Raw genomic sequence first — 56,334 nt, forward strand, 5'->3', positions numbered from 1 at the left:
CCGACGAGCAGGTTGCCTCCGTTGTGGCCAGGACGCTGGAGAGCACGCCGAAGAACGCCACGCACTGGTCGACGAGAGCCATGGCCAGGGAGATGGGCCTGTCGCAGTCGAGCGTGTCCCGGATCTGGCGGGCGTTCGGCCTGCGGCCACACCGCTCGGAGACCTTCAAGCTGTCGACGGACCCGTACTTCATCGACAAGGTCCACGACGTCGTCGGCCTGTATCTGGACCCGCCCGAGCGTGCTCTGGTGTTCTGCGTCGACGAGAAGTCACAGATCCAGGCACTGGACCGCTCCCAGCCGGTGCTGCCGATGATGCCGGGTGTTCCACAGCGGGTCACCCACGACTACGTGCGTGCGGGCACCACCACACTGTTCGCCGCACTGGAGGTGGCCACCGGCAAGGTGATCGGCTCCCTCCACCGCCGGCACAGGGCCGAGGAGTTCAAGAAGTTCCTGCTCAAGCTTGACCAGGAGGTCCCGCAGGGCCTGGACGTCCACCTGGTCCTGGACAACTACGCGACCCACAAAACCCCGGCTGTCAAGACCTGGCTGCTGGCCCACCCCCGCTTCCACCTGCATTTCACACCCACCGGGTCGTCCTGGCTCAACCTGGTGGAACGCTGGTTCGCCGAGCTGACCAACAAGCGGATACGGCGAGGCGTCCACCGATCCGTGCAGGCCCTGGAGAAGGACATCCGCAACTGGATCGCCGCATGGAACACCGACCCCAGGCCCTACGTCTGGACGAAGACCGCAGACGAGATCCTCGAACGCCTCGCCAGCTATCTGAACAGAATTCCTGACTCAGAAGACTAGGGCGTGTCTTCGAAGTCCCGCCTGCCCGGCGACGCCTGGTACGCACGCTCGCCGCGTTGTCGGGTCGCCCCAGTACGTCCAGTACGGGGGAGACCCTCCGCCTTGCGATCGCACGCACCGGACGCCGCCGGGCCCGCCCTGCGGGCGGACGGCGCTACTTCGAAGACACGCCCTGACTGTTGCCGAGCTATACCCCCGCCTTCCTGACGGTCGTCGTCGCCTTGCGCGCGGCGACCAGCACCGGGTCCCAGACCGGGGAGAACGGCGGGGCGTAGCCCAGGTCCAGGGTGGTCATCGCCTCCACCGTCATCCCGGCCGTCAGCGCCACCGCCGCGATGTCCACCCGCTTCGCCGCGCCCTCGCGGCCGACGATCTGGGTGCCCAGCAACCGGCCCGTACGGCGCTCCGCGAGCATCTTCACCGTCATGACGGCGGCGCCGGGGTAGTAACCGGCGCTGTTGGTGGACTCGATGGTCGCGGTGACGAACTGGAGGCCCGCCCGGCGTGCGTCCTTCTCCCGCAGCCCGGTCCGGGCGATCTCCAGATCGCAGACCTTGCTGACGGCCGTGCCGACCACCCCGGGGAAGGTGGCGTAGCCGCCGCCGGCGTTCGCGCCGATGATCTGACCGTGCTTGTTCGCGTGGGTGCCCAGCGCGATATGCCGGGTCGAGCCCGAGACCAGGTCGAGGACTTCCACGCAGTCCCCGCCCGCCCAGATGTTCTCGTGGCCGCGCACCCGCATCGCCAGATCGGTGAGCAGCCCGCCGTGCGGCCCGAGGGGCAGCCCCGCGGCGCGGGCGAGGGTGGTCTCCGGCTCCACACCGATACCGAGCACCACCACATCGGCCGGATACTCGGCGGCGTCGGTGACCACGGCGCGCACCCGGCCGTCCGCGCCGGTGCGTACGCCGGTGACCGTCGTGCCGCCCACCGTGGTGATGCCCAGTCCGTCCATCGCCTCATGGACCAGCCGGCCCATGTCGGGGTCGAGTGTCGCCATCGGCTGGTCCCCGTTGTGGACGACGGTGACCTGATAGCCGCGCTTCAGCAGCGCCTCCGCCATCTCCACACCGATATATCCCGCGCCGACGACGACCGCGCGCCCGCGCTTCGTACCCCCGAGGGTGGTCAGCAGCGCCTGCCCGTCGTCGAGGTTCTGTACGCCGTGCACGCCCGGCGCGTCGATCCCGGGCAGCGCCGGGCGGACCGGGCGGGCGCCCGTCGCGACGACCAGCTTGTCGAAGCCGGTCCAGCTCTCCGTACCGTCGGAGAGATCGCGTACGCGCACCCGCTGCCCGGCCACGTCGATCTCCACGGCCTCCGTGCGCATCCGGAGATCGATGGCGCGTGCGCGGTGTTCCTCGGGGGTACGCGCGATCAGGTCACCGGGCCCGGAGACGTCCCCGCCCACCCAGTACGGAATGCCGCACGCGGAGTACGAGGTGAAGTGGCCGCGCTCGAACGCGACGATCTCCAGCTCCTCCGGGCCCTTCATCCTGCGAGCCTGCGATGCGGCGGACATGCCCGCCGCATCGCCCCCGATGACCACCATGCGCTCCGCCGCCATTGCGTGCCCCTCTCGCTGCCGTGCTCCCGGGGAACGCTACGCGGGCGGATCCGGATCAGTCCGCGCGCGTCCCCTCGGTGGCCGACGCGTCGGGATCGTGCGAGGGCCCGGCCGAGGACGCGGCCGAGGACGCGGCGGAGGACGCGGCGGAGGACGCGGGGGTGGGCCAGGACGCGGACACGGCCGCCGGCCGGCGCGGCAGCCGGCCCCGTATCAGGCGCCACGGCACATAGAGCACCGCGAGCACGGCGGCGAACGGCGCCACCGCGCCGACCACCACCCCGATCCACCGCACGGTCGCGGTCAGCGCGTCCCAGCCGCCGCCCAGCGCGTCCAGGAACCCGGGGCTGTCCTCCTCCTCCTTCTTCTTCGTCTCCTTCTTGACGGCCGGAGCCTCGGTGAGCTCCAGCGTGATGGTGGCCAGGGACGTGCGGTCCTTGAGTGAGGCCTGCTGGGCGAGCAGTGCCTCCAGAGCGGCCTGACGGGTGCTCAACTCTCCCTCCAGCGAGACCACATCGCTGAGCGTCGTCGCCTGGTCCATCAACTCCCGTACGCGCGCGACGCTCGCCCGCTGCGAGGCGATCCTGCTGTTCACATCGACCACCTGGTCGGTGACATCCTCGGCGTCGGCCTTGCGCGCCACCAGCGTGCCGGTGCCCGCCAGTTCGGCGAGGACGTCGTCGTACGCGTCCTGCGGCACCCGCAGCACGATGCGCGAGCCCACATGGCCGTCCTGGACCCGCTCGGTGGACTCGTTCTCGACGAGACCACCGGAGTTCACGGCCGCGGCCCGCGCCGTGGCGAGCGCCTTCTCCGTGTTCTTGACGCGCACCGTGAGTTCGGCGGTGCGGATCACCTGCGTACGGGGCGTCGCGGGCCGCTGCCCGGCGTCCGTCCCCTCGCTGCCGGACGCCGGCGCACCGGCCCCCGACGCGGTGTCCGCCGCGTCCGCCTGCCGCTCCTGAGCCGGTTTCGCGGCGCTGTCCGCCGTCGACGCATTGTCACTGCCACCGGAAGCGCTGCATCCGGCGAGTGCGAGCGAGACGGTGAGTAGTGCTGCCGCGAACAGTGGTGTCGCGCGCATATCGGCCCCCCAGAAACGGTTGAGAAGAGTGTGATGCCGGTTCGACGCGCGAGGGCCGGGCACGGATGCCCGTCCACGGTCCCGAAGCGGTCACGGTCGGGACTCGTTATGGACCGTCCCAACCGGTTTGAGAGAGTGGGGGCATGGAGTCGAGCGCGCAGCACCTGGACACGCATACGGGCCATGTCGTCGTCATCGGGGGCGGTATCGCCGGTCTGGCCGCGGCGCACCGGCTGCTGGGCGCCGGGATCCGGGTGACACTGCTGGAGGCCACCGACCGGCTCGGCGGCAAGCTGCGGACCGGCGAGATCGAGGGCGCTCCGGTCGACCTCGGGGCCGAGTCGATGCTCGCGCGGCGGCCCGAGGCCGTTGATCTGGCCGAGGCCGTCGGCCTCGGCGAACTGCTCCAGCCGCCCACCGCCACCACCGCGTCGGTGTGGACGCGCGGGGAGCTGCGGCCCATGCCCAAGGGCCATGTGATGGGTGTGCCGGGCGACCCGGCCGCCCTCGCCGGGCTGCTCTCCGACGAAGGGCTCGCCCGGATCGCCCGCGAACCGGAACTGCCGCCGACCGAGGTCGGCGACGATGTCTCGGTCGGCGAGTACGTCGCCGAGCGGCTGGGCCGCGAGGTCGTCGACCGGCTGGTGGAACCGCTGCTCGGCGGGGTCTACGCGGGCGACGCGTACCGCATCTCCATGAAGGCGGCCGTTCCGCAGCTCTTCGATCTGGCCAGGACCCATGACTCCCTGCTGGCGGGTGTGCGCGACCTCCAGGCCACGACCGCGGCCAAGCAGCGCGACGGCGCGGTGCCGGGCGCGGTCTTCGCGGGCATCGCGGGCGGTGTGGGCACCCTGCCCGGCGCCGTCGCGGACGCCGTAAGGGCGGGCGGCGGCGAGATCCTCGTCGACACGCCGGTCCTCGGCCTCCGGCGCACCCCCGACGGCTGGCTGATCCGTACCGAGCGAGGCGAGCTGCCCGCCGACGGCGTGGTGCTCGCCACCCCCGCCTGGTCCGCCTCGGCGCTGCTCTCCGACGAGTCCCCGGCAGCCGCCACCGAACTCGCCGGGATCGAGTACGCGTCGATGGCGCTGGTCACGATGGCGTTCCGGCGCGCTGATCTCGGGGCGATGCCCGAGGGCAGCGGCTTCCTCGTACCGCCTGTCGACGGCCGCACGATCAAGGCGTCGACTTTCTCCACCCGGAAGTGGGCGTGGGTCGCGGACGCCGCTCCCGGCCTCTTCGTCCTCCGTACCTCCATCGGACGGTACGGCGAGGAGGAGCGACTGGAGCGCGAGGACGCCGAACTCGTCGGTGTCTCGCTGCGCGACCTCGGCGACGCGGTCGGGCTCACCGCGAAGCCGGTGGCCACGGAAGTGACCCGCTGGATCGATGGCCTGCCGCAATACCCCGTCGGCCACCAGGCCAGGATCAACCGGGTCCGCGAGGCCGTCGCCAAGCTCCCGGGGCTGCGGCTGTGCGGGGCCGCGTACGACGGCGTCGGTATCCCGGCGTGCGTCGCGTCGGCCCGGCGCGCAGCCGACGAGATCATCGCCACGTCGACCCCGGCGCGGGGCGCGGGGCGGGGCGCGGGAGAATAGCCGCATGACTGCTGCACCAGAGAAGACCCCGAACGCGGGCAAGAAGGCCAAGGACCTCAACGAGGTCATCCGCTACACGCTGTGGTCCGTCTTCAAGCTGCGCGATGTGCTGCCGGAGGACCGGACCGGCTTCGCGGACGAGGTCCAGGAGCTGTTCGACCAGCTCGGCGCCAAGGATGTCACCGTTCGCGGCACGTACGACGTGTCCGGGCTGCGCGCGGACGCCGACGTCATGATCTGGTGGCACGCGGAGACCGCCGATGAACTCCAGGACGCGTACAACCGCTTCCGGCGCACCCGGTTCGGACGGCGGCTGGAGCCGGTCTGGTCGAACATGGCGCTGCACCGCCCCGCCGAGTTCAACAAGTCGCACGTACCGGCCTTCCTGGCCGACGAGACGCCCCGTGACTATGTGAGCGTCTACCCCTTCGTACGGTCCTACGACTGGTACCTGCTGCCCGACGAGGACCGCCGCAGGATGCTGGCCGACCACGGGAAGATGGCCCGCGGCTACCCCGATGTGCGCGCCAACACGGTTGCCTCGTTCTCGCTCGGCGACTACGAGTGGGTGCTGGCCTTCGAGGCCGACGAGCTCTACCGGATCGTCGACCTGATGCGCCATCTGCGCGGCTCCGAGGCCCGGATGCACGTCCGGGAAGAGGTCCCGTTCTTCACGGGACGCCGTAAGTCGGTCGCCGACCTCGTGGCGGGACTCGCGTAACTCCTGCCTCCATAGCCAGAGCCGGCACGGAGAAGGGTCCGACGACCGGGCGAGGCGCCTGGTCGTCGGACAGCACCGGCGGGGTCATAGGCGCACGATGACCAGGGCGGTGTCGTCGGTCACGCCGCCCGGCGGGAGGAGGTCGGCCAGCAGCGCGTCCGCGAGGGTTTCGGGGTCGGCCGCGCGGTGGCGGGCCAGCGAGCGGGCGAGGCGCGCGAGGCCGGTGTCGATGTCTTCGTGGCGGCGCTCGATCAGGCCGTCGGTGTACAGCACGAGGACGGAGCCCTCGGTGAAGGACACGGTGGCCTCGGGATGGGGGGCGGGCTCGGGGCGGGCACCCAGCGGGGGATCCGTGGCCCGGTCCAGGAACTCGACGGTGCCGTCGCCGCGCAGCAGCGCCGGCGGAGGGTGGCCGGCGCTGCTGTAGGTGATGGTGCGGGTGTCCCAGTCGATGAACGCGCCGGCCGCGGTGGTGTTCTCGGCACCCTCGACGGAACGGGCGTACAGCCCCAGGACTTCCAGGGCCCTGGCGGGTCCGTCGGTGCTGCGGGAGGCGGCGCTCAGCGCGCTGCGCAGTTGCCCCATGACCTGGGCGGCGGGCAGCCCGTGGCCGACGACATCGCCGACGGCGACCGCGGCGCGGTCGCCGTCCAGGTCGACCAGGTCGTACCAGTCACCGCACACCTCCAGCGTGTCGATGGCGGGCCGGTAGCGTGCGGCCCACGCATGGTTCCCGAGGCAGCGGGGAGTGGGCAGCATCGCCTCTTGCAGGCTCAGCGCCACCTCGCGGGCGCGGATGAGTTCGGTGACGTCCTCCACCCGGTGCATCAGCAGTGCCATCCGCCCGTCCGGGCCGAAGACGGGCGTGTTGATCATGCTGAAGTACCGCACGTACCGCGTTCCGGGCTGCTCGGGGTCCTCCCCGTCGTAGCGTTGCAGCTCCATGGTCTCGCGCTCACCTGTCTCCGCCACCCGGCGCAGTGATGCGACGACGTTGCGCACCACGGCCGCGCCCGGGTCGTTCGGACTGTGGGCGAAATCGTCCCCCAGAAAGCGGCCGCCGGCGGCCTGCTCGCGGGTGCGGCCCATCTGCCGCAGGAACTCCTCGTTGACGTCCAGGTAGAGCAGCTCCGGGGTCAGCAGCACCACCGCCCCGGGAAGGGCCTGGAACACCGCCTTGTAGTCGATCTCCGGTTCCGTCACGTCTGTCTCGCCTCGACGCCACCGATGCTGTGTCTCCTGCCGTGTCCTTCACGATAGGCGCGGCGAGGCGGGGCAGCGACGCGACGCGGACCGGGCGACGCCGTGCCCACGACATCCGGGCCCCGCGTGCGCGTGGTGCTCGCGAACGTTCAGAGACGAATACCCGGATTGAGCCGTCTGCGCAGCTCGACAAGCCGGTCGGTGGGTCGCGGCGACGCCGGGTCGGGCTCCGCGTGCGGCGCGCAGTCGGCGCCCCGCGCCGGCGCCTTCCCGTGCAGCAGGTAGTCCTCCAGATAGGCGGTGGCGCAGGCGTTGGCGCCACCCGTCACCCCGTGCGTACCCGCGTCCCGCTCGGTCACCAGGGCCGAACCGGCCAGCCGCTTGTGCAGCTCCAGGGCCCCTTCGTACGGCGTCGCCGCGTCCCGCTCCGCGGCCAGGATCAGCGTCGGCGGCAACTGGCCGGGCGTGGCGCGGACTTCGGCCGGCCGCCCGCGCGGCGCGGTCCAGTAGGCGCACGGCAGATTCATCCAGGCGTTGTCCCAGGTCTCGAACGGCGCGCGCCGCGCCAGCGCGGTGTTGTCGCGGTCCCACACCGCGAAGTCCGTGGGCCAGGGCGCGTCATTGCACTCGACCGCCGTATAGACCGCCCCGGCGTTCTCGCTCTCCGCGGCGGCGGCCGGACGGGGCGAGGCCTGGGCGATCAGCGGCTGCTGATTGCCCTTCAGATACTCGGAGAGGGCTGCGGCGCGCGTCGGCCAGTAGTCGTCGTAGTAACCGGCCCCGAGCATCGCCGCCTGGAGCTGGCCCGGCCCGACCTTGCCGCCGGCCGGTTTGTGCGCGACTCCCGCGCGTACCTTCTCGTAGCTCTGCGCCACCTGCTCGGCGTCGGTACCCAGGTGGTACGTCGCGTCATGCTTGGCCACCCAGGTACGAAAGTCCTCCCAGCGCCGCTCGAACGCGACCGACTGGTCGAGGTTGTTGCGGTACCAGATCTGCTCGGGGTCCGGGTTCACGGCGGAGTCGAAGACCATCCGGGCCACGTGCGAGGGGAAGAGCGTCGCGTAGAGCGCGCCGAAGTAGGTCCCGTACGAGGCACCCATGAAGGTCAGCTTCTGCTCACCGAGCGCCGCGCGCAGCACCTCCAGATCGCGCGCGTTGTTCAAGGAGTTGTAGTGGGGGAGCGCGGGGCCGGCGGCGCGGGCACAGCCTCGCGCGTACGCCTTGGCCTCGGCGATCCGCTCCCGTTTGTACGACGCGGAGGGATGGACGGGGGACTGCGTCGGGGCTTTGACGTGGTCCGCCGGATCCTCGCAGGAGAGCGGGGCGGACCGGCCCACTCCGCGTGGGGCGTAGCCGATGAGGTCGTACGCCTCGGCGATCCGCTTCCAGTGGGGCACCTCGGCGACCATCGGGAAGTACATGCCGGAGGCGCCGGGGCCGCCGGGGTTGAAGACCAGCGCGCCCTGCCGTCGCTCCGGAGTCCCGCTCGCGGGCACCCGGCTGACGGTGAGGCTGATCGTCCTGCCGTCCGGTTCGCTGTAGTCGAGCGGGACCTCGACCGTGCCGCAGACGAGGGGGTCGGGCAGCCGCTCGGCCGCGGGGCAGGCGCCGAACGTGATGCCGGCGGTGGCGGCGCGCTCGGCGGCGCGGGCGACACCACGGGCCGCGCTGGTGGTGGTGTGAGCGCCGCCGGCGTCGGCGGCGTCCACGGGAACGACGACGAGGGCCGACAGGACCACGGAGCTGAGGGTGGTCAGCGCCCCGTATTTCGCTACTGCTCTCATCGCTTTCCCTTCCGTACGTGCGGATCGGAGGGTGATCCGCAGACAGAGGGTCAGCAGAGTGGCGTGGGCGGACAAGCATCCCTACGCGGTGTCGGTCGCTATGACCCCGATGCGCCGTCGGGCCACTCCGAAGGGTCTGAGCAGTGGCCGGACGGTACGGGATGTGCCGCCCGTACCGCGCGATCCCGCCCGGAGGCTTACGTTCCGCCGCCGCCACCCCCACAGCCGCCGCCCCCGCCGCAACTGCTGCCGCCGCCTCCGCCGCCCCCGTCCGACCCGCCGCCTCCGCAGGAGCTCGCGCCACAGCCCGACCCCGAACCGCCGCATCCCGTCCCCGAGCCGGGCTCGGCGCCGTAGCACCAGGTCACCGCGGCCGTGGACAGATGGTCCGCCGGTGCGAAGTCACGCCCCGGGCGCATCCGCGTGGCGGTGCGCAACCGCTCCCGCAGCTCCGGGTCCGGCACCCCCCTCACCCCGTGCGCCGCGACCTGGTCCGCCGCCGAGTAAGAGAGCCGCGCGACGAAGTCGCGCAGCGCCCGCCGTCCCGCTCGGGTGATCCGCCGCCCGGCGACAGACGCGCAGACGAACCCCGTGATCATGCCCGCGAACAGGACCGGCAGCAGAGAGAACGCCCACATCCCGCTGGGACCGAACTCCAGGGAACCGAAGGTCACCAGCGCGCCCGCGATGAACGACACGGGCAGGGCGACGAAGCAGAGCGTCCCCTGGATCACGCCCCAGGTACGCCACGGGCGCCTCCGCGCGCCCGGCACCACCAGCCCGCGCGCCGCGAGCGCGTCGCCCACCTGCTGTACGGCGGGGGCGCGCATCACCGCGAGGCGCAGCGCGTGCAGGGCGCCGGTCGGCGCCATGCCGTGCTCCTGGAGCACGGCCCGCTCCACCGGGTGGTGGGCGACCTGCCGGCGTACGGCGACGATGCCGGGGCCGCCGATGGCCAGCCGGCCGTCCGCCCGCATCCCGGCGAGCGCGGCGTCCACGACCCTGCCGGGACCGCCGCCGAGGAACGCGGCCTCCCACACGTCATGGACGGCCGGCGTCCCGGTCACCCGGGCACGGGACCGGACCACCCCGGTGATCAGCAGGACGGAGGAGAGGGCGACCGCGAGAGTGATCGCGGTGAGGAGGACCGTCGTCACCGCCCCTCACCTCCCGGCCAGCGCGGCGCGGGCCACACGCAGGAGACGGGTCGTCCGGCGCGGTGGCTGCGCGGCGGCCCGCTCACGCCACCAGAGGGTCAGCCGTCGCCGGGCGGCGGAGTCCTCGGGCCGCCCCTCGATCAGCAGACTCTCGGCGAAGTCGAGCGCGTCCCTGCGGTATCCGGCGCGCATGGGTGTGCGCGCGGCGTACGCCAGGAACGCCGGGCGGAAGCCCTTGCCGAGGATCTCCGGCAGCTCGGGGGCGACCTTGGCGACGACCCCGGCGCGTTTGGCGGCGAGGGCGCGGCTCTGCACCCGCAGCCGCCGCGGGTCGAATCCTTCGGGGACGGGCGTACCGGCGACCAGGGAGGAGAGCAGCGCGGTCTCGCTCAGCGCGAGCCGGCCGCGGGCGGCGTCGGTGTTGCTCGCCCACCGCTCTCCGGTAATCCCCGCTCCCGCCCCTGCCCGCGCGTGCGCCCCCGCACGCGCCCCCGCACGCGCCGCCGGTCGCGCGGTCGTGGCGGTCGTGGCGATGATCGTCTCCCGGATCGTGGTGAGTTCGCCTGCCAGCTCCGCCGCGGGCGGGAAATCGTCGTCCCGTTCCAGCAGGACGCCCGGCGGGGCGACCCGGGCGCGCAGCTCGGACAGTACGTCCAGCACCGGCGGGGTGACCGGGTGCGCGTGGGTGTCGTGCCAGACCCCGTCGCGCTCGATCCCGCCCGCCACATGGACGTACGCGATGGCCTCGACCGGCAGTTCGTCCAGGGCCTTCGCGGGGTCCTCGCCCCGGTTCACCTTGTTGGTGTGCAGATTGGCGACATCGATCAGCAGCCGTACGCCCGTGCGCCCGACCAGCTCCGCGAGGAACTGCCCCTCACTCATCTCCTCGTCCGGCCAGTTGATCAGCGCGGCGATGTTCTCCACGGCGAGCGGCACGGGGAGCGAGTCCTGGGCGATCCGGATGTTCTCGCAGAGCACGCGCAGGGCGTCCCGGGTGCGCGGGACCGGCAGCAGATGACCGGCTTCCAGGACGGGGGACGCGGTGAGCGCCCCGCCGGCCCGTACGAACGCGATGTGCTCGGTGACCAGCGGGGAGCCAAGGGCCTCGGCGCGCTCCGCGAGATCCGCGAGCCGCCCCGCGTCCGGACGCTCCGCTCCGCCGAGGCCGAGCGAGACCCCGTGCGGTACGACGGTGACACCCCGTTCCCGCAGCCGTACCAGCGAGTCGGGCAGATGGCCGGGGCAGAGATTCTCCGCGACGGCCTCGACCCAGTCGATGCCGGGCAGGGCCTCGACGGTGTCCGCGATCTCCGGGCGCCAGCCGATGCCGATCCCCAGCTGTGGTGGTGTGCCGTTCATGGCTCCCCCTCCTCGGTGTCCGAGGTCTTCCGCTGTCCGCTGTCCGCGACGGGCGCGGTCTGGAGGTGATGACCCCGTGGCGCGCCGGTGAATCCGCAGAGGGGGACGTTCAGAGGTTGATTTGAGGTTCCCCCACGCGCGAGCGGGTTCCGCGCGGACCGGAAGCGGATGGTGCCGTGCGGACGGGATCCGGACGGTTCCGCGCGGACCGGATCCGGATGACCGGACCGAGCTCTACGGGTCGGTTCCCGGCGCCGGCCGGTCGGTGTTGATCGCCGTCGGTGCGCCCGGCTGGGTGGAGGGCCGGGAGGTGAAGGTGTCGTTGCCGGTGGGCGCCACGGCGTCCGGCGCGGGCGGCAGGTTCCCGTTCGGGGGTGGCGGTCCGGTCGGGCTGGCCGTCATGGTGCCCGCCGCCTCGTTGGCGAGAGCGTCGAAGTCGACCATGCCGGTGGCCTCCAGCATCGTGATGTGGTCCAGGACCGTCTGGTTGGCGTCGCTCGCCAGCTGCCGTATCAGTGTGTTTCTGGTGGTGTGCCGGACCTGCGCGATCAGCGCGAAGACCTTGCCGTGGGCATTGCGCAGCAGATTGGCGAACTTCCGCTCGTACTCCTGGCCGGTGGCCGCCGACAGCTCTCTCAGCCAGCCCTGCTGCTGCTCGTTCGGCTGGTTCGGCAGCTCGACCCCGAGCTTCGCCGCGACATCGCGGGCCCGCTTGTCGAGATCGGTATGGCCGACGACCAGATGGTCACCGCACTCCTTGACCGCCTGGCTGGGGGCGCGTTCGATGGCCTGCTGCCCGGCGGGCAGCTCCCAGAGCCCAGCCAGCCGCACCTTCACCAGAAGATCGCGGTCGGTCGCGGAGAGCGGGCCCCACTGGGTGGCCACGCTGGACGCGTTGAGGTTCGCCTGACCGGTGCCGGAGCGGTCGGCGTAGGACCATACGGGGAAGGCCAGGGCCCCGACCGTGACGACCAGTGCCGCGATGATGAGCGCCGTACCGTTGATGCGTCGCAACAATGTGCTGCCTCCCGAGCCGAATTCCGACCCCGCTGACCCGACCGTCGGCCTCGCCGCCGGTTCAACCCGCGTCGCGGTACTGGCAGATACGTACGGTCCGGCCGCGGTGTTCAGCCGCGCAGCGCCGGATGATCAGCGACCACGGTGCACGAGCCGGGTGCGATCTCGGTGAATCCGGCATCACGGACCACCGGCAGTCCACTGGCGGTCAGTTCGCGCCAGCGCCTCGCGCCCGCGGTACGTACGGCGAGCGGGAAGCCGGCCTCACGCCATGCCTTGCGCTCTGTCTCCGACAGCTCCCACCAGGCGAGTTGGGCGCCGTGTCCGGCCTGGGCCATGGCCTTGCCCGCCGACATGTCCAGATCGGGGCTGAACCAGAGCACGGGCAGCGCCGGGTCCGGCGCGGGCGGCGCCTCGGCGTCGGCCAGTTCGGTCCCGGAGACCTGGAGCTTCGCCAGCTCCTTGGGCCAGCCGTCGAGCGGGACGGGCGGGAAGACCCGCACCTCGGCGGCGGACGCCGTGTCCGTCCTGGGTCCCTCGCCCAGGACCGTGAGCCCGGGGAGCGCGGAGGCGCGGCGCCACTCCGCGCCGCGCGCCCTCCGCACCACCTTGCGGATCCGGGCGTCCTGCCAGTCGCGCATGGCCCGCGCCCATTCGCCCTCCCCCACCGACCGCTCGTCGGAGAGCATGACGAGCACCGCGCGGGCGGCCGTCTCCAGGGCGTCGGTACGGGCGGGCGGAGCGGCCTTCTCGATCCGGACCACCAGCGGCAGTACGAACTGGGGGGCCTCGTCGTGGGAGGTCCGGTCGGGCACGCCGTCGCCGCTGTCGCTCATGTCACTGCTCACCGGTCCAGTCTGCCAGCAGCGCAGGACCCGCTTTCCCGGCCGGATTTCTTGGGCAAACCTTTCTTGGCGGAACGGGTGCGTCCGGGCGAGTATGCACGGCATGAAGAGCGATCTCTTTTCCGCCGAGTACCTGGCGCAGCCGGCCGCCGCCCCCGGGATGACGCTACAGAACTCCAAGTCGATCAAATACGCGCTCCAGGGCGAGATGTACGCGCGGCAGAGATCCATGATCGCCTTCCGCGGCAGCCTCCAGTTCGAACGCAAGGGCCAGGGCATCGGCGGCATGCTCAAGCGCGCCGTCACGGGCGAGGGCCTGCCGCTGATGACCGTCAAGGGCCAGGGCGAGGCATGGTTCGCGCAGGACGCCGCCCACTGCTTCATCGTCGATATCGAGCAGGGCGACGCGCTCACCATCAACGGCCGCAATGTGCTCTGTTTCGATCCAACCCTCTCGTACGAGATCAAGACGGTGAAGGGCGCCGGGATGACCGGCGGCGGACTCTTCAACAGCCTCTTCACCGGTTACGGGAAGCTCGGCGTCATATGCGAGGGCGACCCCATCGTGATCCCCGTCACGGGCCAGGCCCCGGTGTACGTCGACACCGACGCGGTCGTCGGATGGAGTGCGCAGCTGTCCACCTCGCTGCACCGTTCGCAGTCCGTCGGTTCGATGATCCGCGGCGGCTCGGGCGAGGCCGTCCAGCTGATGCTCCAGGGCGAGGGCTTCGTCATCGTCCGGCCGAGCGAGGCCACCCCGCAGAAGGCCGCCGCGCACTGACCGGGACGGGGCCCGCCACGGCGACGCGCCCGCGGGGCGTGGGCCGGCGGTGGCCGCGGTGGCGGGCCCGCGCGCGGTCAGTGGCTCATCAGCTCGGAGACCTTGACGAACCGGTAGCCCTGCTTCCGTAGCTCGGGGACGATCTGCTGTACGGCGTCCTCCGTCACCGGCGCCGCGCTGCGCGTGCAGTGCATCACCACCAGCGACCCGGGCTTCACACCCGCCAGCACCTGCTGCGCGACCGCGTCCGCGTCGGTGGCGAAGGCGTCGCCGCTGACGACGTCCCACTGGACCGCGGTCACCTTCGAGGGCGCCAGTGCCCGCAGCGCCGTGTCGTCGTAGCAGCCGCCCGGGAAGCGGAAGTACGGCACCACATTGCGCGCCCCGGCGTCCCGGAACGCCGTGAAGGCCCGCTGCACGTCCTCGTTCATCTTCGTCTCGCCCACTCGCGGCAGCCCGTAGCAGTCGGCCGTGAAGGCGTGGTGGCTGTAGGAGTGGTTGGCGATCTCGAAGAGCGGATCCTCGCCGATCGCCTTCGCCTGCGTCGGGTACTCCTCGGCCCAGCGGCCCGTCATGAAGACCGTCGAGGGCACTTCCAGCCTGCGCAGCAGGGCGATCAGCGAGGGGTTGTCGAACCGCTCGCCGCGCGCCGCCCGCGTGCCCTGATCCGCCGTCATGTCGGCGTCGAAGGTGAGCGCCACGGTCTTGCCCGCGGCCGGGTTCCCGCGCTTGAAGACCGGGGTCAGCCCGCCGGGACCGGGGGCCAGGGTCGGCGGTGTCCGTACCGCCGCGGAAGGGGACGTCGCGGCGGCGCGCGCGCCGGAGGAGCCGGAGATCACGGCCTTGCCGGCGCCGTCGGCGCAACCGGCGAGGGAGGCGCCCAGAATGGCGGCAATGGCGAGAATGCGTACATATGTGGTCACTCACGGAAAATATATGATGATCCGCCCGGAACGGTCGCACGGCACTCGCCCACACCGAAGTCGCCCCGTAGGGTCTCGCTCGGGATCAGCCCGCCGCCAGCAGCTCCTGGCGGCACTCCTCGACATCGAAGTCGGCCCCCGGATAAGCCGGGTCCAGCGCCTCCAGATGTTCGAGCAGCAGCGTGCTGATCGCCCAGTTGCGGTACCACTTGCGGTCCGCCGGGACCAGGTACCAGGGGGCGGCCGGCGTCGAACAGCGGTACAGGGCCAGCTCGTAGGCCTCCCGGTAGTCGGGCCACAGGGCGCGGTCCTCGATGTCGGACGGGCTGAACTTCCAGTGCTTGTCCGGGTTGTCGAGCCGGGCCAGGAGACGGTCACGCTGCTCGTCATGGCCGAGGTGGAGGAAGACCTTCACGATCGTCACGCCGTTCTCGGCGAGCACCTCTTCGAAGCGGTTGATCTGGCCGTAGCGGCGGCCCAGATCGCGCCGGGGGACCAGTTCCCTCACGCGGGCGATCAGGACGTCCTCGTACTGCGAACGGTCGAAGATCCCGATCTCGCCCGGCTCGGGCAGCGCCCGTCTGACCCGCCACAGGAAGGGGTGGCTCCGCTCCTCCGCGGTCGGGGTCTTGAAGGCCCTGACCCGGCAGCCCGCCGGGTTGAAATGGCCGATCACATGCTTGATCGTGCCGCCCTTGCCGCTGGTGTCCGTGCCCTGGAGGATCAGCAGCACCCGGCGCCGGTCGCCCGCCGTGCTGGCCGCGTACAGCCGGTCCTGGAGACCGGCCAGGCGTTGGGCCAGCGGAGGGATGGCGGCCAGCGCCGCCGCCTTGTTCTCCGGGCCGCCAGGGGTGGCGCGGGAATCGTACGAGGAGAGGTCGACGGGCTCGCCCTCGGGGATGCGCAGCAGCTCACGCAGCGGCGGCGGCTGTTTCCGCTGTCCGGCTTTTCTGTCCTTCTTGGCCACGGCGCACCCCTCAGGTCGGCTTCTTAGAGGGTGCGTCGGATCGCCGCGTTCTGCGACCGCTGACGCCGCCGGGGATTACTCCCGCCAGGGACCGCTCACCGCGAACGTGGTCCCCGGCGGACAGGCGACGTGACCCGCGTGTGTGTGCCACATGTCGTGCGACACGTGAATCACGCGGGTCAGCGCCGCCTCGGGTGCCGCGTCAGACCAGCGACGCGCTCAGCGTGATGGTCGTGCCGGTGAGCGCCTGGCTGACCGGGCAGTTCACCTTGGCGTCCTCGGCCGCCTTCTCGAAGTCCGCGGCGTCCATACCGGGGACCTCGCCCTGAACGGTGAGGTGGATACCGGTGATGCCCGTGCCGGGCTGGAAGGTGACGTCGGCCTGGGTGGTCAGCCTGGTCGGCGGCGTGCCGGCCTTCGCGAGACCGTTGGAGAGCGCCATCGAGAAGCAGCTGGAGTGGGCCGCGGCGATCAGCTCCTCCGGGCTGGTCTTGCCGTTCGCCGCCTCCGCGCGGGAGGGCCAGGAGACCGCCTGGTCGGCGATGCCGGAGGAGTCGAAGGTGACGGTGCCCGTGCCCTGGAGGAGGTTGCCCTCCCAGACCGTGTGCGCCTGGCGCGTGGTGGCCATGGTGGAACCCTTCTGCTTGGTCTTGGTGATACGGGTGTGAGTACAGCGGATGCGATGACGTGCGATGGCGAGGCTTCGACGTGTCAGGGCTCTGCGGTGCGGCGGCGTCACCGCACCGCGAGTCGCGGCTCCGAACCTACTGGGCGACCAGCCCCTTCGCGTCCCGCGCCAGCGCCGTCAGCCGTGAGATCGCCCGGAAGTATTTCTTCCGGTAGCCGCCGTTCAGCATCTCTTCGCTGAACAGCCGGTCGAAGGGGAGCCCCGAGGCGAGGACGGGCACCTCCCGGTCGTACAGCCGGTCCGCGAGGACGACCAGCCGTAGCGCGGTCGACTGGTCGGGCACCGGCGAGACGTCCGTGAGACAGACGGCCCGCACCCCGTCCGTGAGCGCTCCGTACCGGCTCGGATGGACCCGGGAGAGATGTTCGAGCAGGCCGGGGAAGTCGTCCAGGCTGGCGCCCTCGGTCGCGTACGCGGCCCGGGTCACCTCTTCGTCGGAGTACGGCGCGGGAGCGGCGGGCAGCCCGCGGTGCCGGTAGTCCTCGCCGTCGATGCGCAGCGGGCGGAACCGCGCCGACAGGCCCTGGATCTCGCGGAGGAAGTCCGCGGCGGCGAACCGGCCCTCGCCGAGTTTGCCCGGCAGGGTGTTCGAGGTCGCGGCGAGTGCGACGCCCGCGTCGACCAGCTTGCCGAGCAGGGAGGAGACGAGGACCGTGTCGCCCGGATCGTCCAGCTCGAATTCGTCGATGCAGAGCAGCCGATGGCCGCTGAGTGTCCGTACGGTCTCCTGGAAACCCAGCGCGCCGACCAGATTGGTCAGCTCCACGAAGGTGCCGAAGGCCTTCTGCCCCGGCATGGCGGGGGTGGCGTGCCAGAGGGACGCCAGCAGATGTGTCTTGCCGACACCGTAACCGCCGTCCAGATAGACCCCCCGCGGTCCGGTGGGCGCCGCCGGCTTTCTGGCGAACCAGCGCCGCTTGCCGTGTCCGCCGCCGGCCGGGTGCGCCCCGCCGAGCCCCGCCGCGAACGCGCTCAGGACGGAGATCGCCTCGGTCTGGCTGGGCTGCTGGGGGTCGGGTACGTACGTGTCGAACCGTACGGAGTCGAAGCGCGGCGGCGGCACCATCTCCGCGACCAGCCGGTCGGCGGGGACACGTGGCTCACGTGCGCAGAGGGAGAGCGGGGCCGCTTCGGTTATCGACTGACGGCCGGACGCCGCGGTGGAGGACGACACAGTTCGTAACTCTATGCGCCATGCCAGACTGCTTCGCATGCGACGCCTGTTCCCTGTGACCGATCAGACACCCTCCGCCGCGGCTTCCGGAGGGGAATCGGCGGTTGTGTCCGGCGTGGACCGCGAATGGACGCTCGACGAGCTGGCGGACGCCTACGCGTACCCCGCCGGCACCGGCGCCGGTACCGGGGCCGACGGGGGCGCGCGGCCCTGGCTGCGCGCCAACATGGTGTCCACGCTGGACGGCGCCGCCCACCACGAGGGCCGTTCGCAGTCCATCTCCTGCGCTGCCGACATGCGCGTCTTCGGCACTCTGCGGGCGCTCGCCGATGCGGTGGTGGTGGGTGCGGAAACGGTTCGCCAGGAGGAGTACCGGCCGGCCCGCGCCCGCGAGGCCTTCGCCGGGCGCCGGGCGGCGGCCGGCCAGCGGCCCGCGCCCGCGATCGCCGTGGTCAGCGCGAGTCTGGAGCTGGACTTCTCGCTGCCGCTGTTCACCGCCGCCCTCGTCCCGACGCTCGTGCTGACAGGCGCGGCGGCGCCCGCGGAGCGGATCCTCGCGGCGGAGAAGGCGGGCGCGGAGGTGGTGATCGCCGGGGACGGCGCCGGGGCGGACCCGGAGCGTGTCGTACGCGCCCTGGCGGATCGCGGACTGGTCCGGCTGCTCACCGAGGGCGGACCGCGGCTGCTCGGGCAGTTCGTGGCGGCGGGATCACTGGACGAACTCTGTCTGACCGTGTCTCCGATGCTCACTTCGGGGTACGCGCAGCGCATCACGGGCGGACCGGCTCCGGCCGTGCCCGAACGGTTCGCGCTGGCGTCGCTGCTGGAGCAGGACGGGTTCCTCTTCACCCGGTACCGGCGCGTCTGATCCACCCGGCACCCGTGTGTCTGACAATCAGCGGAATTTGTCGTTCCGGTTAGCTTCCGCTGGGCAGACTTAACCCCATGGACCCCGTGCGGGCACGGGGAAGGATGGTTTCAGCAGGGGGCCGCACGGCCCTGGAGGAAGAAGGGCGCCTGTCGTGTTCACAAGCGTATTGATGATCGAGAAGCCCCTGTCGTCGCAGGACGTGGAGTTCGTCACCACCCTCCACGGTGACGAGGAGATCTCGTTCGTGGTGCTCATGCAGCCGCGTGGCGACCAGGCCGATCTGCTGCTGCGCGCCATCGACGACATCGCGATCGGCGAGCTGCGGGACGCGGCCAGGGAGGACGAGGTGCCCGAGGGCAAGGCGGCCAGACAGCCCGCCGAACTCGCCCTCGAACACTCGCTGGCGCTGCTGCGCGGCCAGGGCTCCGCGGCCACCGGCCAGGTCGTCGAGGAGCATCCGCTCGACCGGCTCAAAGAGGTGGTGGACGAAGCCGGGGCCGACGAGGTGATCGTGCTCACCGAGCCGCACTACGTGGAGGAGTTCTTCCACCGGGACTGGGCGTCCCGGGCGCGGCACAAGGTCGGCGTACCGGTGCTCAAACTCTTCGCGCACAGCGAATAAGCTGGCACCGCTACAGCTGCACGCTGTACCCCGCCCGCGTCCTGGGCCCGCCTGCACCTTGGGAGAGAACACGTATGGCACCGGCACCCGGTATCCCCGCAGCCATGGAACGGCCGCACTTCATCGGTATCGGCGGCGCCGGAATGTCGGGTATCGCCAAGATCCTCGCCCAGCGTGGTGCCAAGGTCGCGGGCAGCGACGCGAAGGAGTCGGAGACCGCCGAGGCACTGCGGGCGCTGGGGGCCACCGTGCATATCGGCCATGCCGCGGAGCACCTCGCGGACGACGCCTCGTGCGTGGTCGTCTCCAGCGCGATCCGGGCCGACAACCCCGAGCTGGCCCGCGCCGCCGAGCTCTCCGTCCCCGTCGTGCACCGCTCCGACGCGCTGGCCTCGCTGATGGGCGGACTGCGCGCGATCGCCGTCGCCGGCACCCACGGCAAGACCACCACGACCTCCATGCTGGCCGTCGCCCTCACCGAACTGGGCCTCGACCCCTCCTACGCCATCGGCGGCGATCTCGCGGGGCCCGGTACGAACGCCCGGCACGGCGAGGGTGAGATCTTCGTCGCCGAGGCGGACGAGAGCGACCGCAGCTTCCAGAAGTACGACCCCGAGGTCGCGATCGTCCTCAATGTCGAGCTGGACCACCACGCGAACTACGCGTCGATGGACGAGATCTACGAGTCGTTCGAGGCGTTCACCGGCAAGATCGTCCCCGGCGGGACGCTGGTGATCGCCGCCGACCAGCCCGGCGCCGTCGAGCTGGCCTCCCGGGTCCGGGCTTCGAGCGCGCTCAAGGTCGTCACCTACGGAGCGGCCCAGAGCGCCGACATCCGCGTCCACAAGGTCACCGCACGCGGTCTGACCAGCGAGGTCACCGTACTGCTCGACGGCCGCTTCCTGACCTTCACCGTCTCGGTCCCCGGCCGGCACTACGCCCACAACGCGGTCGCCGCCCTCGCCGCCGGTGTCGCCCTCGGTATCCCGGCGCACAATCTGGCCTCCGCGCTCGGCGCGTACACCGGGGTCAAGCGCCGCCTCCAGCTCAAGGGCGAGGCCGCGGGCGTGCAGGTGATCGACTCGTACGCGCACCACCCCACCGAGATGACCGCTGACCTGGAGGCGATGCGGGCCGCGGCGGCCCCCGGCTCCCGGCTACTGGTGGTGTTCCAGCCGCATCTGTTCTCCCGTACGCAGGAGCTGGGCACGGAGATGGGCCAGGCCCTGGCCCTCGCCGACGCCTCGCTGGTGCTGGACATCTACCCGGCCCGCGAGGACCCGCTGCCCGGCGTCACCAGCGCCCTGATCACCGACGCGGCCGAGGCGGCGGGCGCCACCGTCACCGCCGTCCACGACAAGGGATCCGTGCCCGAGGCGGTCGCGGGAATGGCACACCCCGGTGATCTCGTTCTCACCATGGGCGCGGGCGATGTCACAGACCTCGGTCCCGACATCCTGGCCCGGCTCGGGGACTGACCCGCCGGGGCAGCCGGGCCCGTCCGACCGACTGAGGAGAGCGCATGCCGTACGACATCGACAAGCCGGACGAGCAGTGGCGCGCGGAGCTGACCGACGCGGAGTACCAGGTACTCCGCAAGGCCGGCACCGAGCCCGCCTTCACCGGCGAATACACGGACACCAAGACGACCGGCGTCTACTCCTGCCGCGCGTGCGGCGCCGATCTCTTCCGTTCCGACACGAAGTTCGAGTCGCACTGCGGCTGGCCGTCCTTCTACGACCCGAAGGACACGGACGCGGTCGAGCTGATCGAGGACCGCTCCCACGGCATGGTCCGCGTCGAGGTCCGCTGCGCACGCTGCGGCTCGCACCTCGGCCATGTCTTCGAGGGCGAGGGCTACCCGACCCCGACGGACCAGCGGTACTGCATCAACAGCATCTCGCTGCGGCTGGCTCCGGACGAGAGCTGACCCGCCCGGGATCGCGGTAGGCACGGCCTCCGCCAGCGGGGCCGTCGGCAGGGACGGCCTCGGCTAACGGGGCCGTCCGAGGCCGCCGAGGCGACGGCTCAGCCGGCCGAGGGCCCCCGGGCGGTTCCAGGCCCTGAACTCCTCCGCGCGGTGGGCCCCGGCGCGCTCAAGGCCGCGCTCGACGGAGCCGGTGGCCTCGTCGGACAGCGCGCGCACGACCGGCCGCAGCACCTTGTCGAGCAGCGCGGTACGGGTCGAGTCCCACGCCCGGTTCGCGCCGGGGAGCGAGCTCCACGCGATGAAGCAGTCGGCCGCGTAGGCCGGGGAGCTACGCAGCCGGTCGCGTACCCGCTCCTCCTGGGCGGCGGCCGCGTACGCGCTGAGCAGCCGCGGCTCGCCGCAGTGGATCATGGCGTACAGCTCGCCCTCCGGCCGCTCCTCGGAGAGCAGCCGGCGTGCGAGGGTCCCGAACACCCGGGCCAGCAGGGCCGGTTCCACCGGCTCGGCCTCGGCGCGCAGCGCCAGCACCCGTTCGGTCCACGGAGGCCCGGCCCGGCCCGCGCCGATCTCACCGATGAACTCAAGGAGCAGCAGGGCGCCCCGTGCGCGCGGCTCCAGCTCGTCGGGGAAGCAGCGCAGCAGATCATGGGCGAGCGCGGCGGCATCCGCTTCGTCGATGTCGGCGGGGGCGTCGGTGCCGGTGGCGGGATCGGTGCCGGTGGCGGGGTCGTCGAGCGCGGCCCGTACCAGCGTGCGCCAGGTGCCCGCGGCGCGGTGCGCGTCGGAGCCCGTCTCGCTGAGCAGCCGCCGCGCCTCGCCCGGTAGCGGGGCGCCACCGTCCCACACCAGCCGTACGGCCGTACGCAGCACCAGCGGATCGGTGAACGGCGAGACTCCGCAGGCGCGCAGCGCGGCATGCAGCGCGGCGAGGCCGTCGCCGCCCCCGGCGGCCGGAGTCCAGGGCGCACCCGCGCACATCCGCAGATGCGGCAGCGCCTGAACCCCCGTGAGAGCCAGGGGCGTACGGTCGAGCAGCCGGACGGCGGCGGGCGGATCCTCGGCGGCGAGCGTGTCCAGCGCGCTGAGCAGCGCGATACGCAGCTCGAAATGCTCCTCCAGGACGTCTTCGAGGACGTCTTCCAGGGCCGTGAGCGGATCCGGGGTGTCCGCGGTCTCCCGGACAGGACCCAGGTCCTGTCCTGCCGGACCCAGCAGGGAGCGGGCCAGCCGGTGGGCGAGAGCGGGCAGCAGATCCGTACAGTCCACCCCGAGCGCGTCGGCGACGCGCAGCAGTTCCACCGGCCGGGTGCCGGGTCCGCGGTCCGCGACCCCCGCGCGCAGTTCGGGAGCCAGACCGGCCGCGAGCCGCGGCCCGAGGTCGTCGGGAAGCGCGGTGAACAACCGTGTCAGGGCGGAGAATTCGGCCGTGGTCCGGTCCTCGGCGGTCGTCCGGAACGCCTCGACCAGCCGGCGCAGCCGGGCGTCACCCAGGGCTCGCGCGTGCGTGTGCGCCCAGTCGGCCGCCGCCGTACGGCCATCGGGACCGGGGGCGAGATCCGAGCAGAGGGCCACGCCGGCCAGCGCGCCGGGGGAGAAGACGCCACCGGGCAGCGCCGCCGCCTCCGTGAACAGCTCGGGGGCCCGGCCCAGCCAGACGCGCGCGGCGATCCCGGCCCAGATGTCCGTCGGCGTGTGCTCCGCGGGCACGGGGGCGGTGCAGTCGTGCACGCGGCAGCGGTGGTCACGGCCGTCCGGCTCCGGCGCGTCCCCGGGGAGTACGCCGACGATCCGCTGCCGGGCCTCGCGCGGCCGGCGCGTATAGGTGGTGAAGGTCAGCCGGTCGGCGTGGTCGCGCGGCAGGACGGCACAGGCCAGCGCGATCCACCGGGCCACATCGGCGCTGTCGCGCTCCACGAGGACGATCCGGGCCACCGGCTCCGCGGCCCGCGGCCCGGCTGTCTCCTCCGTCAGCTCGCGCAGACTGGCCAGGAAGCCGGGGAGCCAGGGGCCGCGCGAGGCGGCGAACCCGACCAGCGCCTCCCGTCCGAGAAGGCCCGACGGGGGAAGGGCCTCCAACTGGGCCGGAGCCCCGTCGGCCGGGGCGGCGGAGGCCCACCGCGACGAGTTCCAGGCGGAGATGGGCAGCCCTCCGCCCGGCAGTCCCGTGTCGGCCGGCAGCAGCACGGCATGGGTGTGGGAGCGGGCCACGCCGGCGCTGAAGCCCGTACCCGTACCCGTACCCTCGCTCGTACGCACCGCGCGGGCGAGCAGACGCGTGCCGTCGGAGAGCAGACTGTGACTGAACGCCTGGGGAAAGGCGGCGAGTTCGGCGGCGCCTGAGTGCTCGGGGGTGTCGCGCGGCGGCTCGTACCCGAGCAGCGGCTCGGCCTCCTTGAGCAGGGACGCCGGTATGCCCGGGGTCACCGCGGTGAACCGGGAGCCCGGTCCTTCGGGCGCGTAGGATCCGTCCGCTCCCTGCGGGGCCGAGGTGTAGTGCAGTTGCGCCAGGCTCATGCGCCGGCCCCCTTCGTTCCTTGCGTGCCCCGCCGTCAACCCGGCTCGGGCGGCGTCGAATTCGGCAGCACGAAGGTACCGTTCATCAAGAGGCCGCGTGCGGGGACCCCCGCCCCCGCACGGGCGGAGGCAGGGAATCACACCCGCGTTCGGGGGGTGTGCTGAACCCCGGGTTCGGGGGGCTGCCCTCCTGTGCTCGCGGGCTCGGTGCGAGAGAGTGGACGTGCTGAGGAAAGCGTCGCGGAAGGTGAAGGAAACCCCATGAAAGCCCTGCTCTGGATCGTGCTTATCGGCTGCCTGCTGGCCAACGTGTACTTGAACTTCCTGGTGGACGACGGCGGGACGGAGATCGCGCTGAGCGTCGTGGCCGGGCTCGGAGTGGTGGGGTCCGGACTGGGTTTATGGCTGCTGCGGAAGTCCCCGTCCTAGCAAACGGAAGTCCCCCTCCTGGCACACAGGGCTGGGACCTGGCGGGAGGCGCCGGGCAGGGCCATCGAGGGCCGTACGGGAGACCCCGTACGGCCCTCAGCCTTTCCGGCCGCCGGGTCGGTCCTCAGGCGGGCTGGAGCAGGTCCCAGCGGTTGCCGTACAAGTCCTCGAAGACGGCGACCGAGCCGTACGGCTCGTGGCGCGGCTCCTCCAGGAAGCGGACGCCGGCGGCCCGCATGCGCGCGTGATCGCGGGCGAAGTCGTCGGTATGGAGGAAGAAGCCGACCCGTCCGCCGGTCTGCACGCCGATGCTCGCGCGCTCGGTGTCGTCCTTGGCGCGCGCCAGCAGCAGGCACACGGAGGCCGCCGAGCCGTCCGAGCCGTCAGGACCACCGCCCGCGGAGGGGCGCGGGCGGACCACGACCCAGCGTGAGCCGTCGCCCCGCTCGGTGTCCTCGATCAGCTCGAAGCCGAGAGCCCGCGTATAGAAGGCGAGCGCCTTGTCGTAGTCGTCCACGACGAGGGTGACCAGGGCGATGTAAGGCATGTGACGTACGTTATACGTATGACCGGTGGCCAGCAAGAGTGGGTGAGGGAGGGGATGGCAGGATGCGGCCCGCCGCGTGGTGACCCGCTGCGACTAGCATCAGAAGTTGGGCGATCACCGGGACGGGCGATCACCCGACGAGCGGGCGGGAGGCGATGGTGTGGGGCTGTTCCGACGAGGGCCGAGGCGCGACAGCCGCGACGCGCCCCGGGACCTCGCGTTCCCCTTCTTCTCGGTCGACGAGGCCGCCCTCTTCCGCAGCCAGGTCCGGGAGGCCTTCGCCGAGCACGGCCTTGAGGTGACCCTCTACGCGGACCAGGTGACCGACAGCTCCGGCCGCCAGTTCGGGCTGGCCAATCTCGCCGCCGTCTGCCACCACGACGAGCGCGGCCCCCGCGTCTGGGGAGATCTGGCCCGGCGGCACGCGGGCATGGTGCTGCGCACGATGGACTCCCCGTCCGCCCTGGACACCCTGCCTCCCGAACAGATCCGGGCGCAGCTCTACCCCCGGGTGATCAGCGAGGACGGCCTCGACCCGCAGACGTTCGGCTATGCGCGCTCGGTCGCTCCCGGGCTGTACGAGGTGCTGGCCCTCGATCTCCCCGAGAGCGTCATGATGCTCACCGACGAGGCCCTGGAGCCGCTGGGCCGGCTCCAGCACCTCCGTGACCGGGCCCTGAGCAATCTCCAGGAGCTGCCCATCGAGGGGCACGAGACCGTCAAGGACTCCGACGGGATGCGCTTCGAGGTACTTCTCGGTGACTCCTTCTACACGGCCAGCAGGGTCCTGGTCCTGGACACCGTCGTACCGAGGATCACGGGCCGGCCGATCCCGCCGGACGGCGCGCTGGTGGCGATGCCCTACCGGCACCAGCTCGCCTTCCATGTCATCCACGACACCTCGATCATCCCGACGCTCAACGCCATGACCGCGTTCGCCGCCTCGGGGTACGAGGACGCCCCGGGGGCGGTGAGCCCGTATGTCTACTGGTGGCGCGCCGGCACGCTCACCCAGCTGAGCGCCAAGGACGGCGAGGGGCTGCGGATCGTCGTCGGGGACGACTTCCACGCGTTGCTGGAACGGCTGGCCCGCAAGGAGTCACCGGATGACCTCTGAGAAAGACATCCCGCGACATCCATAACATCCGTGAAATCTGTGAAATCCGGGACATTCGGGATGTCCGGGAACGGTATCCGGGTCCGTGAGAGATCGAGAAGGAGCACCTATGCCCACCACCGCCCCGCCGCCGCCCTTCACCGCTGACGACTACCGCGCCAGGATGGCCCGCGCGGCCGAGTCCGCCGCCGAGGCCGGACTGACGGGTGTGCTGATCGCGCCGGGCCCGGATCTGACGTATCTCACCGGGTACCGGCCGACCGCCGACACCGAGCGGCTCACGATGCTCGTCGTCGCGGCGGGCCAGGATCCGGTGCTCGTGGTGCCCACGCTGGAGGCGCCGGACGCGGCGCGCGCCCCCGGCGCCCCGGCGCTCACGCTGCGCGACTGGACGGACGGCACGGATCCGTACGGTGTGACGGCCCCGCTGCTCGACCGCGCGGGACGGTTCGGCGTCAGCGACAACGCCTGGGCGATGCATCTGCTCGGACTGCAACAGGCGCTGCCGGGCACCTCGTACACGGCGCTCACCGAAGCGCTGCCGATGCTGCGCGCCGTCAAGGACGCGCGGGAGCTGGACCGGCTCGCGGCCGCGGGCGCGGCGGCGGACGCCGCGTACGGCGAGATCCTGAAGGTCCGCTTCGCGGGGCGCCGGGAGCGGGACGTGGCCGCCGACCTCGCCGCGCTCCTTCTCGAACACGGCCATTCCCAGGTCGACTTCACCGTGGTCGGCTCGGGCCCGAACGGCGCCGATCCGCACCATGAGGCCGATGACCGCGTCATCGCCCACGGCGACATGGTCGTCCTCGACTTCGGCGGGCTCAAGTACGGCTATGGCTCCGACACCACCCGTACCGTCCATGTCGGCGAGCCCGACGCCGAGGAGCGGCGCGTGCACGATCTCGTACGTGAGGCGCAGCAGGCCGGGTTCGAAGCCGTCCGGCCCGGTGCCGCCTGCCAGGACGTCGACCGCGCGGCCCGCGCGGTCATCTCCGCCGCGGGGTACGGCGAGTACTTCATCCACCGCACCGGCCATGGCATCGGGGTCACCACCCATGAGCCGCCGTACATGATCGAGGGCGAGGAGCGTGCGCTGGTCCCCGGCATGTGCTTCTCGGTCGAGCCCGGTGTCTATCTGCCGGGGCGCTTCGGTGTGCGGATCGAGGACATCGTCACGGTCACGGCGGACGGCGGCCGTCGCCTCAACAACACACCGCACGAGATGGCGATCGTCGAATAGGTCACAGCCGCCGCGTGGCGACATATTCCGGGAGCGCGACGCGTTGCGCGGAAGAGGACTCCGCGTATCGGCGCGGTGATCGAGAGGAAGGAACGGACATGCGAGCGCTCCTGTACGACCCCGAGGCACCTCAGGGTTTCCGCCTCGGGGAGGCTCCCGAACCGGTTCCGACGGAGTCCCAGGCGCTGGTCGAGGTGCACGCGGTGTCGTTCAACTTCGGCGAGATCGCCTACCGGGAAGGGAGGCTGAGCCCGGGAGAGGTCTCCGGCTGGGACGCGGCGGGGGTCGTCGTACGGGCCGCGGCCGACGGTTCCGGGCCGTCGGCGGGGGAGCGCGTGGTGACCTTCGGCTGGACGGGCGCCTGGGCCGCGCTCCGCGCGGTGGAGACCGGTGAGCTGGCGGTCGTGCCGGACGGGGTGGACCTCGGCGCCGCGAGCGCCCTGCCCGTCGCGGGTCTCACCGCGCTCCAGGCGCTGCGGCGCCTCGGCCCGGTGGTGGGCCGCCGGGTGCTGATCACCGGCGCGTCGGGCGGCGTCGGTCGCTACGCGGTGCAGTTGGCCGCGCGCGCGGGCGCGCGGGTCGTGGCCTCGGTGGGCAGCCAGGCCCGTGGTGAAGGGCTGCGCGAGCTGGGCGCGGACGAGGTCGTCATCGGTCCGGAGAATGTCACGGCGCCCGTCTTCGGTGTGCTGGACAACGTGGGCGGCGCCCAACTGGCCGAGGCTTTCGCGAAGGTCGAGTCCGGCGGCTCCGTCCAGGCCATCGGCAAGGCATCCCTCCAGTCGACCGTCATCGACTTCGAGGCGGAGCGGCATCGTGGCGGACACCGGCGGATCGAGGTCTTCACCGTGGACGCGCCGATCGGGGCCGACCTCACCTATCTGGTGGGCCTCCTGGACCAAGGTCTGCTGGACCCGCAGATCGGCTGGCGCGGCTCCTGGGAGCGCGCGGCGGAGGCGGCGGAGGCGCTGCTCGGCCGCCGGGTCCGGGGGAAGGCCGTACTCGACGTCGTCCGTACCTGACGGCCCCGAACCCGGCCCCGAACCCGGCCCCGAACCCGGCCCCGAACCCGGTCTGGAACGTGGCCGTGAACCCGGGCTCGAACGTGGCCCCGAAGCCGGCCTCGAACGCGAACCCGGCCCCCGGGGCCGGGTTCGCGGCGCCCGAGCCGGAATCAGCCGTCCGTCAGCACCACGCACGACTCCGGCGGCAGCCGCAGCACGCCGTCCGCGCCCGGTGGCTCGGTGGGCTCCCAGGACGCCAGCACCCGGCCCGCGTTGCCGAGCGGGATCAGCGCGGGCTCGCCGGAGAGATTCACCGCGACCCGCAGATCGCCCCTCCGGTACGCCAGCCAGCGCGCCTCCTCGTCGTACGCCACCCGGATCGCCGCCAGATCCTGATCGGAGAGATCCGGTTGGGTGTGCCGGAGGGCGATCAGCTCGCGGTACCAGGCCAGCAGGCGCGCGTGCGGTTCCTTCCCGGCCTCGGAGCGGTCCAGACAGGAGCGTTCCCGCGTCGCCGGGTCCTGCGGGTCGGGGATGTCCCGCGCGGCCCAGCCGTGCGCGGCGAACTCCCGGCGCCTGCCGGTGCGTACGGCCTCGGCGAGCACCGGGTCGGGGTGGTCGGTGAAGAACTGCCAGGGGGTGGTCGCGCCCCACTCCTCGCCCATGAACAGCATCGGGGTGTGCGGCCCCGTCAGGACGAGGCCGGCGGCGCAGGCCAGCAGCCCGGGGGAGAGGGTGGCGGAGAGCCGGTCGCCGAGGGCGCGGTTGCCGATCTGGTCATGGGTCTGGGCGTAGCCGAGGAAGCGGTGGGCGGGTGTTCTCGTACGGTCGACGGGCCGGCCGTGCGTCCGGCCCCGGAAGCTCGAATACGTACCGTCGTGGAAGAAGACCCGGGTGAGCGTCTTGGCCAGCGCGGCCAGCGGCTCGCGCGCGAAGTCGGCGTAGTAGCCCTGGGATTCACCGGTGAGCGCCGAGTGCAGCGCATGATGGAAGTCGTCGTTCCACTGCGCGTGCAACCCGAGGCCGCCCGCCGCGCGCGGGGTGGTGGTGCGCGGATCGCCGAGGTCGGACTCGGCGATCAGGAACAGCGGTCGCCCCAGCTCGGCGGAGAGCGCGTCGACGGCCGTCGACAACTCTTCGAGGAAGGTCAGCGCGCGCCGGTCGGCGAGCGCGTGCACGGCGTCGAGCCGTAGCCCGTCGAGCCGGAAGTCCCGCAGCCAGGCCAGGGCACTGCCCAGCAGATACGCGCGTACCTCGTCCGAGCCGGGGGCGTCCAGATTGACGGCCGCGCCCCACGGCGTGTGGTGGGTGTCGGTGAAGTACGGGCCGAAGCGCGGCAGATGGTTGCCGGCGGGGCCGAGATGGTTGTGCACCACGTCGAGCACCACGCCCAGGCCCAGGCGGTGTGCCGCGTCGACGAAGCGCTTCAGCCCCTCGGGGCCGCCGTACGGCTCATGGACCGCCCACGGCGATACCCCCTCGTACCCCCACCCGTGGGTCCCGGGGAAGGGGCACACCGGCATCAGCTCGACATGGGTGATGCCCAGTTCGGCCAGCGGGGCGAGCCGTTCGGCCGCCGCGTCGAAGGTGCCCTCGCGGGTGAACGTACCGATGTGCAGCTCGTACAGAACCGCGCCGGGCAGATCGCGGCCCCGCCACGGCGTGTGCCACGCGTAGGCCGCCTGGTCGACGACGGCGCTCGGACCGTCGGGGCCGTCCGGCTGGCGGCGGGAGCGCGGATCGGGCAGTACGGGCCCGCCGTCGAGCGCGAAGCCGTACCGCGTACCGTCGGCGGCGGGCGCCTCGACGGTCCACCAGCCCGCCCGTGCCGGATCGCGCTCCATGGACAGTCCGGCGGGCCCGTCGTCCGCGAGCCGGAGTACGATCCCGTTCTGCGCCTGCGGCGCCCACACCTCGAACCGCACGGGTGGTTCCCCCTCGTCGTCGGCACTCTCACTGTCCAATGCTCTCCGCCACACGGTGACAAATTCCAGGGTGACAAGCGAGGCGGCGCGAGGCGCGGCGAAGGTGGTGAAGGGGTGGATGTGACCTGGTGCGCGTACGGAGTCCCGGGAACTCCGTACTGTCTGGACACCTCAGGTCCGTCGGCAGGACAATCACGTCTGTGACGTCCTCCTTCGAGTTCCACACGTATCCCGCGCGGCTCTCCGACGCCGAGCGCGACCGTGTCCTCGCGGTACTCCGGGAAGGCGCCGCGCAGGGCAAGCTGTCGCACGACACCTTCCTGCGCCGGATGGATCTGGCGCTGGCCGCCCGCAGGGCCGATGAGCTGAAGCTGCTCACCGCGGATCTGGAATCCGAAGGGCCGTGGTCCCGCCGGGTGTTCGGCACGGTGAGCCGGATGTCCGCGTTCTCGCAGCGGCTGCGCAGGGCCTGGCAGGCGGAGCGGCTGCCGAAGCTGCTGCTGCCTCAGCCCGGCCCGTATCCACTGCGGATAGGCCGTGATCCGGTCAACGGGCTCCGGCTCAGCCATGACACGGTCTCGCGGCTGCACGCCGAACTGAGCATGCAGGGCGGGCGATGGATCCTGCGCGATCTCGGCTCGACCAACGGCACGACCGTCAACGGACTGCGGGTGACCACGACGGTCGAGGTACGGGACGGGGATCTGGTGAGCTTCGGGACGATCGCCTTCCGGCTCGCCTCGCACTGAACGGGATCCCGCGGGTGAGAGGACGGACCCGGCCCGCCGTTCCGGTGGGGGCGGGGAACGGCGGGCCGGGCGCTTGGTGGTTCGGTGCCCGCGAGCGCGCGGGTCAGTGCACGGAGCAGGGCGATGCGGAGGCGGTGTCCGGCGGGCCTCCGGTGGCCACGTAACTGAAGGTGGTGGAGGCCCCGGCGGCCAACGAGCCGTTCCAGTCGGCGTTGTGGACCATCACGTCCTGGCCGCCGTAGGTGGCGTTGCCGTTCCAGAGACTGTCCACGCGCTGGCCGCTCGGCAGCGTGAACTCCACCATCCAGCCGAGGATCGGATGGCCGCCGGTGTTCTTCACCGTGACCTCCGTCTGATAGCCGCCCGACCAGGTGCCGGTGGTCGCGCGGGTGGCGGTGCAGGTGGCCGTGGGATCGGTGGGCGGGTCGGTCGGGTTCCCGGGGTCGCCGACACCGGTCACCTCGCCCTTGCCGCCGTCGAAGACCACATCGGAGCAGCTGTAGAAGGTCTCTTTGCTGTCCGAGCGCTCCCACACCATGTAGATGATGTGCCGGCCGGACTTTCCGCCGGGGAGGTTGCCGGTCCACTTGTAGGCGCCCTCCACCGTCCCGACGGGCCCGGTGACCTGCGGGTGGTCGACGGTCAGGAAGGGCGTCGGCTCCAGATCGGCCCAGCTGAAGGTCCTGGTGGGGTCGAACCCGTCCTTGGTGATGTAGACCCGGAACCAACCGGGGTGTGCCGCCCAGGCGTTGTACGAGAAGTCGAGCGACGCGCCCGAGGTCAGATGGGTCAGCGGCCAGTCGTTCCTGGCCAGGTCGAAGCCGGTGAACGTGGTGTTGCCGCCGCTGCACAACTGTCCGTCGGGGATGAAGCCCTGGGTCCGGCCGGCGCCGTCGGAGCGCAGTACGGAGAACCAGTTGTAGAGCGGGGTGGTGCCGCCCGCGGCGACGGCCGCGCGGCAGGCGGGGTTGATGGGTTTGATCTCACCGGTGCTGCTCAGGCCGTCCCTCCAGCACATGAACGTACGGCTGGCCGGCTGCATGGGGGTGCCGTGGGCGGAGGAGGTCCCGCTGTTGCCGACGACCAGCAGCAGGGCGGGGAGTACGGCGAGCAGGGCGAGGAGGACGGCTCTGCGGGGATGCGACAGCCATCGGGGCCGTCGTGGGGGGTGGTTCATCACGCGAGTCCCTTCGACGTGATCATGACAAATGAACGATGATTGGGAGCGCTCCCATCTCGAAACGTAGCGCGGGCGGGTCCCTCTGTAAACGCTTCGTGTGCGGAAAGGCCGCGCGGACGGATCGTCCGGCGGGCCCGTCAGTCGGCCGTAGTGTCCGGCGGGCCCGTCAGTCGGCCGTCAGCAGCGCCACCGGATACTGGTCCAGCAGCTCCGCGAGCCTCGGCGCGCCCGACACCTCACGCCCCGTCAGCACATCGCGCCAGCGGCCGGGCGGCAGCGCCAGTTCGGTGGAGCGCCACCCTCCGGAGCGCTCAAGTCCGTACGGCAGCCGGGTGGTTACCGTGATCACGCGCCCCGACCTGACGAAGGCCAGACAGTGCGAGGAGGCCGGGCCGGCCGCGGGCAGCGGGGCGTATGTCCCCGACTCGCCGAAGAACTCCGGCCGTTCACCGCGCAGCCGGAGCGCCGCCGTCGTGATCACCGTCTTGTCGTCCGGCGGCCCGGTCCTGAACGGTCGCCTGTTGTCCGGGTCCACCAGCGCGAAGTACGCGCGCTCCGTGCCCTGGTAGAGATCGGGCACCCCCGGCATGGTCAGCTGCACCAGCGCCGCGCCCAGCGCACTCGCCCGCGCGTACGGCGCCAGCGCACGGCTGAGCGCCGCGACCGTACGCCGTGCGGGACCGGCGGGGCCGGCCTCCACAAACGCGGCCACCGCCTGTTCGTACAGCGGCTCCGCCTCTGTCCAACTGGTGTGCAGCCCGGCCTCCCGTACGGACTTCAGCAGCGCGGGCACCATCCGCGAGCCCTCCGGGAGCACGCCCTCGGCGGCCGGGGTGAAGCCCACCGCCGTCTGCCACGCCTGCCAGGCCACCTGCGGATCGGGCGCCGGCGCGGGCACGGCCCCCACCACCCGCTCCAGCAACTCGTCCCAGCGCTCCGGGCACTCGGACAGGACGGCGATCCCGGCCCGTACGTCCGCGCTGCGCTTGGTGTCATGCGTGGTCAGTACGGTGCCGGTGGCCGGCCAGTCGCGCGCCAGCCGCGCGCAGTACGCGTGGAACCGCTCGGGGCTCACCGCGGGATTGCCCGGATCGCCGCCCACCTCGTTCGCGGAGATCAGCGGCACATAGCGGTAGAACGCCGTGTCCTCCACCGACTTGGCGCGCAGTGCGGACGCGGTCTGGGCGAAGCGCGCGCAGAAGGCCGTATGGTCCGGGCCCGTACCGAGCCTGCCGAGGGCCAGCTCCCGCACCACGTCCACGGCCGTCGCCTCCCGCTCCACCGGGAAGACCCTCTTCGCCTGCCGTGCCGCGTCCGCCGGGACCGCCGCCTCGGCCGCCTCGGGGCAGGGGCCGCCCGCCGTCGTGTAGGGGCGGTAGACGGGGACCCGTACCAGCAGCTCCCGGATCGCGGTGCGCAGCGCCCACGGCGCTTGGTCGCGCAGTGCCGGGTCGGCGGCGCAGACGCGCTGCGCCATACGGACCAAGGTGGAGATCTCGGCGGCCAGTTCATGGAAGACGACCTTGTACGCGGCCCGGCGTACCGTCCCCTCCCAGTAGCCGCCCCGGTCCCCGACGGGCGCGGCGACCTCGCGGTAGCGCACCTCAAGCGCCTCGGCGCCCACCGGGTCCGTGAACACCCCGTCGACATGGCGCAGCGCGTCATATCCGGTGGTGCCCGCGACCGGCCACCCCGCGGGCAGTACCTCGTCGTCGGCGAGGATCTTCTCCACGACCGTCCAGCACTGCCCGGCCGTCGCCTCGTGCAGTCGGCGCAGATACTCCTCCGGGTCCGCGAGACCGTCCGGGTGGTCGATACGCAGCCCCTGGACGACTCCGTCCCGTACCAGTTCGATGATCTTGGCGTGGGTGGCGGCGAACACCTCCGGATCCTCCACCCGCAGGCCGATCAGTTCGGAGATGGTGAAGAAGCGGCGGTAGTTGAGCTCGGTACGGGCCAGCCGCCACCAGGCGAGCCGGTAGTGCTGGGCGTCGAGCAGTTCGGGCAGCCCCAGGTGTTCGGTGCCGGGCGCGAGCGGGAAGCGCTGGTCGCCGTGGTGCAGCAGCCCGCCCTCGACGCTCAGCCCGCCCGCGTCCAGCTCCTCCCCGATCGGCCCGGCCAGCACGGGCAGCAGCAGCTTGCCGTCGCCCGCCGCCCAGTCGATGTCGAACCAGCGGGCGTACGGCGAGTCCCGGCCCTCGCGCAGCACCTCCCAGAGCGCCTTGTTGTGCCGGGGCGCGGCGGCCATGTGGTTGGGCACGATGTCGAGGACGATCCCGAGACCATGCTCGCGCGCCCGGCCGGCCAGCCGCCGCAGCCCCTCCTCGCCGCCCAGCTCGGCCCGTACGGTGGAATGGTCGACCACGTCATAGCCGTGCGTCGAGCCCGGTACGGCCTCCAGGACGGGCGACAGATGCAGATGCGAGACCCCGAGCGCGGCGAGATACGGGACGGCCTTGGCGGCGGCCGCGAACGGGAAGTCCGGCTGGAGCTGGAGCCGATAGGTCGCGGTGGGAGTCATACGATCGTACGTACCCCGCTTCTCGGTATCTGTGTCATACGGGATTCGTACGGGATCCGTGTCATACGCGGTCATGCGTGGTCACCCCAGAGAGCCGGGCGAGCCGGTCGAGCCCGCTGCCCCCGTCGACGCCGCTGGCTCCGCTGCCCCCGTCGACGCCGCTGCCCCCGTTGACTCCGCTGGCTCCGCTGATCCAGGTACCCGTGGCCGGTACAGGAACGGCGTCGTCGAGCTGAGCACCCTGAACCCGAGGCGCTCAAGGATCGGGCGGCTCAGGTCCGTCGCGTCGACATGGAGCAGGCGGTAGCCGCGCTCGGCGGCGATCCTGGCCCGATGGGCGACCAGGGCGCGGTAGAGACCGCGGCCACGCCAGTCCCGTACCGTCCCGCCGCCCCACAGCCCGGCGAAGTCCGCGCCCGGGGGCAGCTCCATCCGGGCCGCGCTCACGGGCGTGTCGCCCGCCATGGCGACGACCGCCACGACGGTCTCCGGGGCGGACGCGAGCTGCGCCGACAGCCGCTCCCGCAGCCATGTGCCGTCCGTCCCGAACGCCCGCTCGTGGACGTCCGCCAGCAGTTCCGCGCCCGCCGCGTCGGTCACGGTGAGCAGCCGTACACCGTCGGGCAGAGCGGGCTCGTCGGGCGCGTCCCCTGTCTCCCGGACCATCAGCGCTTCGCTGGCCCCGGGGGTGAAGCCGGCCGCGCGGAGCCGGTCGGCGAGGCCGACGGGCCGGTCGTGGGCGTACAGCTTCCACTCGAACTCACGCCCGAGCGAGGTGAAGTGCGCGATCTGCGCGGCGATCGCCCCGGCGGCCGTGTCCTCGGTCAGCTCCGACCAGAGGACACCGTGCCAGTCGTGCGCCGCGCCTGACTGGCGGACGACCTGCCCCACCCGTTCGACCCGGACGCCGGGGCCGTCGGGCCGCGCGTCCCGCCGTATCCGCCGGTCGAAGGCGGCCAGTTCCGCATCGTGATCCATCCGGCCACTGGAACATCACGGGGGCGGCGCGGCAACCGGGTTTCCCGTACGCGCCGCCCCTCGGTACGGATCCGGGTTCCGGCCGGGATCCGGATCCCGGCCGGGACCATCCGGAGTACGGGGCCCTACGCCGGTCGCATCAGCACCGTCAGGCTGCGGCCGATCATCGTGATCCGCTCACCGCCGTCGACCTTCTCGCCCTGCCCCGGAGTCACTCCCTCGGGCCGGGCGGTGTCCACCATGATCCGCCAGTGCTCGCCGTGGTTCACCGGCACCACGAACTCCAGCTTCTCCGCGCTCGCGTTGAACATCAGCAGGAACGAGTCGTCCGAGATCCGCTCGCCGCGCGGCCCCGGCTCCGAGATCGCGCCACCGTTCAGAAAGACCGTCATGGCCTTGGCATGCGCGGCCTGCCAGTCCTGCTGGGTCATCTCCTCGCCCTCCGGCGTGAACCACGAGATGTCCGACAGATCGTCGTGCGTCCCCTCCACCGGGCGCCCGTGGAAGAAGCGCCGGCGCCGGAACACCGGATGGTCGCGCCGCAGCCACACCATCGCCTGGGTGAACTCCAGCATGGTGGTGTCGGTCTCCACCCCTTTCTCCGGCCAGCGGACCCAGGAGACCTCGTTGTCCTGGCAGTACGCGTTGTTGTTGCCGCCCTGCGTACGGGCGAACTCGTCGCCGTGGCTGAGCATCGGGACGCCCTGCGAGAGCATCAGCGTCGCGATGAAGTTCCGCATCTGGCGATTGCGCAGCTCCAGGATCTCCGGGTCCTCGGTGTCGCCCTCCGCCCCGCAGTTCCAGGACCGGTTGTGGCTCTCGCCGTCCCGGTTGGACTCGCCGTTGGCCTCGTTGTGCTTCTCGTTGTACGAGACGAGATCGTGCAGCGTGAAACCGTCGTGACAGGTGGTGAAGTTGATGGAGGCCAGCGGCCGTCGCCCGTCGTCCTGGTAGAGATCGGACGAGCCGGTCAGCCGGGACGCGAACTCCGCCAGCGTCCTGGGCTCGCCCCGCCACAGGTCCCGCACGGTGTCGCGGTATTTGCCGTTCCACTCCGTCCACAGCGGCGGGAAGTTCCCCACCTGGTAGCCGCCCTCGCCCACGTCCCACGGCTCGGCGATCAGCTTCACCTGGCTGACCACCGGGTCCTGCTGGACGAGGTCGAAGAACGACGACAGGCGGTCCACCTCGTGGAACTGACGGGCCAGCGTCGCCGCGAGGTCGAAGCGGAAGCCGTCGACATGCATCTCGGTCACCCAGTACCGCAGCGAGTCCATGATCAGCTGGAGTACGTGCGGGCTCCGCATCAGCAGGGAGTTCCCGGTCCCCGTGGTGTCCGTGTAGTAGCGGGGATTCTCGGCGAGCCGGTAGTACTGCGCGTTGTCGAGACCGCGGAAGGAGAGGGTCGGGCCGAGGTGGTTGCCCTCCGCCGTGTGGTTGTAGACAACGTCGAGGATGACCTCGATCCCGGCGCGGTGCAGCGCCCGTACGGCCTGTTTGAACTCCAGGACCTGTTCTCCCCGGTCGCCCCAGGAGGCGTACGCGTTGTGCGGGGCGAAGAAGCCGATGGTGTTGTAGCCCCAGTAATTGCCGAGACTCGCGTCGACCAGCCGGTGGTCATTGACGAACTGATGCACCGGCATCAGCTCCAGCGCGGTCACGCCCAGCTCCGTCAGATGTTCGATCACCGCCGGATGGGCGAGTCCGGCGTAGGTGCCGCGCAGCTCCTCGGGCAGCTCCGGATGGAGCATGGTCAGGCCCTTCACATGGGCCTCGTAGAGCACCGTGCGGTGATAGTCCGTACGGGGCAGCCGGTCGTCGCCCCAGTCGAAGTACGGATTGACGACGACGGAGGACATCGTGTGGGGGGCCGAGTCCATGTCATTGCGCGAGTCCGGCTTGCCGAAGTGGTAGCCGTACACCGACTCACCCCAGTCGATACTGCCGCTGATCGCACGCGCGTACGGATCGAGAAGCAGCTTGGCGGAGTTGCAGCGGTGACCGCGCTCCGGCTCATAGGGGCCATGGACCCGGAAGCCATAGCGCTGACCGGGCATGATGCCCGGCAGATAGGCGTGCCGTACGAAGGCGTCCGTCTCGCGCAGCTCCACCGCCGTTTCTGAACCGTCGTCGTGCAGCAGGCACAACTCGATTCGGCCGGCGACCTCTGAGTAGACCGCGAAGTTGGTACCGGCGCCGTCGTACGTGGCGCCGAGGGGATACGTCTGTCCCGGCCAGACCTGCATAGATACGACTCTTCCATTTCTGATCCGGGTGCTGCGGGCCTCTTGAGAGGCCACGTGCCTGGATGGGGCGGCCTCTGAGCCAGATCTTCCCCGAAAGAAGGGCAACCACCTAGGAACCCGATGGGTTCTTGCCTCTTCTTGCCGGTTCTCGGCCGGGGCGGCGCCGGGGACGCGGCCCGGCGTCAATCCGGCGTGACGGGCCGTCGCCGGGATCGCCGCGAGGGCCCCGGCGGACCCGCGCGCCCCACGGCGCCCCGGCGGACCCGGGAACGGACCAGGTCCAACCGCTATGAATCACCTCACTCCGGCCGATCTCGGCGCCAGGAACAAGCCTCACGATTAAGGGAGTTGGGAAAGGAGCCTGTGCATCCTGCTGCACCGCCTCCGGGATGCGGAGTACCCTTCCTTGATCGTTGAAGGGGAGAGAAGGCGGTGCGCGGGTGAGCTCGGGAGGGCTGGAGTTGCCCCCTGGTGACGCGGGTCATACGGGGGAATCCGGTGACATCCCGCCCGGAGCGGTCTCCCTCGCGCGACCGATGGAGATCGGGGCGGAACTGGAGTGGGGCGCGGACGCCTGGAGCGAAGTGCGCACGCGCGCACAGCGTGCCGGGCGCGCCTATATCTGGCTGAATCTCGTGGAACAGCGGCTGCGCGCGGTGGTCGCCGCGGTCCTGCGGCCCATCTATGAGCCCGTGCACGGCGAGGAGTGGGTGGTCGCCGCCGCCGGACCCGCCGGGCAGGAGTGGGTGCAGCGGGCCGTCGCCGTACGGGAGGTGTCGCGGCGCAAGGGGTATCTGCTCGACCCGGCCGACGACAACGTCCTGAGCTTTCTCACCCTCCCACAGCTGCGTGAGCTGATGGTCCAGCACTGGCCCTGCTTCGAACCCTATTTCGACGACCGCCGGGACGTGGAACTGGCGCTGGACGAGCTGGAGGTCGCGCGCAATGTCGTCTCCCGCAACCGTGCGCTCAACGAGACGGTCCTCGCCCAGGCGGAGCGGGCCTCGGCCAAGCTGCTGGAGATCCTGGGCGGCGGCAGCGGGGTGCCCTCCGCGGCGCGGCTCCGGGTCGACGCGGTGGAGGACCTGGTCGGCGACCGGTACGCGGACGTGGTCTCCGTACACCCCGATCGGGTGAGACTGCAACGGCAGATTCCCGCCGAGGATCTGTTCGGCGGCGCCCGGCGTGTCGACGCCATCGGGATCGGTCTGAATCTGCTCGTACAGAACTTCTCCGGACGGCGGCTGATCCGGCTGGCCGAATCGGGCTGCCGGATACGGCTGGTCTTCCTGAACCCGGCGAGCAGCGCCGTCAAGCGCAGGGAGCGCGAGCTGGGGCTCAAGAAGGGCGAGCTGAGCCGGTCGGTGGAGATGAACATCCTTCATATGCGCCGGGTGCGCTCCAAACTGCGTGATCCGGGCGCCTTCGAGATCCATGTCTTCGACGAGACCCCACGCTTCACCGCGTATCTCGTCGACGGGGACGGGTCCGACGGTCTGGCCGTCGTCCAGTCCTATCTGCGCCGGGCCCGGGGCATGGAGGCGCCGGTACTGGTGCTGAGGGGCGGCGGGCGTGAGGTGGTGCGCGCGGGGCAGGACTCGGAGCACGGTCTCTTCCAGACCTACCGCGAGGAGTTCGAGGCGGTCTGGGCCGACTCCAGGCCGGTCTCCTGAGCCGCCGTCTGAGCCAGGAGCCGGGAGCCGGGAGCGGGGGCCGGGAGCCAGGAGCCGCGGCCGACGGCCGGGAGCGGGAGCCGGCAGACGGAGCGCGTGCCAGGGCACTGTCAGTGGTGCGTGGCAGGGTGAATGTCCAACGGGGGAAGCACCACCGCACCATGAGGGAGGGCCACGATGACTTGGCATGGGGATTCACTGGTCGGTTTCGATCTGGAGACCACGGGCACCGAGCCGCTGGAGGCACGGATCGTGACGGCCGCGGTGGTCGAGGTGCGGGGCGGTGAGGTGGTACGGCAGCGGACGTGGCTGGCCGACCCGGGCATCCGGATCCCCGCCCAGGCGTCCGCGGTGCACGGCATCAGCAGCGAACGGGCCGCGGCGGAGGGGCGTCCCGCACCCGAGGTGGCCGGGGAGATCGCCGGGATCCTCGGTGAGTACTGGACGCGCGGGGTGCCCGTCGTGGCGTACAACGCGCCGTTCGATCTGACCCTGCTCTCCGCCGAGTTGCGCCGGTACGGACTGCCGCCGCTGGGGCCGGTCGGGCCGGTGATCGACCCGTATACGATCGACCGCGCCGTCGACCGTTACCGCCGGGGCAAGCGCACGCTGGAGGCGGTCTGCGCGGAGTACGGCGTGGTGCTCGACGCCGCACACGAAGCGGGCGCGGACGCGCTGGCGGCGGTCCGGGTGGCCACGGCGATAGCGGAGCGGCATGCCTCGGTGGCCGGGCTGACCCCGGCTCTGCTGCATGAGCGTCAGATCGGCTGGTACGCCGAGTGGGCGGCCGACTTCCAGAAGTTCCTGCGGAAGAAGGGCGACGCGGAGGCGGTGATCGACAGGGTCTGGCCGCTGCGCGATCCGGCGACCGAGCCGTCGGCCCGGGCGACGCCCTGACTCAAGAGGGCTCCCCGGTACGTTTCCGTACGGGGGAGCCCCTTCGCCCCACGATCACACCTACGGGACGCCGCTCCCAGACAGAGGTCTCGCCTGCCCCGTCAGTGCGCGGCGATCTGCTGGAGGGCCGCCCCCTGGTAGCGGGCACCGGCGTTCCAGAGGATGAAGGAGTTCATCTTGTTGGCCGCCGCCGCCTTGATCTGTTCGGCCACCTGGGTCGGCCCGTACTTGCTGCCCATCGAGAAGTCCTGGAGCCACGGGACGATCTCGGTCTGGGTGCCCTTCGCCAGGCGGCGGAAGTCGGCGAGCGAGCGCTGCACGATCGCGTACGGGGCGGTGTCGGGGTTGGCGACGCCGTACTCTCCCGGCCCCCAGTGCGACGGGTAGACCATCGGCGCGATGTAGTCGGTGACCTTGACCAGGGCCGGGATGTCCTGGGCGATCTCCTTGGGCCGGGTCGCGGCTATGCCGAAGACCGAGACACCGAGGTACTTGCCGTGCGGGCGCATCGCGATCCGGGTGTCGCCGACGAACGAGGTGATGGACTGCTCGGGCGTCGCGGACCCGATGCCCGGGAAGCGCATCTTCGACAAGGGGCCGTCGGGGCGGCGCACATAGTCGTAGAGGACATCGTCGAAGCCGAGCTGAGCCGCCTCCACGGCGAGGTCCTGGTTGTACTTGCGGACCGTGGGGTCGGCGAAGTTGGTGAAGGCCAGGTTTCCGTAGTGGCCGCCGCCCGCGTACGCCCCGCCGTCCGGGGTCTGCACGACCTGGTCGCGCTTGCCGGCCTTCCAGGCCGCCGTGGCGAGCTTGGGGTCGCGGAAGGCGACGATGCGGCCGATGACCTGGGCGCCGGCGGCGTGGATCTCGGCAATGGCCTTACGAGCGTCGTAGTAGCCCTTGGCGGCGCCGATCTGACGGGCCAGCGCCACCTGGGAGGCGTACCCGACCTCGCCGTCCTCGTCCTTGATGTCCAGTTCCACGGCGTTGAGCTTGCCGCTGCGGACCAGGGCCATGACGTTGGTGCGCAGGGTCTTGTCGCCCCAGCCGATGGCGGTGATGTGCGCGGCACGGATCATGGGGCGACGGCCCCGGGTCGACACGGCCTTGGCGGTGAGGTTTCCGGCGCGGTCCACAGCGGTGATGTTCACAGAGGGAGTGCCCTTGGGAACCGTGATCTTGAAGGCACCGCCCTTGTCGAGGGGAACTTCCTTGCCGTCGACGCTCACCTTGGCGTCGGTGGAGGCCTTACCGGTGACAACAACGGGGTCGTTCGCGTTCTTGATCTCGGGGTCGGTCACCTTCAGGTCGGGAGCGGTGGTGTCCACGGTGAAGGCCACGACCTCGCGGTACGAGGCGAAGGGGAGACTGCTCTCGCCCTCCACCACCAGGGTGTGCTTGCCCTCGGTCAGACGCGGGAGGCCGAGTTTCAGCCGGGCGCCCTCAGGGGTGATCGGGACCGCCGTGCCATCGAGGGTGACGCGCACCTTGTCCTTGCTGCCGGCTTCCCCGGCGTCGAGGTAGGCGCTGATCTGTGCGGCCTTGCGCGCGTTGAGGACGGCGCCATCGCTGAGACCCTGCACGTCCGGTCCCGGCGCGAGGAAGGTCCAGGCCCCGACGCCGGCTCCGGCCAGTGCGAGCGCCACGGCCGTCGCTATCAGGGCGCGTCGGCGGGCCGGACGGTGGGGACGGTAGGAGGAGGGAGAGCGGGATATGTGTGTCGTGGCCATCATGACGCCCTTCGTGCTGTGGCCGGGGGTTGGTTCCTCCATTGCTTGCCGCACCGGCGTGTCGGCGCTCCTGTTCTGACGGGATTTCACACGAACGGCCGCGCTCGGCCCCGGCGTGGTGACTGCGCCATCCAGGGGACGGTGCGGTACGGGGGCTCCCGCCGCCGGTAGGGATGGCGCGACACATTCGCCTTGGAGGTCCCTCATGCGTCACCCGCTCGTCCCGCTCTGCGCCCTGGCAGGCGCCGCCCTGCTCGCCTCGGGCTGTTCCCCGGGGTCGTCGTCAGCCGGTGGTCAGTCGGCCGCCTCGGCCGCGATGGCCAGCCCCGTCGCCGCGAAAGCCCCGGCGGAGGTGGGCGCCGACGAACTCGGCCAGGTGCCGGTCCTGATGTACCACCAGCTCACCGCGAAACCGGCCAGCGTCTACGACCGGACCCCGGCCGATTTCCGGGCCGAGCTGGAGCGCCTCGCCCGGGAGAAGTACGTGCCGGTCACCGCCCGGGACTTCCAGACGGGCCATATCGACATCCCGGCCGGAATGCACCCGGTGGTCCTCACGTTCGACGACTCGACCAACAGCCAGGTGAGCCTTGACGCGAACGGCAACCCGGCGCGGGACTCGGCCATCGCCATCCTGGCGGAGACGGCGAAGAAGCACCCCGAGTTCAAGCCGGTGGGGACCTTCTTCGTCAACGCGGACGCCTTCTCGGCCACCGGTCCCGCCAAGGCGCTCAAATGGCTGAAGGATCACGGGCACGAGATCGGCAATCACACCGACCGCCACCCGAATCTGGCCTCCCTGGACCAGGCGGGCGCCGCGCGGGCCATCGTCGGCGGACAGCAGGCGATCGTGAAGGCCGCGCCCGGGACCAAGGTCACCTCCCTCGCGCTGCCCTTCGGGGCCATGCCCAAGCCGCCCGAGGTCGCCGCGAAGGGAACGGGCTACCGCAACGAAGGCGTGTACCTCGTGGGCGCGAACCCATCCGTCTCGCCGTTCGCCAAGGACTTCAAACCCGGCGCGATCCCACGGATCCGCTCGGCGGGCCCCAAGGACGCGGACGCCGAGTTCGGTTCTTCGCGATGGCTGGACAAGCTCGCCGAGGGGAAGAACTGGTACGTCTCGGACGGGGACCCGAACACGATCTCCTTCCCCAGTGCCTCGCAGGACAAGGTCGCGCCGGCCTTCGCCAAACAGGCCAAGCCCTACTGACAAGCAGGCCAGGCCCTGCCAGGACGTGGTGCGGGCGTCCCGCCGCGTCGTCCAGTGTGCGTACGCCCGGAGCGTCGCGCGCACTGGACGGCGTTCTCCTCCCGCTGTGTCATCCGCCGGATGCCGGGATTAGGTCCTGTCCGACCGGACAGGACCTAGCCGCGGCCCGTGGCCGGGGGACCGGTCGAGCCGGTCAGAACGGGTACCAGCGGACCTCGGGATCGTCGGCGCGCAGCGAGGCGACCCGGCGGCGGAACTCCTCCAGAGCCTTGGGGTTGGCCGGCGCGTGCTGGGCCACCCAGGCGCAGCTGGCCGTCTCGCGGGCGCCGCGCAGAACCGGGCAGCCCGGCCATTCGCGTACGTCCCAGCCGTAGACCGCCGTGAAGGTGTCGTACGCCTCGGCGGGCAGCCCGTACCGGTCGCGGGAGAGCGCCATGACCACCAGATCGTGTTCTCTGAGGTCCGACGAGAAGGTCTCCAGATCGACCAGGACGGGGCCGTCCGGGCCGACATGGACATTGCGCGGCAGCGCGTCACCGTGGATCGGGCCCATCGGGAGCCGGGGGACGAGTGTGGCCGCGGCCTCGGCGAAGCCGTCGCGCCGGCCACGCAGATAATCGGCGTCGGCCGGGTCGATCGCGTCCCCGGCCATCCGCAGCCAGCGCTCGACACCACCGAGGAGTTCCCGGCGGGGGAGGGTGAACAGCGACGGGTCCGGGGCGGGCAGGGCGTGCACCAGCCGCAGGAGGGACGCCAGATCGCCGGGCCCGGCGGGCCGTACGGCGGCGGGCAGCCGGTGCCAGAGTGTCACCGGATGGCCCTCCACCGACCGTGCCTCCGGCTCGGCCGCCCGTACGGCCGGAATGCCGGACTCCGCGAGCCATGACGCGAGGGCGACCTCGCGGCGCGCCCGCTCCAGCAGCTCGGTGTGGTCCGTCGCGTCCCGGCCGATCTTGACGACCACCTCGGCCGTCGCGAATACCGCGTTCTCCCCCAGGGCCAGCAGTTCCGCGTCCCGCGGCAGCCCCGTCGCGGCCAGGATCTCCCGCGCCCGCGCCTCGTCCATCAATGGCTCACTTGTCTCTGGTGATCACACCTGTGGTTGTTCCTGTCCGGCGAAGTCTCGCATCCATGCCGGTTCGCCCCGGAAGGAGGAGGGACGACCCCGCGCCTGAATTGAGTTGCACGAGACGTATCGTCTCGTCTACGGTCGTGCCATGACCGCATCGAAGCGTGCCCATATCGCCATGTTCTCCATCGCCGCCCACGGGCATGTGAACCCGAGCCTGGAGGTCATTCGGGAACTGGTCGCCCGGGGCCACCGCGTCAGTTACGCGATCCCCGCCTCCTTCGCCGAGAAGATCGCGGCCACCGGCGCCGAGCCGGTGATCTACACCTCCGTGCTGCCCGGCCCCGACGACGATCCCGAAGCCTGGGGCACGGAGCTGATCGACAATCTGGAGCCGTTCCTCGACGACGCCATCCAGGCGCTGCCCAAGCTGATCGAGGCGTTCGAGGACGACAGGCCCGATCTGGTACTCGGCGACACCACGGCCTATCCGGCGCCCCTGCTCGCGCACCGCTGGGGCGTTCCCTACGTCCAGTTCTCGACGCACATGGTCGCCTGGGAGGGGTACGAGAAGGAGGTCGCCGAACCGATGCGCGCGCAGCTCGACTCCACCGAACGCGGCAGGGCGTACCGCGCGAGGTTCCAGGAGTGGCTGGACGGGCACCACATGGACCACACCGACCCGGACCGGCTGATCGCCAGGCCCGCCCAATCCCTCGTACTGATCCCCAAGGCGCTCCAGTACAAGGCCGAGACGGTGGACGAATCCATCTACACCTTCGTCGGGGCCTGTCAGGGGGAGCGCGCGGAACAGGGGGAGTGGCGGCGGCCCGCCGGGGCGGAGCGGGTGCTGCTGGTCTCGCTCGGTTCGGCCTTCACCAAGCAGCCCGCCTTCTACCGGGCGTGTGTCGAGGCGTTCGGCGATCTGCCCGGCTGGCATGTCGTCCTACAGATCGGCGCGTATGTCGACGAGGCCGAGTTGGGCGACGTACCGGCCAATGTGGAGGTGCACCACTGGGTGCCGCAGCTCGCCGTACTCAAGCAGGCGGACGCGTTCATCACCCACGCGGGCGCCGGCGGCAGCCAGGAGGGTCTGGCGACGGGCACGCCGATGGTCGCGGTGCCGCAGGCCGTCGACCAGTTCGGCAACGCCGACGCGCTGGTCGCGCTGGGCGTGGCGCGTCGTCTCGACACGGAGAGCGCCACCCCCGAGGCGCTGCGCGCGGCGGTCCTCGCCGTGGCCTCGGACCCCGAAGTGGCCGACCGGCTCGGGGAGATCAGGCGTGAGATGGCGGCGGAGGGCGGTACGCGACGGGCGGCGGATCTGATCGAGGAGGCCCTGCCGAAGGGCGTGGCCTGAGCGGCGCGTCCGCGGGCACCCCGAACAGGCTGCTCACGATCGTCGAGTGGCCGGCACGCCCATACGTCCCGCACCCCTCCGGCACGTCCGGCGGCCGTCGCGCCCTCCCCACCGAGTGCGGCGGTCGCCGCGCAGCGCCGCTCCCGCCGCCCGCCGCGCCTGTCGGGTCCTGCCCGGACAGGACCTACGACCCGCCCGCGCCGGGCCCCCACGCGCGGCCTCCCGTCCTATCGTGTGCTCATGACCACGACGTACGCCGCACTCCTGCGCGGGATCAATGTGAGCGGCCACAGACGGGTCCCGATGGCCGACCTCCGCGAGCTGCTTTCGGAGCTGGGCCACGGTGATGTCCGTACCTATCTCCAGAGCGGCAACGCCGTCTTCACCAGCGAATCGGACGACGAGAGCGCCCTCGGCGCCGCTCTGGAGCGCGCCATCGAGCGGCGCTTCGGGTTCACCGTCGACTGTCTGGTGCGCGGCGCCCCGTATCTGCGGGCCGTCACCGAGGCCTGCCCCTTCCCGGCACAGGCGCTGGAGGGCAGGCAGCTCCATCTCACCTGCTTCTCGGAACCGGTGGGTCCCGAGCGGCTCGCGTCGCTCGACCCGGCCGCGTTCCTCCCCGAGGAATTCCGGCTCGGCGACCGCGCGCTGTATCTGTACGCGCCGGACGGCGTCGGCCGCTCGAAGCTCGCCGCGGCGCTGGCCAGGCCCGCCCTGTTCAAGGGCGTCATCGCCACCAGCCGGAACTGGAACACCGTCCTCAAGCTGGTGGAGCTCACCCGTGGCTGACCGAACGTCCGCGATCTCCGCCGCCATCCGGGCCGAACTGCGGCTGCTCGACCGGGCGGTACGGTCCTCGCCCGTCCTGCTCGCGGAGCTTCTTCACCCGGACTTCAGGGAGTTCGGCGCCTCCGGCCGGGAGTGGGACCGGGCCTCGGTCATCGCCCTGCTCACCCAGGGCGGCGCCCCGGCGCCCCCGCCGATCACCACCTCCAAGATGCGGGGCGTGCGGCTCGCGCCCGACGTGGTGCAGCTGACCTACGACAGTGACTCCAACGGCCGCCGGGCGCACCGCAGTTCACTGTGGCGGCTGACCGATGACGGCTGGCTGCTCTTCTTCCACCAGGGCACGCTGTTCGACTAGGACAGGACCTAGGCCAGGCCTAGGGTGTGTCCGGTTCGCGCCTGGTGGCGCCCGGCGCCGTACGGCCGACCCGTTCGGCGCGCGCCGTCCACCGGCCGTCCGTACGGGAGATCCGCACCGGATGGCCGAAGCAGGTGCTGACCCGGTCCGTCGTCAGCACCTCGTCCGCGAGCCCCGCCCCCACACACCGCCCCGCGCGCAGCAGCATCGCATGGGTGGTGGAGGCGGGCAGCTCCTCCAGATGGTGGGTGACCAGCATCGTCGCCAGCTCGGGGTGTTCCAGCCGCAGCGCGTCCAGACTGCTGAGCAGTTGCTCGCGCGCGGCGAGATCGAGGCCGGTGGCCGGCTCGTCGAGCAGCAGCAGCCTCGGCCGGGGCATCAGCGCGCGGGCGATGAGCGTACGGCCCCGCTCACCCTGCGAGAGCGTCGGCCAGCGCGCCTCGCCCTTGCCGGCCATCCCCAGCATGGTCAGCAGCTCCCCGGCGCGCTCACGCTCGCGCGGGGTGGGGGACCAACGGGGCACCGGCTCCACGGAGTTCGTCAGCCCGGTCAGTACGACATCACGGACCCGCAGCGGTGAGCGCAGCGGATGGCGGGGATTGACATGACCGAGCCGGGCGCGCAGCTGTCGCAGATCGACCCGGCCGAGGGACTCTCCCAGGATCTCGACCGTTCCGCGCGTGGGGTGCGTGACCGCGCCCACCATCCCCAGCAAAGTGCTCTTCCCCGCGCCATTGGCGCCGAGCAGGGCCCAGTGCTCCCCGCCGCGTACGGTCAATGAGACCGAGTCCAGCAGCAGCTTCCCTTCGCGGACGACATCGACGTCTTTGGCGCGTACCACGGTGGCCGCGGTGGTCATACGTCTGTGCTCCCTGTTTCCGGCAGTCGGTGGCCATGGACCGACTGGAACCAGGGGCAGAGGCGCGAGACCGTGGGGCCCGCGCGAACTCGACACCGCCGCCGAGGTCCGGTCGAGGAGGGGGAAGCGGTTCTGCACCGAGGCGATCCCGGTCGGGGAGAGCGCCCGCTCCAGCTGGTCGGCGGTGATGGTGTTCGGACCGATGTTCCGGATTCTACTCCCGGGCCGCGGCTCGTCCGGAGCCCCCGGCCGCTCCGCCGGCGCCCGCCCAGGGCGTGGCCCGGACAGGGCGGCGGGGCGCCGTCACCTCCGGGAGGACTCCGCGGGGCCGGCGAGGTCGACGATGTCGTCGGAGGCCACGTCATGCAGCCGGATGGCCAGATCCTCCAGCGCGCGGCTGGCGGCCAGTTCGTCGCCTATCTCGGGTACGGTCCGGTCGATCGGATTGCGCCGGGCCATGCCTCTGCCCGCGAGGCGTGAGGTGTCCCGGGTGGTCAGGACGGCATCGGCCTTGGTTTCGTTGCCCTCTTCCGTGATGTGGATTCGTACGGTCCATTCCTTGGATTCCATGGCTATCACCCTTCCGCTCTTCCGAGTCTCCGCACGGATGAGCGCCATGGATAGGGCCGAACGGTACCGCCGGGTATGGGCCGGACCGTGACGGACAGGGGCGGTGTGACTCCGTGACGTGGCTGCGCCGGGCGGGCCGGCGGCATGACGCGTTGGCTATGCCGGGCGGGCCAGCGGCGCGCGGCGTTCCGGGGCCGATGCCCTCTCGTCGTAGCGGCACAGCAGCAGTCGCGCCAGCTCGGGGGCCGCGCCCAGCACCCCGGCCAGTATCTGCGCGCCGCCCTCCCGGGCGCCGGCCGCGATGCGGTCGGGCAGGAAGCCGGGGGCGATGACATACGGGGCCACGGCGACGCGTCGGGCGCCCTCCGCGCGCAGCGCCCGCACCGCGTCCTCGGTGCGGGGCAGTGATGCGGAGGCGAACGCAGGCCGCACGGCGCACCAACCGGTGTGCCGCCACTCCCGCGCGATTTCAGCGATCACTGCGATCGCCTCCGGGTCCGAGGAGCCCGCCGAGGCCAGGACGATCCCGGTCGAGCCCTTGTCGGCGGGGGAGAGCCCCGCCTCGTACAGCCGCCGCTCCAACGCGTCCGTCAGCAGCGGCGAGGGACCGAGCACCTCGGCCTGCCGGACCCGCAGCCGCGGATGGCGTGCCGACGCCTCGCGCAGCACCGCCGGGATGTCGGACTTGGCGTGGAAGGCGCGCGTCAGCAGCAGCGGCAGGGCGATCACGTCCCGTACGTCCTCCAGCGCCAGCCGGTCGAGCAGCTGGGGCACGGACGGGGCGTTGAAGTCCAGGAATCCGGTTTCCACGCGCAGCCCCGGCCGCAGCGATCGCAACCGCCCGGCCAGGGCGTGCACGGTCGCGGCATGCCGGGGGTCGCGGCTGCCGTGGGCGATGACCAGCAGGACAGGAGGGTGCGCGTGGCGCGTGGGCCGCCCGCGGTCCGCGGGATGGATGTGGTGCGTGGGATGTGTGCGGTGCATGGGATCAGCTCTTCACCAGCAGACCGCGGCCGCGCAGCACCCGCCGCTCCAGCGGACTGAAGATCAGCAGGTCGATGGCGATACCGACGATCAGGATCAGGAAGATGGCGAGGAACACCATCGGCATACTGCCGACCGTACGGCCGTTCTCCAGCAACTGCCCGAGGCCCACGCCGAGGTCGGGTGAGGACGCGATGATCTCCGCGGCCATCAGCGAGCGCCAGGAGAACGCCCAGCCCTGCTTCAGTCCGGCCAGATAACCGGGCAGCGCGGCCGGCATGACGATGTGCCAGGTACCGCGCAGCCCGGTGGCGCCGAGCGTACGGCCGGCCCGCAGGAAGAGCGGTGGCACCTGATCGACCCCGGAGACCAGACCGTTGGCGATCGAGGGGACCGCGCCGAGCAGGATGACCGCGTACATCATCGAGTCGTTGAGCCCCAGCCAGATCACGGCCGGCGGCACCCAGGCCACCGACGGCAGCGACTGGAGGCCGGAGAGGATCGGGCCGATGGCCGCGCGGACGAACTTCACCCGGGCGACCAGCAGTCCGAGCGGTGTGCCGATCACCAGCGCCAGCAGGAAGCCCAGCAGACCGCGCGACACACTGGTCCAGATATAGCCGAGCAGCGTGCCCTGCGCCCAGGCGTCGGACACCTCGCCCCACACCGCCCCGGGCGAGGGGAGCTTGTAGTCGTCGGTGACCTTGGCCCAGACCAGGATCTGCCACACCACCAGCACCAGCGCGATGGCGATGACGGGCGGCAGCACCTTCTGGACGAGCGTGTGACGCAGTGGTGGACGCCCGGTCTGTACGGTGTCCAGCGCGTCGAGTCCGGCCTCCAGACCGGCCATGTCGCCATGCGGCGAGCCACCGTGCGGCGAGGCGCCCTCCGACGAGGAGTCCTCCGCCGATGGGCCCTTCGGCGACGTGCCCTGCCGCGTCGTCTCAGTGCTGGCCATGTCGGCGGATCTCCCCACGCAGTTCTTCGGTGATCTCGACGGACAGCTCCGCGACGGCGCTGTCCTCGATACGGCGCGGCTGCGGGATGTCCACCCGCCACTCGCGGGCCACCCGGCCGGGGCGCGACGACAGCAGCACGACGCGCTGCGCGAGCCGTACCGCCTCGCGCACATTGTGTGTGACGAAGAGGACCGACAGACTCGTCTCCCGCCAGATCCGGGTCAGCTCGTCGTGCAGGACATCCCGGGTGATCGCGTCCAGCGCCGCGAACGGCTCGTCCATCAGCAGCAGTTGACTGTCCTGCGCGAGCGCGCGGGCCAGCGCGACCCGCTGCCGCATCCCGCCGGACAGCTCGTGCACCCGCTTGCCGTACGAGCCGCCCAGCCGTACGAGACCGAGCAGCCGCTCCGCCTCACCCCGCCGCTCCTGCTTGGGCACCCCGCGCAGTCGCAGCGCCAGTTCGATGTTCTTGCCCGCGGTCAGCCACGGGAACAGCGCGTGCTCCTGGAACATCAGGGCGGGCCGGCCGCCAGGGGTCTCGATGGACCCGGCGGACGGCCGGTCGAGCCCGGCGACCAGATTGAGCAGGGTCGACTTACCGCATCCCGAGGCTCCCAGGAGGGTGACGAACTCGCCCGGTGCGACATCGAGCGTGATGTCGTCCAGGACGAGCTGCTGCCCGGCCGGTGTCACGAAGGACTTCGAGACATGCGCGATACGGGCGGCGTGGTCCACCGCCGGGGTGCTTTCGGCGGCCTTGACGAAGGTTGTGGCCATGGTCGTCACCTCCTGGGAACGGCTGGATACGGTCGGGGTGCCGGCTTATTCGGCGCCGAGTCCGGCGTCGGCCACCTCGGGCTGACCGGCGGCCTTGAGCACCGTGTTGAGGGGCCCCAGGTCGTAGATGCCCTTCAGGTCCGGCTTCTTGAGCAGTCCTGCCTTGACCGCGTGATCGGCCTGTGCCTGGAGCGTCGCGGCCAGCGGGTCATTGGTGATCTGGATGGACTGCCACGCGGGGTCGATGACCTCGGGCGGCAGCGCCTTGCCGGAGAGCTTCTTCAGCGCCTCGTTGGCGGAGGCCTTCGCCTTGTCCTGGTTGGCGTTGATCCACTCGTTGGTCTTCACCGAGCCGCGCAGCACGGCCTCGACCACATCCGGGTGCTCACCGAGGAACTTCTGCGACACGATGATGTTCGTGATCACGAACTTCTTGTCCGGCCACAGGTCCGACTCGTCGAGCAGTACCTTGGCGCCCTCCGCGACCAGCTTGGACGCCGTCGGCTCCGGCACCCACGCGCCGTCGATGGAGCCCGACGCGTAGGCGTCCGGGGTGATCTTGTTGTCCGTACGGACGACGGAGACATCGCCCTTGCCGGACTGGGCGTCGACCTTCCAGCCCTTCTCGGAGATCCAGTTGAGGAACGCCACGTCCTGCGTGTTGCCCAGCTGCGGGGTGGCGATCTTCTTGCCCTTGACGTCGTCCAGGGTCTTGATCTTCGCCGGGTTGACCACGAGCTTCACCCCGCCCGAGGCGGAGCCGCCGATGATCCGCAGACTCTCGCCACCGGTCTGGGCGTAGCCGTTGATGGCCGGTGAGGGGCCGATGAAGCCGATGTCGATGCTGCCCGCGTTGAGGGCCTCGATTTCGGAGGGCCCCGCGTTGAAGGTCGAGGGCGCCACCTTCGTACCGCCCAGCTCCTTCTGGAAGAGACCTTCCTGGATACCGACCAGGGCGGTGGCATGGGTCAGGTTCGGGAAGTAACCGATCTTGACCGTGTCGGCGGAGAGCGCCTTGCCCTCGGCGGCCGGCGCGGCGTTGTCGCTCTTGTCCGCCTCGGCGCCGTAGCCGCAGGAGGTGACCGCGACGGCGAGCAGCGGCAGTGCGGCCACGAGGGTGAGTCCGCGGCGGGCGGTGGTGCGGGAGACAGGCACGGGAGGGGTTCCTCTCGTTGGCCCGGTGCTCGCGCCCGTTTCGCTAGGTCGGGGGCGCGGCCGGGAAGTCGGCAGGTCTTCGTCGGAACGGGGCGTACGGGTACTGCGGGTGGGGGGTGCGGGCGCGCGTGCGGTGCGCGTACGTCATCGCGCACATCGCGCCACGCCGCCCGTTCCCGCGCCGAGGGCGCCGCTGCCGACCCGGCCGCCCTCCTTCGCGAACGTCGCGAAGACGTCGTGAACCGCCAGGGTCATCAGAAGTCCCAGCCCTCGTCGTCGGCCGGGGCCGTGTCGGACGGGCCGGCGAAGGCGTCGCCCGCCATGCCGGCGCTCAGTGTCGTACCGTCCGCGGGGTCGATCAGCAGGAAGGAGCCGGTGTGCCGGGAGTCGGCGTAGCTGTCCAGCGCGAGCGGCTCGGCGGTACGGATCCTCACCCGCCCGATGTCATTGGCCACGAGCTGTCCCGGGGCCGGATGCTGGGAGAGATCGTCCAGCGTCAGCCGGGACGGGATGTCCTGCACGATCGCCTTGACCGTACGGGTGGTGTGCCTCAGCAGCACGCGCCGGCCCACGGTCAGCGGCTGGTCCGCGACATGGCAGACCGTCGCCTCGACATCCTGGGTCGTGGCGGGCAGGTGCGCGGTGGGCGCGATCAGATCGCCGCGCGAGATGTCGATGTCGTCGGCGAGCCGGACCGTCACGGACTGCGGCGCCCACGCGATGTCCACGGTGGTGGCCGCGCCGACGCCGACGCCCAGCGCGTCAATGCCCTCGATCGTGCTCGTACGGCCCGAGGGCAGGACGGTCACCGGATCGCCGACGCGCAGCACACCGGAGGCGATCTGGCCCGCGTAGCCGCGGTAGTCGGGGTGCTCGGCGCTCTGCGGGCGGATCACATACTGCACAGGGAAGCGCGCCGGGCAGTTGGCCAGATCATGGCTGACCGGGACGGTCTCCAGATACTCCAGTACGGTCGGGCCGCCGTACCAGTCCATGTGCGCGGACGGCTCCACGACATTGTCACCGGCCAGCGCCGAGATCGGGATCGCGGTGCACCAATTCTCCTGGGGGTTGCCCCCAGACCCCCAGCCCGGGACGCCGAGGGAGGCCGCGTACGCCGTGAACTCCTCGGCGATCGCGGCGAACACGGGCTCCGCGTACGCGACCAGGTCCATCTTGTTGACCGCCAGGACCACATGCGGGACCCGCAGCAGCGCGGCCACCGCGGCATGGCGGCGGGTCTGCTCGACCACGCCGTTGCGGGCGTCGACGAGAACCACGGCCAGTTCGGCGGTGGAGGCTCCGGTCACCATGTTCCGGGTGTACTGCACATGCCCGGGGGTGTCGGCGAGGATGAACCGCCGCCGGGGCGTGGCGAAGTAGCGGTAGGCGACATCGATCGTGATGCCCTGCTCGCGCTCGGCCCGCAGCCCGTCCGTGAGCAGCGCCAGATCGGGTGCCTCCTGGCCGCGGCTGCGGGAGGCGTGCTCGACGGCCTCCAGCTGGTCGGTCAGCACCGACTTGGAGTCGTGCAGCAGCCGGCCGACGAGCGTGGACTTGCCGTCGTCGACGGAGCCCGCGGTGGCGAACCGCAGCAGGGTGGTCGCCGACAGCCGCTCCGCGAACTGCTCCGCGGCGCTGTCGCTCGTGCTCGTGCTCGTCATGGCTAGAAGTACCCCTCGCGCTTGCGGTCTTCCATCGCGGCCTCGGACAGCTTGTCGTCGGCGCGGGTCGCGCCGCGCTCGGTGAGCCGGGAGGCGGCGATCTCGGCGATCACCGCGTCGAGTGTGGTGGCGTCGGAGTCGACGGCGCCGGTGCAGGACATGTCACCGACCGTGCGATAGCGCACCAGGCGCTTCTCGACGGTCTCGGACTCCTTGGGGCCGCCCCACTCCCCGGCGGTCAGCCACATGCCGGTGCGCTTGAAGACCTCGCGCTCGTGGGCGAAGTAGATCTCCGGGAGTTCGATCTCCTCGCGGGCGATGTACTGCCAGACGTCCAGCTCGGTCCAGTTGGAGAGCGGGAAGACCCGGACGTGCTCGCCGGGCGCGTGCCGGCCGTTGTAGAGCTGCCACAGCTCGGGCCGCTGACGGCGCGGGTCCCACTGGGAGAACTCGTCACGCAGCGAGAACACCCGCTCCTTGGCGCGGGCCTTCTCTTCGTCGCGCCGGCCACCGCCGAAGACCGCGTCGAACCGCTCGGCCTGGATCTTCTCGGTGAGCGGCACGGTCTGGAGCGGATTACGGGTGCCGTCGGGCCGCTCGCGCAGCTTCCCCGTGTCGATGTACTCCTGTACGGACGCGACATGGAGCCGCAGTCCATGAGCGGCCACCGTACGGTCGCGGTACTCCAGCACCTCGGGGAAGTTGTGCCCGGTGTCGACATGGAGCAGCGAGAACGGCACCGGCGCGGGCGCGAACGCCTTCAGCGCCAGATGCAGCATCACGATCGAGTCCTTGCCGCCGGAGAAGAGGATCACCGGCCGCTCGAACTCGCCCGCCACCTCGCGGAAGATATGGACCGCCTCGGACTCCAGGGCGTCCAGATGGCTCAGCGCGTACGGGGCGTCCGTGCCCTCGGTGACGGCGGCGACGGTGGTGGTCACGCCAGACCCCTCTCGGTGAGCAGTGCGTGGAGGGCTCCGGCGGACTCGGCTACGGACTGGGTGTGCGACTCGATCCGGAGATCGGGCGAGTCCGGCGCCTCGTAGGGGTCGTCCACCCCGGTCAGCCCCGAGATCTCGCCGGCCGCCTGCTTGGCGTACAGCCCCTTCACATCGCGTACGGAGCACACCTCGACCGGCGTGGCCACATGCACCTCCAGATACCCGGTGCCCTCGGCCTGATGGCGCTTGCGCACCGCCTCACGGCTGTCGGTGTACGGCGCGATCACCGGCACCAGCGCCTTGACGCCGTTCGACGCGAGCAACTCGGCGACGAAGCCGACGCGCTGCACATTGGTGTGCCGGTCCTCGCGGCCGAAGCCGAGGCCCGCGGAGAGGAACTCCCGGATCTCGTCGCCGTCCAGCACCTCGACGCGATGGCCCTCGGCACGCAGCCGCTCCGCCAGCGCGTTCGCGATGGTCGTCTTGCCCGCGCTCGGTAGTCCGGTGAGCCAGACCGTCGCGCCCTGCTCCGTCGCGCTCACACGCCCCTCCTGATGGTCCGTCATCCGTGCAGCCCGCACTCGGTCTTGCCGCGTCCGGCCCAGCGCCCGGCGCGCGCGTCCTCGCCCTCCAGCACCCGTCGGGTGCAGGGGGCGCACCCGACGGAGGCGTAACCGTCCAGCAGCAGTGGATTGGTGAGCACCCCGTGCTCGGTGACATAGGCGTCCACATCGGCCTGTGTCCACCGGGCGATCGGGGAGACCTTGACCTTGCCGCGCTTCTCGTCCCAGCCCACGACCGGGGTATTGGCCCGGGTCGGGGACTCGTCGCGGCGCAGTCCCGTGGCCCAGGCGTCGTATTCCGCCAGGCCCTCCTCAAGGGGCGCGACCTTGCGCAGGGCGCAGCACAGATCGGGGTCGCGGTCATGCAGTCGGGGGCCGTGCTCGGCGTCCTGCTCGGCGACGGTCCTGTGCGGGGTGAGTGTGATGACCCGGACGTCCATCACGGCGTCCACCGCGTCCCGGGTGCCGATGGTCTCGGGGAAGTGGTAGCCGGTGTCGAGGAAGACCACATCGACCCCGGGCCGTACCCGGGAGGCGAGATGGGCGACCACCGCGTCCTCCATCGAGGACGTCACGCAGAACCGCGCGCCGAAGGTGTCGACCGCCCAGGTCAGGATCTCCAGGGCGGGGGCGTTCTCCAGCGCGCGGCCCGCGCGCTCGGCCAGGGCCCGGGGATCGTCGGTCTCCGTCCGTGCCGTCATATCTCTTCGCCTCCGTCGCTCCGTTGGAGTCCGCGGGCCAGCAGCCCGAGGAACTTCAACTGGAAGGCGCGATTGCATGCCGCGCATTCCCAGGCGCCATGGCCCTGTTCATTCGGACGCAGGTCCTCGTCGCCGCAGTACGGGCAGTAGAAGGGGGCCGCGCGCTCACTCATGACAGCGCCTCCTCGGAGGCCCGCGCCGCCCAGCTGGCGAAGCGCTCGCCGTCCTCGCGCTCCTTCTGGAACCGCCCGAGCACCCGCTCGACATAGTCGGGCAGCTCCTCGGAGGTGACCTTCAGACCGCGCACCTTGCGGCCGAATCCGGCCTCCAGGCCCAGCGCGCCACCCAGATGCACCTGGAAGCCCTCGACCTGATTGCCGTCCTTGTCCAGCACCAACTGGCCCTTGAGACCGATGTCCGCCGTCTGGATACGGGCGCAGGCGTTCGGGCAGCCGTTGACGTTGATCGTGATCGGCTCGTCGAACTCCGGGATACGGCGCTCCAGTTCGTCGATGAGCG

Annotated in this window: 52 protein-coding genes (1 of these 52 only partly in view); 19 read left to right on the forward strand and 33 right to left on the reverse strand. The window is 71.4% G+C overall.

All coding sequences use genetic code 11. The annotated features are described in order from the left end of the window. Positions 1-818 (forward strand): IS630 family transposase (locus ABTZ59_RS21795; protein WP_351409024.1); only part of this gene is annotated, 818 nt, incomplete at its 5' end. A gap of 187 nt (positions 819-1,005) precedes the next feature. On the opposite strand, the gene ABTZ59_RS21800 is transcribed toward ABTZ59_RS21795, so the two are convergent. Both ABTZ59_RS21800 and ABTZ59_RS21805 read right to left on the reverse strand, forming a co-directional pair. Then, positions 1,006-2,385 (reverse strand): FAD-dependent oxidoreductase, encoded by a 1,380-nt coding sequence (locus ABTZ59_RS21800; RefSeq protein WP_351409036.1) that lies wholly within the window; start codon positions 2,383-2,385, stop codon positions 1,006-1,008. A 55-nt stretch (positions 2,386-2,440) separates the two neighbouring features. Next, positions 2,441-3,469 (reverse strand): DUF4349 domain-containing protein, encoded by a 1,029-nt coding sequence (locus ABTZ59_RS21805; RefSeq protein WP_351409049.1) that lies wholly within the window; start codon positions 3,467-3,469, stop codon positions 2,441-2,443. A gap of 143 nt (positions 3,470-3,612) precedes the next feature. On the opposite strand from ABTZ59_RS21805, the gene hemG reads away from it, so the two are divergent. Continuing rightward, positions 3,613-5,067 carry a protoporphyrinogen oxidase gene (gene hemG / locus ABTZ59_RS21810; RefSeq protein WP_351409065.1) on the forward strand — a complete coding sequence of 485 codons (1,455 nt, stop codon included), beginning with the start codon at positions 3,613-3,615 and terminating at the stop codon, positions 5,065-5,067. A 4-nt stretch (positions 5,068-5,071) separates the two neighbouring features. Continuing rightward, entirely contained in the window at positions 5,072-5,788 is a 717-nt protein-coding gene (gene hemQ, locus ABTZ59_RS21815; protein WP_351409086.1) for a hydrogen peroxide-dependent heme synthase, read from the forward strand. A gap of 84 nt (positions 5,789-5,872) precedes the next feature. On the opposite strand, the gene ABTZ59_RS21820 is transcribed toward hemQ, so the two are convergent. The 6 genes from ABTZ59_RS21820 to ABTZ59_RS21845 all read right to left on the reverse strand — a co-directional run bounded on the left by ABTZ59_RS21820 (position 5,873) and on the right by ABTZ59_RS21845 (position 13,144). Then, positions 5,873-6,991, reverse strand: a complete 1,119-nt coding sequence (locus tag ABTZ59_RS21820) for a PP2C family protein-serine/threonine phosphatase (RefSeq protein WP_351409097.1) — start codon at positions 6,989-6,991, stop codon at positions 5,873-5,875. Between the two features lie 149 nt (positions 6,992-7,140). Further along, the gene (locus ABTZ59_RS21825; protein ID WP_351409110.1) at positions 7,141-8,775 is read right to left on the reverse strand and encodes an alpha/beta hydrolase; all 1,635 of its coding nucleotides are present in this window, start codon (positions 8,773-8,775) and stop codon (positions 7,141-7,143) included. A 197-nt stretch (positions 8,776-8,972) separates the two neighbouring features. Beyond that, a complete protein-coding gene (locus ABTZ59_RS21830; RefSeq protein ID WP_351409119.1) occupies positions 8,973-9,932 on the reverse strand; it encodes a TIGR04222 domain-containing membrane protein in 960 nt (319 codons plus the stop codon). Between the two features lie 6 nt (positions 9,933-9,938). Next, positions 9,939-11,291 carry an MbnB/TglH/ChrH family RiPP precursor modification enzyme gene (locus ABTZ59_RS21835; RefSeq protein ID WP_351409126.1) on the reverse strand — a complete coding sequence of 451 codons (1,353 nt, stop codon included), beginning with the start codon at positions 11,289-11,291 and terminating at the stop codon, positions 9,939-9,941. A 234-nt stretch (positions 11,292-11,525) separates the two neighbouring features. Further along, positions 11,526-12,305, reverse strand: coding sequence for a DUF4142 domain-containing protein (locus ABTZ59_RS21840; RefSeq protein ID WP_351409134.1), 780 nt, complete (start codon positions 12,303-12,305; stop codon positions 11,526-11,528). 113 nt (positions 12,306-12,418) lie between these two features. Beyond that, positions 12,419-13,144 carry a peptidyl-tRNA hydrolase gene (locus tag ABTZ59_RS21845; protein ID WP_351410173.1) on the reverse strand — a complete coding sequence of 242 codons (726 nt, stop codon included), beginning with the start codon at positions 13,142-13,144 and terminating at the stop codon, positions 12,419-12,421. Positions 13,145-13,256: 112 nt separating this feature from the next. Between ABTZ59_RS21845 and ABTZ59_RS21850 the strand changes: the two genes are divergently transcribed. Beyond that, positions 13,257-13,934, forward strand: coding sequence for an AIM24 family protein (locus ABTZ59_RS21850; protein WP_351409142.1), 678 nt, complete (start codon positions 13,257-13,259; stop codon positions 13,932-13,934). Between the two features lie 77 nt (positions 13,935-14,011). On the opposite strand, the gene ABTZ59_RS21855 is transcribed toward ABTZ59_RS21850, so the two are convergent. The 4 genes from ABTZ59_RS21855 to zapE form a co-directional block, all read right to left on the reverse strand. Beyond that, the gene (locus ABTZ59_RS21855) at positions 14,012-14,857 is read right to left on the reverse strand and encodes a polysaccharide deacetylase family protein (protein WP_351409162.1); all 846 of its coding nucleotides are present in this window, start codon (positions 14,855-14,857) and stop codon (positions 14,012-14,014) included. An 85-nt stretch (positions 14,858-14,942) separates the two neighbouring features. Further along, positions 14,943-15,824 carry a PPK2 family polyphosphate kinase gene (locus ABTZ59_RS21860; protein ID WP_351409193.1) on the reverse strand — a complete coding sequence of 294 codons (882 nt, stop codon included), beginning with the start codon at positions 15,822-15,824 and terminating at the stop codon, positions 14,943-14,945. A gap of 202 nt (positions 15,825-16,026) precedes the next feature. Next, on the reverse strand, positions 16,027-16,452 hold the full coding sequence (locus ABTZ59_RS21865) for an OsmC family protein (protein ID WP_030350724.1): 426 nt from the start codon (positions 16,450-16,452) through the stop codon (positions 16,027-16,029). 136 nt (positions 16,453-16,588) lie between these two features. Next, positions 16,589-17,686, reverse strand: coding sequence for a cell division protein ZapE (gene zapE, locus ABTZ59_RS21870; protein ID WP_351409232.1), 1,098 nt, complete (start codon positions 17,684-17,686; stop codon positions 16,589-16,591). A gap of 37 nt (positions 17,687-17,723) precedes the next feature. Here zapE and ABTZ59_RS21875 point away from each other — a divergent pair, with 37 nt between their 5' ends. The 4 genes from ABTZ59_RS21875 to msrB all read left to right on the forward strand — a co-directional run bounded on the left by ABTZ59_RS21875 (position 17,724) and on the right by msrB (position 21,109). Beyond that, positions 17,724-18,554: a pyrimidine reductase family protein gene (locus ABTZ59_RS21875; protein WP_351409240.1), complete on the forward strand. Its 831-nt coding sequence runs from the start codon at positions 17,724-17,726 to the stop codon at positions 18,552-18,554. A 154-nt stretch (positions 18,555-18,708) separates the two neighbouring features. Next, positions 18,709-19,179, forward strand: coding sequence for an indole-3-glycerol phosphate synthase (locus ABTZ59_RS21880; RefSeq protein ID WP_351409246.1), 471 nt, complete (start codon positions 18,709-18,711; stop codon positions 19,177-19,179). Positions 19,180-19,253: 74 nt separating this feature from the next. Then, positions 19,254-20,657: a UDP-N-acetylmuramate--L-alanine ligase gene (gene murC / locus ABTZ59_RS21885; protein WP_351409255.1), complete on the forward strand. Its 1,404-nt coding sequence runs from the start codon at positions 19,254-19,256 to the stop codon at positions 20,655-20,657. 44 nt (positions 20,658-20,701) lie between these two features. Continuing rightward, a complete protein-coding gene (msrB, locus tag ABTZ59_RS21890) occupies positions 20,702-21,109 on the forward strand; it encodes a peptide-methionine (R)-S-oxide reductase MsrB (protein ID WP_030350719.1) in 408 nt (135 codons plus the stop codon). Between the two features lie 63 nt (positions 21,110-21,172). Here msrB and ABTZ59_RS21895 read toward each other — a convergent pair whose 3' ends face one another. After that, the gene (locus tag ABTZ59_RS21895) at positions 21,173-23,623 is read right to left on the reverse strand and encodes a GTPase-associated protein 1-related protein (RefSeq protein WP_351409287.1); all 2,451 of its coding nucleotides are present in this window, start codon (positions 23,621-23,623) and stop codon (positions 21,173-21,175) included. Between the two features lie 261 nt (positions 23,624-23,884). Between ABTZ59_RS21895 and ABTZ59_RS21900 the strand changes: the two genes are divergently transcribed. Next, positions 23,885-24,052: a hypothetical protein gene (locus tag ABTZ59_RS21900; RefSeq protein ID WP_249947818.1), complete on the forward strand. Its 168-nt coding sequence runs from the start codon at positions 23,885-23,887 to the stop codon at positions 24,050-24,052. Positions 24,053-24,176: 124 nt separating this feature from the next. Here ABTZ59_RS21900 and ABTZ59_RS21905 read toward each other — a convergent pair whose 3' ends face one another. Further along, positions 24,177-24,599 (reverse strand): VOC family protein, encoded by a 423-nt coding sequence (locus ABTZ59_RS21905; RefSeq protein WP_351409297.1) that lies wholly within the window; start codon positions 24,597-24,599, stop codon positions 24,177-24,179. A 160-nt stretch (positions 24,600-24,759) separates the two neighbouring features. Here ABTZ59_RS21905 and ABTZ59_RS21910 point away from each other — a divergent pair, with 160 nt between their 5' ends. From ABTZ59_RS21910 to ABTZ59_RS21920, 3 genes are all read left to right on the forward strand, one after another. Beyond that, positions 24,760-25,716: a hypothetical protein gene (locus ABTZ59_RS21910; protein ID WP_351409301.1), complete on the forward strand. Its 957-nt coding sequence runs from the start codon at positions 24,760-24,762 to the stop codon at positions 25,714-25,716. Between the two features lie 109 nt (positions 25,717-25,825). Beyond that, positions 25,826-26,956 (forward strand): aminopeptidase P family protein, encoded by a 1,131-nt coding sequence (locus tag ABTZ59_RS21915; protein ID WP_351409311.1) that lies wholly within the window; start codon positions 25,826-25,828, stop codon positions 26,954-26,956. Between the two features lie 98 nt (positions 26,957-27,054). Next, positions 27,055-27,975 carry a zinc-binding dehydrogenase gene (locus ABTZ59_RS21920; protein WP_351409319.1) on the forward strand — a complete coding sequence of 307 codons (921 nt, stop codon included), beginning with the start codon at positions 27,055-27,057 and terminating at the stop codon, positions 27,973-27,975. A 152-nt stretch (positions 27,976-28,127) separates the two neighbouring features. Here ABTZ59_RS21920 and treZ read toward each other — a convergent pair whose 3' ends face one another. Continuing rightward, on the reverse strand, positions 28,128-29,882 hold the full coding sequence (gene treZ, locus ABTZ59_RS21925) for a malto-oligosyltrehalose trehalohydrolase (protein ID WP_351409333.1): 1,755 nt from the start codon (positions 29,880-29,882) through the stop codon (positions 28,128-28,130). A gap of 200 nt (positions 29,883-30,082) precedes the next feature. Between treZ and ABTZ59_RS21930 the strand changes: the two genes are divergently transcribed. Beyond that, positions 30,083-30,631, forward strand: coding sequence for an FHA domain-containing protein (locus ABTZ59_RS21930; protein WP_351409345.1), 549 nt, complete (start codon positions 30,083-30,085; stop codon positions 30,629-30,631). 103 nt (positions 30,632-30,734) lie between these two features. Here the strand turns inward: ABTZ59_RS21930 and ABTZ59_RS21935 are convergent, their stop codons facing one another. The 4 genes from ABTZ59_RS21935 to glgX all read right to left on the reverse strand — a co-directional run bounded on the left by ABTZ59_RS21935 (position 30,735) and on the right by glgX (position 37,556). Then, the gene (locus tag ABTZ59_RS21935) at positions 30,735-31,808 is read right to left on the reverse strand and encodes a lytic polysaccharide monooxygenase auxiliary activity family 9 protein (protein WP_351409357.1); all 1,074 of its coding nucleotides are present in this window, start codon (positions 31,806-31,808) and stop codon (positions 30,735-30,737) included. Positions 31,809-31,977: 169 nt separating this feature from the next. Continuing rightward, on the reverse strand, positions 31,978-34,332 hold the full coding sequence (gene treY, locus ABTZ59_RS21940) for a malto-oligosyltrehalose synthase (RefSeq protein ID WP_351409371.1): 2,355 nt from the start codon (positions 34,330-34,332) through the stop codon (positions 31,978-31,980). 81 nt (positions 34,333-34,413) lie between these two features. Continuing rightward, positions 34,414-35,310 carry a GNAT family N-acetyltransferase gene (locus ABTZ59_RS21945; protein ID WP_351409390.1) on the reverse strand — a complete coding sequence of 299 codons (897 nt, stop codon included), beginning with the start codon at positions 35,308-35,310 and terminating at the stop codon, positions 34,414-34,416. A gap of 125 nt (positions 35,311-35,435) precedes the next feature. Continuing rightward, a complete protein-coding gene (glgX, locus tag ABTZ59_RS21950; RefSeq protein WP_351409399.1) occupies positions 35,436-37,556 on the reverse strand; it encodes a glycogen debranching protein GlgX in 2,121 nt (706 codons plus the stop codon). A 440-nt stretch (positions 37,557-37,996) separates the two neighbouring features. Here glgX and ABTZ59_RS21955 point away from each other — a divergent pair, with 440 nt between their 5' ends. Continuing rightward, the gene (locus ABTZ59_RS21955) at positions 37,997-39,229 is read left to right on the forward strand and encodes a DUF5919 domain-containing protein (RefSeq protein ID WP_351409409.1); all 1,233 of its coding nucleotides are present in this window, start codon (positions 37,997-37,999) and stop codon (positions 39,227-39,229) included. Positions 39,230-39,406: 177 nt separating this feature from the next. Next, positions 39,407-40,126, forward strand: coding sequence for a 3'-5' exonuclease (locus ABTZ59_RS21960; protein ID WP_351409417.1), 720 nt, complete (start codon positions 39,407-39,409; stop codon positions 40,124-40,126). A gap of 101 nt (positions 40,127-40,227) precedes the next feature. Here ABTZ59_RS21960 and ABTZ59_RS21965 read toward each other — a convergent pair whose 3' ends face one another. After that, positions 40,228-41,859: a putative glycoside hydrolase gene (locus ABTZ59_RS21965; RefSeq protein WP_351409424.1), complete on the reverse strand. Its 1,632-nt coding sequence runs from the start codon at positions 41,857-41,859 to the stop codon at positions 40,228-40,230. Between the two features lie 202 nt (positions 41,860-42,061). On the opposite strand from ABTZ59_RS21965, the gene ABTZ59_RS21970 reads away from it, so the two are divergent. Next, the gene (locus tag ABTZ59_RS21970; RefSeq protein WP_351409438.1) at positions 42,062-43,066 is read left to right on the forward strand and encodes a polysaccharide deacetylase family protein; all 1,005 of its coding nucleotides are present in this window, start codon (positions 42,062-42,064) and stop codon (positions 43,064-43,066) included. 193 nt (positions 43,067-43,259) lie between these two features. Here ABTZ59_RS21970 and ABTZ59_RS21975 read toward each other — a convergent pair whose 3' ends face one another. Further along, positions 43,260-44,132: a phosphotransferase enzyme family protein gene (locus tag ABTZ59_RS21975; RefSeq protein ID WP_351409454.1), complete on the reverse strand. Its 873-nt coding sequence runs from the start codon at positions 44,130-44,132 to the stop codon at positions 43,260-43,262. A gap of 151 nt (positions 44,133-44,283) precedes the next feature. Between ABTZ59_RS21975 and mgt the strand changes: the two genes are divergently transcribed. The 3 genes from mgt (at position 44,284) to ABTZ59_RS21990 (ending at position 46,639) form a co-directional block, all read left to right on the forward strand. Next, positions 44,284-45,495: a macrolide-inactivating glycosyltransferase gene (gene mgt, locus ABTZ59_RS21980; RefSeq protein WP_351409461.1), complete on the forward strand. Its 1,212-nt coding sequence runs from the start codon at positions 44,284-44,286 to the stop codon at positions 45,493-45,495. A 240-nt stretch (positions 45,496-45,735) separates the two neighbouring features. Further along, on the forward strand, positions 45,736-46,284 hold the full coding sequence (locus ABTZ59_RS21985; RefSeq protein WP_351409469.1) for a DUF1697 domain-containing protein: 549 nt from the start codon (positions 45,736-45,738) through the stop codon (positions 46,282-46,284). After that, positions 46,277-46,639: a nuclear transport factor 2 family protein gene (locus tag ABTZ59_RS21990; protein ID WP_351409476.1), complete on the forward strand. Its 363-nt coding sequence runs from the start codon at positions 46,277-46,279 to the stop codon at positions 46,637-46,639. The genes ABTZ59_RS21985 and ABTZ59_RS21990 overlap by 8 nt, the downstream gene beginning before the upstream one ends. A 19-nt stretch (positions 46,640-46,658) precedes the next feature. On the opposite strand, the gene ABTZ59_RS21995 is transcribed toward ABTZ59_RS21990, so the two are convergent. The 12 genes from ABTZ59_RS21995 to ABTZ59_RS22050 form a co-directional block, all read right to left on the reverse strand. Beyond that, positions 46,659-47,498 (reverse strand): ABC transporter ATP-binding protein, encoded by an 840-nt coding sequence (locus ABTZ59_RS21995; RefSeq protein ID WP_351409489.1) that lies wholly within the window; start codon positions 47,496-47,498, stop codon positions 46,659-46,661. A 303-nt stretch (positions 47,499-47,801) separates the two neighbouring features. Continuing rightward, a complete protein-coding gene (locus ABTZ59_RS22000) occupies positions 47,802-48,068 on the reverse strand; it encodes a DUF1876 domain-containing protein (protein WP_351409503.1) in 267 nt (88 codons plus the stop codon). Positions 48,069-48,224: 156 nt separating this feature from the next. Continuing rightward, a complete protein-coding gene (locus ABTZ59_RS22005; RefSeq protein WP_351409511.1) occupies positions 48,225-49,052 on the reverse strand; it encodes a sirohydrochlorin chelatase in 828 nt (275 codons plus the stop codon). A gap of 4 nt (positions 49,053-49,056) precedes the next feature. Further along, positions 49,057-49,905, reverse strand: a complete 849-nt coding sequence (locus ABTZ59_RS22010) for an ABC transporter permease (protein WP_249947922.1) — start codon at positions 49,903-49,905, stop codon at positions 49,057-49,059. Positions 49,906-49,999: 94 nt separating this feature from the next. Beyond that, entirely contained in the window at positions 50,000-50,791 is a 792-nt protein-coding gene (locus tag ABTZ59_RS22015) for an ABC transporter ATP-binding protein (RefSeq protein WP_351409518.1), read from the reverse strand. Between the two features lie 45 nt (positions 50,792-50,836). Next, a complete protein-coding gene (locus ABTZ59_RS22020; protein WP_351409527.1) occupies positions 50,837-51,946 on the reverse strand; it encodes an aliphatic sulfonate ABC transporter substrate-binding protein in 1,110 nt (369 codons plus the stop codon). 254 nt (positions 51,947-52,200) lie between these two features. After that, entirely contained in the window at positions 52,201-53,610 is a 1,410-nt protein-coding gene (locus tag ABTZ59_RS22025) for a sulfate adenylyltransferase subunit 1 (RefSeq protein WP_351409537.1), read from the reverse strand. 2 nt (positions 53,611-53,612) lie between these two features. After that, positions 53,613-54,551 carry a sulfate adenylyltransferase subunit CysD gene (gene cysD / locus ABTZ59_RS22030; RefSeq protein ID WP_351409548.1) on the reverse strand — a complete coding sequence of 313 codons (939 nt, stop codon included), beginning with the start codon at positions 54,549-54,551 and terminating at the stop codon, positions 53,613-53,615. Next, complete coding sequence (gene cysC, locus ABTZ59_RS22035; protein WP_351409557.1) at positions 54,548-55,117, reverse strand: adenylyl-sulfate kinase; 570 nt, start codon at positions 55,115-55,117, stop codon at positions 54,548-54,550. Before cysC ends, cysD begins: the two co-directional genes overlap by 4 nt. Beyond that, a complete protein-coding gene (locus ABTZ59_RS22040; RefSeq protein ID WP_351409565.1) occupies positions 55,114-55,815 on the reverse strand; it encodes a phosphoadenylyl-sulfate reductase in 702 nt (233 codons plus the stop codon). The genes cysC and ABTZ59_RS22040 overlap by 4 nt, the downstream gene beginning before the upstream one ends. After that, positions 55,812-55,988, reverse strand: coding sequence for a hypothetical protein (locus ABTZ59_RS22045; protein ID WP_249947791.1), 177 nt, complete (start codon positions 55,986-55,988; stop codon positions 55,812-55,814). The genes ABTZ59_RS22040 and ABTZ59_RS22045 overlap by 4 nt, the downstream gene beginning before the upstream one ends. Beyond that, a protein-coding gene (locus ABTZ59_RS22050) for a nitrite/sulfite reductase (RefSeq protein WP_351409587.1) crosses the window boundary here: on the reverse strand, positions 55,985-56,334 show its 3' portion. Its footprint extends 1,348 nt past the window's final position; the window shows 350 of its 1,698 coding nt (coding positions 1,349-1,698); its start codon lies beyond the right edge, outside the window; its stop codon occupies positions 55,985-55,987. The genes ABTZ59_RS22045 and ABTZ59_RS22050 overlap by 4 nt, the downstream gene beginning before the upstream one ends.

Source organism: Streptomyces sp. NPDC094034 (assembly GCF_040303865.1).
Classification (GTDB): domain Bacteria; phylum Actinomycetota; class Actinomycetes; order Streptomycetales; family Streptomycetaceae; genus Streptomyces.

Bases quoted from the DNA above. Each gene is read 5' to 3' on its own strand.
- ABTZ59_RS21970 (WP_351409438.1), top strand. From the start codon at position 42,062: ATGCGTCACCCGCTCGTCCCGCTCTGCGCCCTGGCAGGCGCCGCCCTG.
- ABTZ59_RS21865 (WP_030350724.1), bottom strand. From the start codon at position 16,452: ATGGCCACCACGCGCCAGGCGCACACGGTCTGGGAGGGCAACCTCCTC.
- ABTZ59_RS21825 (WP_351409110.1), bottom strand. From the start codon at position 8,775: ATGAGAGCAGTAGCGAAATACGGGGCGCTGACCACCCTCAGCTCCGTG.
- ABTZ59_RS21805 (WP_351409049.1), bottom strand. From the start codon at position 3,469: ATGCGCGCGACACCACTGTTCGCGGCAGCACTACTCACCGTCTCGCTC.
- murC (WP_351409255.1), top strand. From the start codon at position 19,254: ATGGCACCGGCACCCGGTATCCCCGCAGCCATGGAACGGCCGCACTTC.
- ABTZ59_RS21895 (WP_351409287.1), bottom strand. From the start codon at position 23,623: ATGAGCCTGGCGCAACTGCACTACACCTCGGCCCCGCAGGGAGCGGAC.
- ABTZ59_RS21850 (WP_351409142.1), top strand. From the start codon at position 13,257: ATGAAGAGCGATCTCTTTTCCGCCGAGTACCTGGCGCAGCCGGCCGCC.
- ABTZ59_RS22025 (WP_351409537.1), bottom strand. From the start codon at position 53,610: ATGACGAGCACGAGCACGAGCGACAGCGCCGCGGAGCAGTTCGCGGAG.
- hemG (WP_351409065.1), top strand. From the start codon at position 3,613: ATGGAGTCGAGCGCGCAGCACCTGGACACGCATACGGGCCATGTCGTC.
- ABTZ59_RS22040 (WP_351409565.1), bottom strand. From the start codon at position 55,815: ATGACGGCACGGACGGAGACCGACGATCCCCGGGCCCTGGCCGAGCGC.
- ABTZ59_RS21905 (WP_351409297.1), bottom strand. From the start codon at position 24,599: ATGCCTTACATCGCCCTGGTCACCCTCGTCGTGGACGACTACGACAAG.
- ABTZ59_RS22010 (WP_249947922.1), bottom strand. From the start codon at position 49,905: ATGGCCGGTCTGGAGGCCGGACTCGACGCGCTGGACACCGTACAGACC.
- ABTZ59_RS21835 (WP_351409126.1), bottom strand. From the start codon at position 11,291: ATGAACGGCACACCACCACAGCTGGGGATCGGCATCGGCTGGCGCCCG.
- ABTZ59_RS21875 (WP_351409240.1), top strand. From the start codon at position 17,724: ATGCGACGCCTGTTCCCTGTGACCGATCAGACACCCTCCGCCGCGGCT.
- ABTZ59_RS21900 (WP_249947818.1), top strand. From the start codon at position 23,885: ATGAAAGCCCTGCTCTGGATCGTGCTTATCGGCTGCCTGCTGGCCAAC.
- hemQ (WP_351409086.1), top strand. From the start codon at position 5,072: ATGACTGCTGCACCAGAGAAGACCCCGAACGCGGGCAAGAAGGCCAAG.
- ABTZ59_RS21945 (WP_351409390.1), bottom strand. From the start codon at position 35,310: ATGGATCACGATGCGGAACTGGCCGCCTTCGACCGGCGGATACGGCGG.
- ABTZ59_RS22045 (WP_249947791.1), bottom strand. From the start codon at position 55,988: ATGAGTGAGCGCGCGGCCCCCTTCTACTGCCCGTACTGCGGCGACGAG.
- ABTZ59_RS21995 (WP_351409489.1), bottom strand. From the start codon at position 47,498: ATGACCACCGCGGCCACCGTGGTACGCGCCAAAGACGTCGATGTCGTC.
- treY (WP_351409371.1), bottom strand. From the start codon at position 34,332: ATGACTCCCACCGCGACCTATCGGCTCCAGCTCCAGCCGGACTTCCCG.
- ABTZ59_RS21965 (WP_351409424.1), bottom strand. From the start codon at position 41,859: ATGATGGCCACGACACACATATCCCGCTCTCCCTCCTCCTACCGTCCC.
- ABTZ59_RS21800 (WP_351409036.1), bottom strand. From the start codon at position 2,385: ATGGCGGCGGAGCGCATGGTGGTCATCGGGGGCGATGCGGCGGGCATG.
- ABTZ59_RS22015 (WP_351409518.1), bottom strand. From the start codon at position 50,791: ATGGCCACAACCTTCGTCAAGGCCGCCGAAAGCACCCCGGCGGTGGAC.
- mgt (WP_351409461.1), top strand. From the start codon at position 44,284: ATGACCGCATCGAAGCGTGCCCATATCGCCATGTTCTCCATCGCCGCC.
- ABTZ59_RS22000 (WP_351409503.1), bottom strand. From the start codon at position 48,068: ATGGAATCCAAGGAATGGACCGTACGAATCCACATCACGGAAGAGGGC.
- ABTZ59_RS22005 (WP_351409511.1), bottom strand. From the start codon at position 49,052: ATGCACCGCACACATCCCACGCACCACATCCATCCCGCGGACCGCGGG.
- ABTZ59_RS21985 (WP_351409469.1), top strand. From the start codon at position 45,736: ATGACCACGACGTACGCCGCACTCCTGCGCGGGATCAATGTGAGCGGC.
- ABTZ59_RS21975 (WP_351409454.1), bottom strand. From the start codon at position 44,132: ATGGACGAGGCGCGGGCGCGGGAGATCCTGGCCGCGACGGGGCTGCCG.
- ABTZ59_RS21960 (WP_351409417.1), top strand. From the start codon at position 39,407: ATGACTTGGCATGGGGATTCACTGGTCGGTTTCGATCTGGAGACCACG.
- ABTZ59_RS21935 (WP_351409357.1), bottom strand. From the start codon at position 31,808: ATGAACCACCCCCCACGACGGCCCCGATGGCTGTCGCATCCCCGCAGA.
- msrB (WP_030350719.1), top strand. From the start codon at position 20,702: ATGCCGTACGACATCGACAAGCCGGACGAGCAGTGGCGCGCGGAGCTG.
- glgX (WP_351409399.1), bottom strand. From the start codon at position 37,556: ATGCAGGTCTGGCCGGGACAGACGTATCCCCTCGGCGCCACGTACGAC.
- ABTZ59_RS21845 (WP_351410173.1), bottom strand. From the start codon at position 13,144: ATGAGCGACAGCGGCGACGGCGTGCCCGACCGGACCTCCCACGACGAG.
- cysC (WP_351409557.1), bottom strand. From the start codon at position 55,117: ATGACGGACCATCAGGAGGGGCGTGTGAGCGCGACGGAGCAGGGCGCG.
- ABTZ59_RS21920 (WP_351409319.1), top strand. From the start codon at position 27,055: ATGCGAGCGCTCCTGTACGACCCCGAGGCACCTCAGGGTTTCCGCCTC.
- ABTZ59_RS21915 (WP_351409311.1), top strand. From the start codon at position 25,826: ATGCCCACCACCGCCCCGCCGCCGCCCTTCACCGCTGACGACTACCGC.